The organism is Facklamia lactis (genome assembly GCF_015863205.1).
GTDB classification, from domain to species: Bacteria; Bacillota; Bacilli; order Lactobacillales; family Aerococcaceae; genus Facklamia; species Facklamia lactis.
Genome location: NZ_JACBXQ010000002.1, coordinates 230,686 through 288,356, shown reverse-complemented (window position 1 = coordinate 288,356; position 57,671 = coordinate 230,686). Strand labels below are relative to the sequence as shown.

The window sequence follows — 57,671 nt, the reverse complement described above, 5'->3', positions numbered from 1 at the left end:
TTCACGGGATACATCCGGGAATTACTCCTTTTAATAAAGAATATTGTCGCGTTCATCATGGCCATATGCAAAGAAATTTATCTATGCAAGATGTATTGCAAAAAGTACCCGAGCTAATGGCAGAAGAGCCTAGAAGAAATGCCCGAATAAAATATCAAATAAGAGGAATTTTAGAAGAAATTACCCAAGCGGTTGATCATGAGTTGATAAGGAATAACATGGAATATCAGATAGAGCAACTGGATAATTTAGAGGAAACAAAAAGTTTAATGGCAACTTTGAGTCAATTGATCAAGCAAAAAGATCAAATGATAAAGCATTATCAAAAATTATTAACAACCGAACAAGGTTATGAATAAGGAGAGCGTCATGGAAATTGTAATTGCAGGTGGAGGAGCTGTTGGTGAAGTCATTTGCCAAGAACTGGCACAGGAAGGGCATAATATTGTTTTAATTGAACAAGATGCTGATCGATTGGACCATCTAATTAATCATTATGATATCACTGGTATTGTAGGCGATGGTGTGAATTATGACCATTTAGTAACAGCTGGCACAAAGAACTGTGATGTTTTTATTGCAGTGACACCCGAAGATGAATTTAATATTATTGCTTCGGTATTTGCGCGTAAATTGGGTGCAAAAGAAGTGATTGCGAGAGTTCGTCACCCTAAATATGCGACTAATTTAGAGTTTGTTCAAGATGAACTTGGAATTTCTTTGATGATCAATCCTGAATTTGAAGCGGCCCGACATATGGCTGAATTACTAAGATTCCCCGCATCAGTTGGTGTTGAAACATTTAGTCATGGACGTGTAAGTATTGTTGAATTAGAAATTGATCGAGAAAATCCCTTGGTAGGGATGCAGATTTCAGACTTTAGAGATAATTTTGGGAATGTTCTGATATGTGTAATAGAGAGACAAGACCATACTTTTATACCGGATGGTAATGATTCAATCATGGCGTTTGATCGTTTATATGTTACAGGTTCTGCAGATGACCTCTTTAATTTCTATCCTCAAGCAGGTTATAGTAATAAGAAAATAAAAAATGCAATGATTATTGGAGGAGGAAGGATTACACAATACTTGTTAACTTTATTAAGTTCACGAAATATTCAGTTAACAGTGATTGATCGTGATTTAAAAGTAGTAGAAGAATTAAGTAGAATCTTTCCGAATGTTGTTTTTGTTCATGGAAATGGTAAGGATCATGAATTTTTACAAGAACAAAGAATTGAAAAATATGATTCTGTTATTTGTTTAACAGGGTTTGATGAAGAAAATATTATTATTTCATTGTATGCGAGTAGCTTGAAGATAAAAAAAATCATTACCAAAGTAAATCGGCCATATTTAGTTAAAATGTTGGATGACCTGTGGTCGATGGCGATTATTACCCCGAAGAGGTTAATTGCTAATCATATTTTGCGTTTTGTTCGATCCTTGACTAGTAATAATGTTTCCAGTGTGAATTCACTTTATCGCATTGCTGATAATGAAGTTGAAGCCTTAGAGTTTGAAGTAAATAATAGTAGTAAAGTATTGAATATTCCATTTAAAGAATTACAAACTCGAGATAATTTAATTGTGGCTGTTATTATAAGAAATGGGAAACGTCTTTTTCCAACAGGAGAGGATTGTATTATTGCTGGAGATCATGTTATCATCGTTACTAAACATAAACGTTTTGAGGATATTGATGATATTTTAGCCTAGGAGAGTATGCATGAATAAAAAAATAATTCTAAAAACAATAGGTAGAATTATGATCGTTGAAGCGATCTTACTGGTTCTCCCCATTATAGTTAGTGTGCTTTATCATGAAACTTGGGCAGAAGCTTCTAGCTTTGTCTATGTCAGTTTAGGAAGTTTACTTCTAGGCCTAGGTTTGAATCATATTGAAGCAAATACGGATCGTTTATATGCTACGGAAGGCTATATTATTGCGGCACTTGGTTGGATAGTGATCTCTTTTATTGGGGCTTTACCGTTTGTGATAAATGGATCGATACCGAATGTAATCGATGCTTTCTTTGAAACAGCAAGCGGATTTACAACTACGGGAGCCAGTATTATAAATGATTTAAGTTTATTGAATCGTTCGACTTTGTTCTGGCGCTCTTTTACCCATTTAATCGGTGGGATGGGATTTCTAGTGTTTGTTTTGGCAATTATTCCTAATTCTGAATCGAATTCTGTTCACGTTATGAAGGCGGAGATGCCAGGACCGACTTTTGGTAAGCTGGTTTCTAAACTATCAAATACAGCAAGGATTCTTTATCTTATTTATTTATTAATGACTCTCGTGCTTATTGTTCTTTTAATGGGGGCAGGGGCTCCTGGTTTTGATGCTGTTTTATTGGCCTTTGGTGCTGCTGGGACAGGAGGGTTTGGTGTATTAAATGGAAGTATTGCTCCGTATAATAGTCTAGCAATTGAGATGATCCTCGGGATAGCAATGATCGTATTCGGTGTAAACTTTAACCTCTATTTCTTAATTGTTTCACGTAAATGGCGAGAAAGTCTGAAGGATGAAGAATTGAAGTGGTATTTAGGTATTATTGCATTTGCTACTTTATGTATTGCCTTTAATTTATATAGCCATCAATATAGTTCATCGAGAGTGTTAAGGGATAGTTTCTTTACTGTTTCTTCTCTGATTACAACGACGGGTTATTCGACTGCTGATTTTGGACAATGGCCACTATTTTCTCAACTTATTCTTTTAGGCATTATGTTTGTAGGTGGAATGGCAGGATCAACTGCTGGAGGATTGAAGGTATCGAGGATAGCCGTCTTAGTGAAAAGCGCCTTGGCGGAAGTCAAAAGATCGAACCATCCTCATCGAGTGATGGCAGTCATGTTTAATAAACATGCAGTCTCTCATCCGGATTTAAGAGCAGTTCTAAATTATTTAGTTATTTATGCTGGAATATTTATCATTTCGCTTATCTTTATTAGCATTGAAGCGCCTGACTTTATGACTGCTTTTAGTTCGGTGGCAGCAACCTTTAATAATATTGGACCAGGTTTAGCAGAAGTAGGACCTACAGCGAATTATTCCAATTATGGCAATTTTAATACTTTGATACTTGGGCTAACGATGTTGATCGGTCGGCTTGAGATTATTCCTATGATTATTTTATTGAGTCCATCTACATGGCATTCCAGAATATAAGGAGGAGCAACATTGTATCAGATAAGAAGAGCAACGATTGATGATCTACAAGAAATTTCTCGAATTGAAATGGATAATTTTGGAGAAGGGGTCGCAACTAGTCAGGACGTTTTTTCACAGAAACTCATCCAGCAAAAAGGTCATATATTTGTAGCAGATAAAGAGGGAAAAGTAATCGGTTTTATTGAAGGACTTTCTTCTTATGAAGCGCATTTAAAGGATGAGATGTTTTTGGGGACGAACTTGCATAAGGAAGGTGGACCTTGGGAGATCCTCCTATCGTTAGTAGTGGATCAAAACTATCAAAGTCAAGGCATTGGAAGAGGACTCTTGAATTATCAGTTGGCGATATGCAAAGAACGCGGACAAGAGGGAGTTCTTCTTACTTGCCGTGATTATCTTATTGATTACTACGAACATTTTGGTTTTGAAAATCAAGGGTTATCGGATTCTCGCTTGGGAGGTCTTGATTGGTATAAGATGTTGTTGAAATTATCTCAATAATGAGGTAAATGATTTTAATCTTACTCTCATAAATGTTAGAATAACGTGTACTACAATTTAGGAGGTAAGTAAATGTTATATAATAACGTGGTAGAAGCGATCGGGAATACGCCCTTAATTAAAATTAATGGTTTATCTGAAGAAAGTGCAGAAATTTATGTTAAGTTAGAAAGATCTAACCCATCTGGATCGGTTAAGGATCGTCCAGTAAAATATATTCTAAAAGCAATGATGGAGCAAGGAGAATTAAAAGAAGGCGGCACAATTATAGAGCCCACATCAGGCAATACAGGAATTGGTCTGGCAATGGCAGGTGCGGCATTAGGATTGAAAGTAATTATTGTTATGCCTGATTCTATGTCAGTTGAGCGCCGTCAATTAATGGCCGCTTATGGAGCTGAACTGGTCTTAACTCCTGCTGCGGATGGAGCGATGAAAGCAGCAAAAGCGAAAGCTGAAGAGCTTTCAAAAGAATTGAATGCACCCATTTTGGGTCAGTTCGCTCAAACAGCAAATATTCAAGCCCATGAAGAAACGACTGCACAAGAAATATTGAAAGACTTAGAACAAGTAGATGGTTTTGTAGCTGGAATTGGAACCTCTGGAACTATTGTAGGGGTAGGGAATGTCTTGAAATCGCGCGATGCTAACATAAAAATCATCGCTGTAGAGCCAGAAGCTTCTCCTTTAATTTCTAAAGGTCAGGCAGCCTCTCATAAAATTCAAGGCCTTGGGGCAAACTTTATCCCTGAAATTTATCAAGACAATAACATTGATGATATTTATTTAGTTTCAAATGAAGATGCCATTGCTCATATGAAAGAATTAGCCAAGAATCAAGGCATTTTATCTGGAATTTCTTCTGGTGCAAATTACTGCGCAGCTAAGAAATTAGCGAAAGAATTAGGTAAAGGAAAGAAAGTAGTAACTGTTTTGCCTGATACAGGTGAACGTTATCTTTCTACTGGCTTATTTAATGAAAACGAATAAAGATTTATCCTATTGGATTAAAGAAGCAGAATATATTTTTCAGGAGGACCCAGCTTGCCACTCTGTTGAAGAGGCGATGATTTATCCAGGTTTAAAGGTTCGACAATACCATGTCAAGGCTCAAGCAGCCTATTTAGAGGAAAACTATTATCAAGCTCGTTTAATTTCTGAAGAAGCTAGAAGGGAAACAGGAATCGAAATACATCCAGGTGCTCAAATTGGAGATTTGGTCTTTATTGATCATGGAATGGGCATTGTCATTGGTGAAACCGCGATTGTTGGTAATCGTGTTAAAATTTATCATGGCGTGACACTTGGAGGGCTGAGTGCAGATAAAGGAGCTAAGCGTCATCCTACTGTGGAAGATGATGTAGTTATAGGTGTAGGAGCTACTATCTTAGGCGACATCACGATTGGACATCATGCGCATATTGGAGCAGGGGCTGTTGTTTTAAAGGATGTTCCTCCTTATGCGACGGCAGTGGGGGTTCCAGCTAGGAATATCCTTTATGATGCAGAAGGAAATAGGATTTCTGAATAGCTTAAGCCGTACTAGGGAAAGAAAGTCTCTAGTACGGTTTAATTTTAGATAGCATCAATTTTCTAAAAAAAGTGTTTTTATTAGTGAATGAAAAATCTTCTCATTGGGATATTACTTGTTATGATAATCTTTTTGATTTATTTTGTTATATAAAGATAAGGTTAACTAATGAAATTTATCTGAGAAATTGCTATAATTTAATTCCTAGATACATGGCGGTTAGTAAAATTGAATGAGCTAATAGGGAGGCGAAGAAATGACAGATGTAAAAAATGAAATATTGAAACGATTAAAGGACAAAGAAGAGCAAATTATTGAAATTCGACGCTATTTACATGAACATCCAGAATTATCGTTTCAAGAGAAAAATACTGCTAAATATATTGCAGATTTTTATCAGGATAAAGAAGCGGATGTTCGAACGGGTGTTGGTGGCAATGGTGTGGTAGTTACCATTGATTCGGGAAATCCGGGAAAAACCATTGCGATTAGAGCAGATTTTGATGCTTTGCCTATTCAAGAAGATTCCGGAGAACCTTTTTCTTCAAAAGTGGAGGGTGTAATGCATGCTTGTGGACATGATGGTCACACTGCGTACATGCTTATTTTAGGGGAAACTCTAATCGAAATGAAGGATCAATTAAAAGGCAAGATTGTGATCTTACATCAACATGCGGAAGAAGTAGCCCCAGGTGGAGCAAAACCAATGATCGCTGATGGTGCCCTTGATGGAGTAGACCATGTTTTTGGGATACATATTATCTCTGATTTAGAAACATGTAAAATTGTTTATTGTCCTGGGAATTTTCAGACAGGTAGAGCTAATTTCCATGTAAAAATACAAGGCGTAGGTGGTCATGCTTCTTCACCTCATACCGCTAAGGATGCAATTGTGGCGGGTGCCTACTTTGTCACTGAAGTCCAATCAATTGTGAGCCGCTCACTTAATCCATTTGAAACGGGCTCTATCACGATTGGTAATTTCGATGGAAAGGGCTCAGGTAACGTTATAAAAGATTCTGTTGAGATTACAGGCGATGTGCGTGCAATGTCTGAAAATGTCCGCGAAGTGATTGAACGAGAAATTCGGGCTAAGTTAGAGGGGATGGCGGCTTCTTTTGGGGTCACTTATGAACTCAATTACGAGAATGATTACCCTGTCTTACATAATGATGAAGAAACCACTGCTTTTGTAGCTCATGTTTTAAAAAATACTGAGATTGAAGAGGCAACGGGAGTGGAAGAAATAGGCCCAATCCCTCCATCAGAAGACTTTGCTTATTATGCTCAAGAAAGACCTGCTTGTTTCTTTAATGTTGGGGGAATGGTGAAGGATGGAGAAGTTTATCCACACCATCATCCAAAATTCCGTATCAATGAAGAGGCTCTCATTGTTTGTGCAAAAGCAATGGCATCAGTAGTTGTGGAATATTTGGAAAATGATGGCATTGCATTAAATAAGTGATGAGCCTATGAAAACGATTAAAGGATACTTAGAAAGCTTTTCTCGCTTTATTGAGATAACAATCGCAATGGCTATTGCTATAGGTGTTTTAGTTGGGTTTATTGATCTTATAAAGTACTATGGATTAATGATCGAAGCGGATGCTCTTGCAACTTATGAAGTTTTTCAGAATTTTTTGGGTTATGCCTTATTGTTGATTGTTGGGATTGAATTGATCTTCATGTTACTCTTTCATTCTCCTAAAGCTATGCTTGAATTAATTTTGTTTGTCATTGCTCGTAAAATGCTGATTTATTCGCAAGAAGTAACGGATTTAGTATGGGGTTCAATTGCGATTGCTTTAATCTTTTTAACGGTACATTTTTTAGTAGAAGAGAAAAATGGTCCCTTTTTAAGGTCACAGCGTATTCGTGAGGAATAAAACATTATAAAATAAACCACTACTGTTTGCAGTAGTGGTTTTTGAGCTTTAAAATAAGAAATATTATTTGACATAAACCGTTAGCAGTTCTTCGATAAAGTCAAAATTATCTAGTAACTTATTCATTTCGGCATCAGATAATGGCTGGTCCATTTCAAAGATTGAAATGGCAGGACCATTAATTTTTTGACGTTGATGTGTCATGTAAGAGATATTAATTTTATGTTCATTTAGAAAACTAGCAATTTTACAAATAGTTCCCATTCGGTCTTGATGGCGCATAATGAGTGTAGGACGTTCACCGGAAAATTGAATATCATATTCATTGAATTTGTTGATTTCGATTTTACCGCCACCGATCGATGATCCGATGATAGTTACATGGCGACTCGGGCCAAAAAGATGAACGCGTGCCGTATTTGGATGATAATTACCTAAATGTCGCTCAAGAAAATTGATTTTTAATCCACGTTCTTTTGCGATTTCACGAATATCAGCAATCTCTGAATCACGAGTAGAATATCCCAATACTCCTGCTATTAGTGCTAAGTCAGTTCCATGCCCTTGATAAGTCTTGGCAAATGAGTCCATTAGCGTGAAGACTACTTCTTCAGGTTCTTCACCTAATAATTGGCGAGCTACATTTCCAATTCTTACAGCTCCTGCAGTATGGGAGGAGGATGGACCTACCATGACTGGACCAATGATTTCAAAACTAGATTGATAGTTAGCCGAAACGCCATCTTCATGAATCTTCTCGCCTGTGGCTGATAGCTCAACTTCAACATCTTTGGTAAGTTCTGTATTATCCCCAAACACTTGGTTTTTAATATTATTTCCAGTAGGAGTACCTGCTAGCCCCCCAATACCGGTCTCTCTGAGTGATTCTGGCAATTCATTACCGATAGTATCCATCGCATCAATCACTTCATCAGAAGGTATAATCGAAATAACGCCAGCTAGGGCCATATCTGCTGCTGCCATAGCAGTCAAGGCGTGGAGACCATTTCTGGTAATGCAAGGAATTTCCACTAAACCAGCTACTGGATCGCAGACTAAACCGAGAGAGTTTTTAAGGGCTAATCCGACAGCATTCGAAACTTGTTCAGGGCTTCCTCCTTTTAATTCAACCAAGCTACCTGCAGCCATTGCGGTAGCTGAACCTATTTCAGCTTGACAACCTCCTTGAGCGCCTGAAATAGAAGCTCGATTTGCGATCACTAGGCCCAAGGCAGAAGCTGTAAACATCACACGAATCAGTTCTTCTTTCTGAAATTTTCCTGTATCTAACATATGTGTGAGAACAGCAGGAAGAATACCAGCTGATCCAGCTGTAGGAGTTGCAACGATTCTTCCCATAGAAGCATTTACTTCATTAACAGCCATGGCGTTGGCTACTACTTCTAATGTGAATGGGTCGACGAGTGATTTGTTTTTTTGAAGGTATTGGAAGACACGATAGCCATCCCCACCTGCAATACCGGTCTTGGACATGGTAAGCTCATGGGTACCTTTGCGGACAGACTTAACCATCACATCGAGCTGTTCACCCATCTGCTCTATTAATGTTGCTTCATCAATTCCTCTTAATTCCATTTCATTTCTGATCATCAATTGAGAGATTGTTAATTGATTTTCATTTGCTTCAGAAACAAGTCCACTTAAGCTTGTAAATGACATTTTATCAACCCCATTCCGAATTTCAATAAATTTACACTGTATTATAACATAAGAATTGGTAAAATAAAGAATTAAGTTGCATTATTTAATAAAAAAGACGCACAATATTAAAAGTCAGTCTTAATTTGACTGACTTTTAAGTAATATAATTTATTTAGTAAAGGGGTTCCATTTTCGACTTGATTGGACACCCGCATTTTTGACTGATTTCATCATGACTTGAACCACATTTACACTACCTTCTTTGATAATAGAGCCTAGCATTTTGGTCGCTTCTAAGGTTGCTGAGCGCTTAACATAGTTATTATCTAAATCCTTTAAGGTACCAAGGTAATCTATTGTAATTATTCCAACTCTCAAAGTCAAGAGAGCATTGATTGATCCCTCAACAATAGAATTGGCAATCAGATTAGTGATGCTAACGGACCCTGGAATCATCGATAAGAGACTTCCGCCGAGAATAGAAGTAATCAAAGGTTCCATTTGAGCCTCGATTAGATCAAGATCTTCAATGCCTCTCGCCATTAAAATAGTAGCAGCAACATTTGAGTAGATTGATAAGATTTTACCCAGTGTAGGCCTTTTGTCATAATGATTTATTAAGCGCCAAACCATTCTAGTGAGAATTAGAAGAACGGTTAGGCTATCAAGAGCGCCATTTTGAGAAATAGCTGTTGATAAAAATACGGTCTGTGCTTGTTCTTTGATTTCTAAAATACTCAATTGCCTTAATTCTTGATGGGCTAGTTGGATTTGCTCATCTTCAGGAAGATGACTAATAGCTTCCCAATCGAATGCAATTTCTTTAAGTGTTGGGTTATGTTTTAATTTTACAAGTGATAGTTCGACATAACTTGCATATTCTTCAGGTTCAGCCCCATCAGCAAGCTCGATTTCTTTGGGAAGTCGTAGAATCCCTCTAACGGTGATAAAAATAACATAGAGTAAAGCAAGTGTGAGTCCCAGAATAACTAGCATTCCTAGCCAAGGGTGGATCATCGCTAAGTTTTGATAAAGTTGGATTAGTTGATTAATAATAAAAATGAGGGTTATGACAATGATTGTTGAAGAAAAAATTACTAACCATTTACGCCATTGCTTCATTCAAATCACCCCTTTAATAGTATAGACTTATTATAGCATGCCTTTTCTGAGAACCTTCATTCTAAAGTCTGAAAAGTAGCTAACTTTTGAAGAGAATTGAATAAATAAAATGATATTAGGTATCGGATCGATCAGTAGACACTTGTCTTTGATCAGGTTGATTTTGTAGTTCAAAGAGGGGCTCGATATTTTGAACCGTTTCTAATACCCCCATAAACTCTCCCTCTTTATCATAAACTCCTCGATAAATAATGAGTGCAAAAAATCCATTTCGGCTGAACCACATTGTTTCACGATCAGTTATTTTATTTTGTAAATTTTCAAATATACGTTTTACTTTTTCTACTACTCGTGGTGGGTGGCACTTTTCTACATGCCGTCCAATGGCACTTGTGTTTCGAGGAAGAATCTTGGGTTCAGGGTCAACTTGATTATTAAAATAAGTAAAAAAATTATCTTTTGAAACAAAAGTTATTTCAAGCTGTAAATGGTCAAAAATCCGGTCAATTTCTTTTAAGGTTAGATACCCGGTTTCAAACTTTACTTTAATGTTTTGATCATCCGTATCTGTTACATCGAAGATTCGATTGATGGGGTTGGTTTTATCTGGCTCGCTTTTCTCTAAATTCTCACGTTTAGGTTGCCACTTTTCAGTTGGTTTTACAATGGCGTAACCATAATCTTCTGAATTTTCTGCGATAGTCAACCAATCATCTTCTGTTAGAATCTCGAGTAAAATTTGAATTAGAATCGCTTCTTCTTTAAAAATCATTTCACGAAATTCTACTTCAAAAAGTTGGAACTTCCTTTTAACTTCTTTAATATCGGTATCAGGTAAATCTTCTATACTCTTTAAAGATTGGGTGTATAAATCGCGAATCTCATCGTCTACTCCCCACATTACTTTCGGCGGTGCATTATGACCATATCTTTCCATAATAGGGAAAATAACTTCTTCTTTTCTGTTATAATGCCGTTTAAATTGTCCTAAAATTTTCATTTGCTTCTTTAAGCCATCAAGAAGACCGTCTTCCCATTGTGCAGGTGGAGAAGCCTCTAGATTATCAAGGAGTCGATTGATTCGCATCAGACTTGCTTGAAAGGCTAAATTCTCATCTTTTAGTACACGAACAGGATGACCAGGCAAATCTGCGTCTGCTATGTCATTATCATGGATAGCCCCTTTAAAAAGATTGGCATGAACGTTACAAAGTTTCATCACATCCTCGAAGGTGATCTCATTATCTTCTGAAATAAGTTGATGCTCCATCATCGAGATTTCGATTGCACTTACACCCGTAAAATGACGATTAAAATCTTCTTGAACTGTTTTAGGGTCTGCTCCTTGGTGAAGCCTAAGCAGAATGTCTTTTAAGATTGAGATACGCTTGTTATCTTGGTGCATCAGATCACTTTCCTTTCTTATTGAATAACCTCATAGCCGTTCCATTCTAAGTGTTGGATAATATGGTTTAGTGGCAATTTTATTAGTTGAGCCCCTTGTCGAATCGTGGTTACTCGCCCCAGACTATTTAAGAGCGAAGGATTAGCAAGGGGATGGAAGCCTAAGTCAACTAATACATCTAGCAATTCTGGGTGGTCTTTCACGACGTCATAGACGGGTATGTCAAGTTTTACTTGGTTACTAATCTTCATTAATCTCTCCTTATTGATCGTTTAATTGTGAACGTTGACGTTTATCTTGGTGGTATTTATATGTTTCCATCGCAGAATCTATAACAAAAACAGCTAAACCGATAGCAAGAGCAGTAATCAGAGCTTTATAAAAAGCTGTTCCAGCTGAGATTAAGTCATTATTAATGAAGTGGTAAGCAGTTTCGTACATTGCCATCCCAGGAACAAAGATAAAGAAGGCAGGAATATAAAAAACATTGACAACTGTTTTAAACTTTCTGGCCATTATTTGTCCGATAATGCTCACAATTAAACTGCCAATAAAAGTGGCAGTAAAAACATTGCTATAGGGTAGAACTAGAAGGTAGATACCATATGCAATCAGACCAGGAATACCAGCCCAAAATATATATTTTTTAGGTGCCTTTACATTAATGGCTGCTGCCACTGTAGCAAAATAAGCTGCACATAACTGTATTAATAAGTGTTTTAGTTCCATAAATTAATCACTCCATATGATAAGGCTAAGCCAACTGCAACACCTAGAGCTAAACTTAAAGCTTTCATTATCGCATCGACTGCTCTGGTAATAGCCGTTGAATAGTCATTTTTAAGCATATCACGAATAGCATAAGTGAAGGCTGTGCCAGGATAGAGGGGCATTAAAGTTGCGGCAATTACAATGTTAAAATTGAAATCATCTGTGACAAATTCAGTAATTAAAGGTAAAACAAAAGATAAAGAAGTTGTGGTCAAAACATTGACAGAAAAACTATTAAGTCCAAAATCATCTTCCGAAAGTTCAAAGAATAATAAAACAGCAGATGGAATTAATGAGAGTACGAGATCACCGGGTCCGCCGCCTAGTAGAATAATATAAGCCATGACAAGGATGATAGTGGCGATAAAATTATTATGGGCCGTATATTCTATATCTTTTATGGATTTTAATGCATCGATCGCCTCTTCTACTGACATGGTATCCGCAATAAATTGATAAGTAATATCATTGACATAATGAATCTTTTGTATATGATTTTTCCGTTGGTTGACTCTTACAACTAAAGTGGTTCCCTCATTTGTATCTTCTTCATCATTTCCTCGCTTGTCAAGGGTGAGAAAAAGTCCAGATGCTGTTGAAAAAACATCGGAGTAGTCTAAATGACTTTTTTCTAAAATTTGTTTAACGGTTCTTTCTACACGGTAGCCCTCGGCTTCTGCTTCAATTAGGATGCGTCCAGCGAGGGTGGCTAATTGTAGAATTCTTTTTTCTTTTTGTTTCATGCTTCACCTTTTATTCTAACAATTTTCCTGCTGAACAATGTTGCCAGAGGTCTTTATATTATATCACAGCTTTTTTTATTAGTGGAGTTTGGCACTAGCAGCTTATCATAAGTTATAATGGTACAATAGATGGGTGAGGTGATTAGAATGCAAATATCTAAAATAGAAAGACAAAAAAAGAATCCACAACGATATTCTGTTTTTTTAAATAATCAATTTGCATTTGGCGTTGATGAACAAGTTCTTATAAATTTTAATTTGCGAAAAGGGCAAGAGCTTAACCAGAATGATATTTATAATATTCAAAAATCAGAATATGAGCAGTCAGTTTACCATAAAGCACTCAATTATTTATCTCATGGTTTAAAATCTGAGTTGGAGGTGCGTCAGTATATAAAGCAACAATTAGAAAAGGAAGAAATAAGTTGGTTTAACCTAAGTACCCTTCAAGACACAGAGCCTAAAGCTATGAAATCTAGAACAACTAACTCTCTTGTGAATAAAATGAACACAGAGCACAATGTCCAACTAGTAGAAGCCCAAGATTTCCCTCAAGTTCAAGACGAGAAAACTTTCAATGCAGAGAGTCTAGTAGACTCTGTTTTGGAGCGATTAATATCGCTAAATTTAGTTAATGATAAGATTTTTGGAGAAGCATTCACTAGAACACAAGCGACTATTAATTATAAGGGCCCAACCAATATAAAATTTGAGCTATTAAAAAAGGGTTTGAATGAATTCTTAATAGAAGATATTCTACAAATTTATACAGAAGAAATGATGATAAAAAATATTGAAACTCTCAGTCAAAAATTTATTCAAAGAAAAGCAAAATTACCCTTTAAAATGCAGAAAATAAAGTTACAAAGTTATCTGATTCAGAAAGGTTATCCTAAAGAATTTGTTCAAACGTTTTTGAACGATTATCAAATCGAACAAGATGAAAGCCATGAGAAAGATTTATTGAAAGTTGAGGCTGAGAAATTGTTAGCTCGAAAAGCTCGAAAATACCAAGGTTTTGATCTGAAATACAAACTAAGCCAGGATTTACAAAGAAAAGGCTTTGATTATCAAGAGATTCAATACTGGTTAGAAGATCATATAGAAGAGATTAAATAGATTAGAAATGCAAAGGAATGAACGATTATTGTCCATAAATAAACAGTATTTTAATTGGTCCGATCAACAGGTGAATGACTTCAGAAGAAAACTATTGAATTGGTATGATCAGGAGGGAAGGGATTTGCCATGGAGGAGGACGAAAGATCCTTATAAGATCTGGGTAAGTGAGATTATGTTACAACAAACTCAAGTCTCCACAGTGATTCCTTATTATGAACGTTTTATCGAACAAATACCCACCATAAAAGATTTAGCTGTTTACCCAACGGAGGATTTATTGAATCTTTGGCAGGGCTTAGGTTATTATTCACGTGTTAGAAATATGCAAATCGCTGCTCAACAAATCGTGGAACTTTATGAGGGGCAGATGCCTAATAATATGAAAGAGCTTTTAACATTAAAAGGGATAGGTCCCTATACTGCAGCAGCCATTGCTTCGATGGCTTATAATATTGCAGAACCTGCAATTGACGGTAATTTGATGAGAGTAACCGCAAGACTTTTTGAAATTGAAGAAGATATTAGTCAACCTAAAAGTCGCAAAATCTTTAAAGATATTTTGGATCGCTTGATTGATCCGGATCGGCCTGGAGATTTTAATCAAGCTTTGATGGATGTTGGGGCTACGATTATGACACCTTCAGCCCATCGACCGGAAAATCATTTTTTAAAAGAATTTGATCAGTCTTATCAGAATCATACAAGTCATTTATATCCTGTTAAGAAGAAAAAAACAAAGCAACTTCAGCAAGAATGGTTAGCTTATCAAATCCAAAATAACCGTGGTCATTATTTGATGCGTCAGCATCAAGTAGGGGAACTATTAGAAGGACTTTGGCACTATCCGCTGGTTCAATTGGATCTTTTGGCTTTAAATAATTCTAAAGAAACTAAAGAAGCCTTTTTTTATACCTATTTAGATGAGGAATCTATAGTAGCAGAAGAGGACGCAATAATAAAATTAAAGAATAATTTTGAAATAACCATGAAGGAATTGTCTACGCCAATTCAGCATATCTTTAGCCATCGTAAATGGCAAGTAGCGGTGCTGCCTGTAAGAATTGAAGGCAGTGGTCAAGAACTATTAGATTATCTGCAGATAAATGATTCAAGTTTTACATGGGTAGATCCGTTAAGCTTGGGAGATTATGCTCTTTCTAAGCTCCAGATAAAATTATTTGATAGGTTAAGTGAATAATAATATCGACCACCAAAGTTAGGTATGAGGCTAATTTTGGTGGTCGGTATTATTTTTAGAGGCGAGCTGTCTTTTCTACTTTTTGATATTTCAAAATTTAGAAATCATAAGTATCCTCTTCTTGTTGTTGTGCTAGTTGAAGAGCCTGGTTTGATAAGATGGTATCTTTGATGAGATTTTCTAGCCGATAGTGAATATCTTGGTTGATAATTTTCCCCTGAGCATAATCTGTTTCTTCGATGAAGACATATGAAGGAAGAACCATGGCTTTCATATATGTTAGTATCGGTTTTAGTTGGTATTCAGCGATGAGATAGTGCTTGGGGCTCCCTGCTGTTATAACGATCCCTACCGTTTTTCCTCTTAAAGCATTTTGTGGTAAGAGGTCGAATATATTTTTGAGTGAACCAGGTAGAGAAGCCTGGAAGATTGGACTACCAATGATCAAAGCATCAGATTCCATAATGGTCTGAGTGACCTGGCCAGCATCGCCTGTTAATTCTAAATAATGGTGGCCATCAGCGAAATCAATTTCTTTTTCGGCTAAATCGATTAAGTCAACGTGAATTTCTTCATATTGGTTTTGAATTAATTGATGGGTTAGGTCTATTGCTTGACGCGTTTTGCTACCCATTCGAGAACCTGATAATAAAACAATTTTCATTAGTTTTCCTCCTGTGTCAATAATTGAACTTGTTCTTTGAATGTTTCGTGTTGGTCAGGTTCAATTTGATCGGAAACTTTTTGTTTGGTGTAGCGACGAATGGCTGGCAGAATATCAGAAGCAAGAAATTCTAAATTGTTCATCAAATTTTCGAAAGGAACACCACCAAAGTCAATTTGAGCGATATAACGGCTGATACCAAAGCTTTCGTACTGGTAGAGAATCTTTTCAATGATTTCTTGGGACGACCCAATATTTAATATGTCGTTGAGTTTTTCAGATTGAGCAAAGGCTCGTTTAGGAAAAGTTTGGCCATTTGAGAACATGAAGCCTTTTGAGATAAAAGGATAAGCTTCTTGTCGTGCTTTTTGAGAAGTTTCTGCCGCATAGAACATACCAGCGGTAGCAATAGGAAAGTCTTGACTATTATAACCATTCTCATTTAATGCTTCTCGATAGGCATTAATATTTGCTAAATGGAGATCTACTGGTCCTGTTAGATGAGCCAGAAAAATAGGAGCTCCTTGACGTCCAGCTTGAATAGCAGATGCTCGATGCCCACCTACAGCTCGCCAGATTGGGAGCTTTCGGTTCTGATATGGACGAGGTAAGATTGAGGCATTTTCGAGAGGGGGACGAAACTCGCCTTGCCAGTTAACAATCATTTCATTATTTATTAAACGAAGTAATTCAAATTTTTCTTCGTAGAGTTTTTCATAATCTCGAACATCATATCCCAAAAGATCAAATAAACCGACTCTTGAAGCACGTCCAGCAATAATTTCCATACGTCCTTTTGAAACCAGATCAAGTGTTGCGAAGTCTTCAAAAATACGAACAGGATCTGCTGTAGAAATGATGGTCGAGGCAGAGGCTAATTTGATCTTGGAAGTAGCCTGGGCGATCGCTCCTAGAATAATAGTATGAGCTTGGCTAATGAAATAGGATTGGTGACTTTCCCCAACACAGAAGAGGTCTAGTCCAGCTTGTTCAGCTTCTATTCCAAAGCGAATTATCTCATTAATTCTCTGTTCTTGGGAAATACGCTCACCTGTGAGAGGATGAGGAATATGGTCGCCAAGGGTATAAATGCCAATTTCGAGGCCTTGAGTATGAGTAGTTGTTGAGGACATGATATCTTCCTTTCTAGAATGAACTTGTACTTATTATAACAGCTACTTCATTATTTGTTGGTTTGAAAGACTTTGGCTTGAATTCAATTTAGTATAGGATTTTAAATTCGCTCCCCTAAAGATAAAGGAGTATGCTATAATATTCTAGGAAAAGCTGAAAGCCGATAGGCTAGTATATTTACACAACAGAAAGTAGGTTCAGTGATGAAGCAGCCAAGAGAAGGTGAATTCATTACTGTTAAAAGTTATAAACACGATGGATCTTTACATCGGACATGGCGCGATACAATGGTCCTAAAGACAAGTGAGCAGTCAATTATTGGATGTAATGATCATACTTTAGTGATTGAGTCAGACGGTCGCAGGTGGATGACGCGTGAAGCGGCACTTGTTTATTATCATCAGCACTTTTGGTTTAACATTGTGGCAATGATCCGTAAACGAGGTGTAACTTATTATTGTAATTTGGCATCACCTTATGTGTTGGATAAAGAAGCATTAAAATATATTGATTATGATCTAGATATCAAGATGTTTCCTGATGGAGAGAAGCGTCTTCTTGATCTTGATGAGTATGAAATTCACAGTAAACGTTATAATTACCCACCAGAGATTGATCGGATTTTGAAATATAATATTCAAGAACTTGTTCGCTGGATTGAAGAAGGAAAGGGACCTTTTAATCCTGCCTTCATTGATATTTGGTATGAGCGTTACTGTCAATTGTCCCATCGTAAGAAATTTAAAAATAACTAAATAGTAGAATTCACTGACAAATTATTGTGTAATTCGCAATAGCAAGCGAAAATCGCTCGCTATTGCTTTTTTTTTTATTTATAATGAGAAAGACAACATTGAATAGGGAAGTGAATATATTGGTACACGAACCAATGCAATTAGACCAATTTTATTATGATGGAGCTTTGGGGGCTCTTTATCAGGAGCAATATACTCTTTTTAGAGTATGGGCTCCAACTGCGTTAAGTGTGGAATTGGTTCTCTTTGAAGGATATTACGGTCGTCCCAAAAGACAAATTCAAATGTTTCGGAAGCAGGAAGTGGGTATTTTCGAGGCCAAGTTGGATGGCGATCAACATGGTTTAACCTATCGTTATAGATTAACTTTTGCTGAACAAGAAGTGAATGAAACTGTTGATCCCTATGGAAAGGCAGTCACAGTAAATGGTAGGAGATCAGTGGTGGTGGATCTTAGCAGGACAGATCCTTCAAATTGGGGAGAGAGAATGCCTGCTTTTTCTAATCCGTTAGATGCGGTGATCTATGAGGTGCATGTTCGAGATTTGACTATCGCAAAAAATAGTGGCATTAACCATAAAGGGAAATTTTTGGGGTTAGCAGAGTCAGGAACTCAGTCTAAAATGGGTCTTGCAACCGGTTTGGATTATATTGTGAGTCTTGGTGTCACTCATGTTGAATTATTACCAATTTTTGATTTTCAGACAGTTGATGAGACGATTGAAAACCCACTAGAATATAATTGGGGTTATGATCCGCAAAATTACCAATCAGTTGAGGGCTCTTATGCAACGGATCCTTATGATCCTTTTTGCCGGATAACAGAATTGAAGTCGATGATCCAAGCTTTTCATGATAAAGGATTAAGAGTGATCATGGATGTCGTCTTTAATCATGTCTATGAAGTGGAATCGCATGCTTTTCAATTGACAGTTCCTAAATATTATTTTCGCTATAATAGAGATGGGGAGTTAACAAACGGTACAGGAGTTGGGAATGATACAGCTTCAGAACGTTTAATGATGCGTAAATACATTCTTGATAGTATTAAATTTTGGGCAGAAGAATATCAAATTGATGGATTTCGTTTTGATCTAATGGGAATTCATGATCTTCAGACAATGAATCAGGTAAGAGAGCTTCTGGATGAAATTGATCCTTCAATTCTTATCATTGGTGAAGGGTGGAATATGTATACTCCACTTCCGACTGAGGAGCAAGCAAATAGTTTAAATGCTAAAGGGATGCCGAGAATAGGACAATTTAATGATGGGATTCGTGAGGCAATTAAAGGGAATGACTTTGATGCGGAGGCCAGAGGTTTTATTAATGGTGCTTGGTATATGGAAGAGAAATTAGTGAACAACCTTCTGGCTCATTATGATTCTTATCTATTTTCAGCTCCAAATCAAGTGGTACAGTATTGCGAAGCTCATGATAATTATACTCTGTATGATCGTCTCGTAAAGGCAGATCCTTTTCTTGCAAAAGATATTATTATTAAACAGCAGGAATTAGCTTTATCCCTTGTATTGTTAGCTCAAGGAATCCCATTTATTCATGCTGGACAGGAATTCCTTCGAACCAAGTTTGGAATTCGAGATAGCTATAACCGTCCTAATATGATTAATCAAATTGATTGGGATAGGCCTCAAAAGTATCAACATACGGTAGAATACACGCGACAGCTTATTCAATTACGAAAGCAGGAATCACTGCTTCGTCAGACCACTTTTGAAGAAATTCATCAAACAGCAGAAATTATTCAGGCTTATGATTTGATCGTAGCATTACGTTATGCAGGAGAAGGTTATGATTTATTACTAATTTTTAATGGTAATCGCGAGCCGATTCATTTTAATATCAAACGAGGAGATTATTACGTATTAGTAGAAGATGGAGTAGTAGATTTGCAAGGTAATAAAAAATATACAGCCGTTCAACAAATAGAGGTGTCGGCATATTCTACAACCGTCCTCAAAAAAATAAATAATTAAAAAATAAGGCTTGGCCTTATTTTTTTTTAGACATTCTTTGACAAGACTTTTTGATTAGTGTAAATTAAAAAAGCTTTCAGAAAAAATATAGGAGGGAAATAGGATAGCGCCAGGCCTATGAAGTTTATTAGGTGACGAGGAATGAGCTTATCGAAAGATTCGGCGGATGGCTCAAGGCTATGCGGTCTACAGAAATAGAACAAAATTAGTTTGTAAAGACTAAGACAGAGGCTATTTCAGCATTGAAAGCATAAATTTATTTCGGAAATGAGGAGTTAATTTATGTGTGGAATTGTAGGATTTATTGGACAAGCAAATTGTAATGTACAAGAAGTTTTAATAAAGGGTTTAGAAAAATTAGAATATCGTGGATATGATTCTGCTGGCATTTTTATCAGCGATCAAAAGGGAAATGCTCAGCTATTCAAAACGCAAGGACCAATTGCAAAACTGAAAGAAATCGTAAATTTTGATAGTGAGGCGAGTGTAGGAATTGGTCATACAAGATGGGCAACACACGGAGCTGCTTCGACCGAGAATGCACATCCTCATCAATCCAATACGCGACGTTTTACCTTAATACATAATGGAGTGATTGAAAACTATCAGGAATTGAAAGTCAAATATTTACCAGATATTCGTTTGAAATCACAAACAGATACGGAGGTTATTGTTGCCTTGATTGAAAAGTTTGTGTTGGAAGATAATATGCAAACAAAGGATGCCTTTAAAAAGACGCTTTCTTTAATTCATGGTTCTTATGCCTTTGCTTTAATGGATATTGAAAATCCTCAAGTTTTATATGCTGCAAAAAGTAAGTCTCCTCTACTTATTGGAATAGGAGATGACTTTAATGTTATTGCTTCTGATGCAATGGCCACAATTGAAGCTACTAATGAATATTTAGAGATCGAAGATGGTGAAATTATTACGTTGACCCGAGAGTCAGTGATGCTTGAAAGGTTAGATGGAAGTATTGTTAAACGAGACTCTTATCAAGCTGAGATTGATCATAATGATTTAGATAAAGGAACTTATCCTTATTATATGATTAAAGAAATTGATGAGCAGCCGGCAGTAATTAGACGAAATATTCAAGCCTATCAAAATGAAGCAGGAGAGTGGGATCTGGATCTTCCAATGTTGGAAGCTATTAGAAAGTCTGATCGTTTGTATATTTTGGCATGTGGTACTTCTTATCATGCAGGATTAATTGGAAAGGTGCTTTTTGAAGAACTAGCAGGAATCGCTACTGAAGTTCATTTGGCTTCAGAATTTGCTTATCATCCCCCTCTTTTGAGTGAAAAGCCATTTTTCATTTTTATTTCTCAATCAGGAGAAACGGCTGATAGTCGTCAAGCATTAGTGAAAGTGAAACAGTTAGCTTATCCAACCTTAACGATTACTAATGTAAAAGGTTCTACTTTATCTCGAGAGTCAGACTATACTTTATTATTGAACGCAGGACCAGAAATAGCAGTTGCTTCAACAAAAGCTTATACCGCTCAAATTACAATACTTGCTATATTGGCAAATCGGATTGCTGATAATGATAAGATCGACTTAGGTCATGAGTTGAGCATTAGTGCGCATGCAATAGAGTCTGTCCTAAGTCAAAAAGAGAAGCTCCAAACCTGGGTACAAAGCTCTTTGAAAAAAAGTCGCAATGCTTTTTATATCGGGCGATATGTGGATTATTATGTTGCTTTAGAGGCTGCATTGAAATTAAAAGAGATTTCCTATATTCAAACCGAAGCTTTCGCATCAGGAGAATTAAAACATGGAACGATTGCTTTGATAGAAGAAGGGACCCCAGTAATAGCTATTATGACCGATGAGAGTACTGCAGCTAACACCAGAGGAAATATTGAAGAGGTAAAGGCTAGGGGGGCATTAAATATGGTCATTTCGATGAAAAAGTTATTTAAAGAACAAGATGACTTTGTTATTGAAGATGTTCATGCACTTTTAACCCCACTCGTAACAGCTGTTGTAGGGCAATTAATTGCTTATTTTGCTACTTTGGATCGTGAATTAGATGTAGATAAGCCACGGAATTTGGCTAAGTCTGTGACAGTTGAATAAGTATCTAAGAAGCTAGTATCAATATACTAGCTTTTTTTAGATAATTCTCATATGAATTTAAGCGTGAGACAGCTTTATTTTTGTATTGGAAGGTCTATAATAAGCTATATAAATATCATATAAGGAGATTAGGATGAGTTCTTGGGTTCCAAATTTAAATCTAGCCCTAAAGCCATGGGCAATTGCCTATTCAATTGTGATGGTGACTTTGGGATGTATTGTGTATGCAGCGGGAGTCAATAGTTTTGTTCTGCCAAATCATTTTGGTAATGGTGGGGTAGCTGGGATTGCCATTATTTTCTATTATTTAAAAGAAATACCAACAGGAACGACTAATTTAATTGTGAATGCTATTATTTTAGCGATTGGGTATCGTTTTTTAGATATGAGAACATTAGTTTTTACTATTTATGCAATGTTGGTTACTTCTTGGGCCTTGAATACTGTTTTTCCACCGATTTTCATATCAGATAATATCCTTATTTCTGCAATGGCAGGAGGGATAGTGATGGGGATAGGCTTGGGGATGATTATTAAGGGGCACGGGTCTTCAGCAGGGACTGATATTATTGCAATGATTTTAAAAAAATATACGGGTTTAAATTTTGCGACGGGGACCTTTATATTGAATATGTCTATTGTATTGGCTTCATCATTTGTGATTGGTGCAGAGAATACTTTTGCTACCATCTTTATGAAATTTTTAACTTCGAAAGCCCTAGAGTTAGTAACGGTTGGTTTTAGTCAGCGAAAATCAATGATGATTATTACTGAGAATCCGGAACCCATTGCTAAAATGATTATTGAGAGTATTGATCGAGGGATTACAGTCTTCAAGGCCTATGGTTATTATTCTAGAGCTGAGCGAGAAGTGCTCTATATTGTAGTGTCTCGCCCTCAAGTCATTAAAATTGAGCGCATGATTTCAGCAATTGACTCTAATGCCTTTATTACGGTGACCGATGTTCAAGAAGTTATTGGTCAAGGCTTTACTTTTTATAATACTAGTAATAAGAATCGTCGTTTCTATGATGACTAGAAAGAAGAGAAGATTATATCTAGCAAAATTTCACAAACTTTGATAAACTAATTTAGAGAGTTTATTTTTGTAACATAAAGTGATGAAAGAGGTATAACGATATGATGAAACGTGGAAATTTTTTGTTTATTGAACAAAATGGTAATGAATATACCATTAGTATGACTCCGGAACTGCAGGATGATATTGGGACTGTAGGCTTTGTTGAGTATTCTGAAGAAGATAACATCGAAAAAGATGGAGGAATTGCCAATTTAGAAGCCTCAAAAACGGTTCTTGAGATTACAAGTCCAATTTCAGGGAAAGTAGCAGAACGTAATGAAGCGGTAATTGCTAATCCAACGTTACTTAACTCTGCAAAAAAAGAGGAAAATTGGTTAGTGAGATTAGTAGAGGTAGATGCTGCTGAATTTGATGCTTTGGAAGAAGCGTAAGTGAAATAATTAAAATAATAAGGATTATGGTTGCTAATGTTTAGCACTATAATCCTTATTCGCCATTAGAAGGAGCTTTGTATGGCATTAGAAGAACAGCTAGATTTTTTAATTAAAGAATTATCAGAAGAGATGCCTCATATGCAGGCTCACTTTGAGGAATATCCCAATCAGACTATATCAGATAAATTTGAAATTTTTCGAGGATATTGTAATGTTAGACCGCCCGTTGTGGCGAGAGAAGAATTCTTAGAAATTCAAGATCAGGTACTGCAAACGCTTTTGAATGGCCGCCAGATAACCGGACTTAATAAACTACAACCAATAGCGGATCAGATATATTTATGGCAAGGAGATATTACAACTTTGCAAGTGGATGCAATTGTAAACGCAGCCAATTCTGACATGCTAGGGTGTACTCAAGCTAATCATAATTGTATTGATAATGCTATACATACTCGTTCTGGTATCCAGCTACGCCTAGCTTGCCATGAGCTAATAGAAGATCAAGGTAAACGAGAACCGATGGGGAAAGCTAAATTAACGCCTGCTTTTAACTTGCCTGCTAAATATGTGATTCATACAGTAGGACCATTTATTGATCAGAGAGGTGTTACTCCTCTTAAACAGGCTTTGCTAGAGTCTTCTTATCAAGAGTGTTTGCGATTAGCTGATCAAGAGCAATTGACTACGATAGCTTTTTGTTGCATATCTACAGGAGAATTTAATTATCCCAATCGATTAGCAGCTGAAACCGCAATTAGAATGGTCAAAGAATATTTAAGTCATAACGGTTCTAACTTGAAGGTTATTTTTAATGTGTTTAAAGATTTAGATTATCATCTTTACTCAGAATTATTAAGTGATGAAGGGAAATAAAGAATGTCAGAAACGATTTGGCAATATCAAGAGGGTCAAGACAGTCAAACGATACAGCTAAAAGGTTTAATCGAAGAGGCTGAAGCGGTTGTTGTAGGAATAGGAGCAGGCATGTCTGCAGCGACAGGATTTACATATGTTGGTTCTAGGTTTGAACAGGCATTTCCTGAATTTATTGAAAAATATGGTTATTACGACATGTTGCAAGCTTTTTTATCCGAGTTTGAAGATTGGCGAGAATACTGGGCTTTTCAGAGTCGCTTTGCACTTTTGAATTATTTTGATCAACCGGTAGGGCAAGCCTATCTTGATCTGAAAGAAATTTTAAAAGATAAAACGTATCATATTATTACAACAAATGCAGATAATGCTTTCTATGCAGCCGACTATGAGATGGATAAGGTTTTTAGAATTCAGGGTGAATATGGTCTGTGGCAGTGTTCAGCTTTTTGTCATCAGCAAACCTACCAGGATGAAGATCTAATCAGGCGAATGGTTTTAGAACAAGAAGATTTGAAAATCCCTGAGGAACTTGTTCCTTATTGTCCAGAATGTGGAGCACCTCTAGAAGTAAACAAACGAGATGCAGTGAGAGGAATGGTAGAAGATAGAGATTGGCATCAGCAAAACAACTGTTATCAATCTTTTCTTGACAAGTATCAGGATCAAAAGCTTCTTTATCTTGAGATAGGGGTGGGTCATACTACACCTCAGTTCATTCGTCAGCCTTTTCAGAAGTGGACTGCAACTAATCCTAATGCCTTATATGTGACGATGAATCAAAAGCCCTATAGAATTCCAGGAGAAATAAAAGCCCAATCTGTGAGAATTAATGAAGATATTTCAGATGTTTTAAGTGGTATTGTAGAATTATTATAAAGGAGCAGAATAAAATGATCTTAATTGAACCAAAACGTAATGGTGAATGGGTATATGATCAAGGAACTACGATGGCCATTCAAGCTTATGTACGTGATAATATTTTTTTAGAAGAAGATATTGTATTTCCTTATATGGTAAATCCTTCTGTTCAAATTGGTTTGTATCAGAATGCCTATGAAGAGGTAAACCAACCCTATATGGATGAGCATAATATCGGTTTAGTTCGTCGTGAAACAGGTGGAGGAGCTATTTATCTGGATGATCGAAATATGAGTTTTTGTTTTTTGTTTAATTCGGATAATGAGAAAGATATCTTTGGCAATTATAAGAAATTATACGCACCTATTGTAGAAGTACTAGGAAAATTAGGTGTTGAAGGATTAGAACAAGAAGGTCGAAATGATCTAACATTGAATGGTCAGAAAATTTCTGGAGCGGCCATGACGGTTGTAAAAGGCCGTGTTTATGCAGGATTCTCTTTGCTGTTGGAACCAAATTATGAAGTGATGGAAATTGTTCTTAAACCGAATAAGAAAAAGATTGAATCGCATGGGATACAGTCAGTAAGAGCCCGTGTTGGGACACTACGTGCAGCCTTAGCTGATGAATATAAAGAGATTACAGTAGAAGAATTTACTGATTTTATCTTAAAAGAGTTATTAGAGGTTAAGGATTTAAGTCAAGCGAAGCGTTACGAGCTGACAGAAGAGGATTGGTTAGCAATTGATGCTATTGCTAATAAAACATATAATAACTGGGATTGGAATTATGGACGCTTTAAAGAATTTCAATATCAGGTAAATGAACGTTTTGAAGGAGTTGGAACGCTTCATGTAGGGATGACTGTAAAAAATGCTGTAATTGATGCGATTCAAATTAATGGTGATTTTTTTGCCGTTAAACCTATAAAAGAAGTGGAAGATATTTTGCAAGGTACGAGATTACGCAAGGAAGATATTGAGCAAGCTTTAAAAGAAATTTCTTTAGCTGATTATATTGCAAAGATGGACAATCAAAAGTTTATTAATTTTCTGCTAGAAATTCCTGAAACAGTTGAATAGTTAGGAGAACTGAATGGTTAAATTAGGGATATTGGATTATGCTCAAATAGATGAAGGCTCTAGTTCGAAGGAGGCCCTAAACAATACTATCAAGTTAGCCCAATATTGTGAAAGTTTGGGATATGAGCGTTTCTGGGTAGCGGAGCATCATAATGTACCTGCTTTTGCCTCCTCTTCGCCGGAGTTATTGATGATGAAATTGTTAGCTCATACGGAAAAAATTCGAATTGGTTCTGGGGGAGTGATGTTGCCTCATTATGCCCCATTGAAGGTAGCAGAAAATTTTCGCATCTTAGAAGCTTATTATCCTCATCGAGTGGATCTTGGTATGGGAAATTCCAGAGGAACTTCCCAAGTGTATGCAGCTTTAAATGAAGATAAGTCTTTCAAGCAGAATTATGAACAAAAGATAGTAGACATTCAGGCTTTTCTTACAGATTCACTTGATCAAGATCATGCTCAGCATGGAATAGCGGCTAATCCAGTTATTGAACACCGTCCTCAAATGTGGTTACTTTCATCGAGTGTCAAGTCCGCTCGAATCGCTGCACGTTTGGGGCTAGGCTATTGTTTTGGTGTTTTCCCCTATGCGAGTAAAGATCGATTGCAAGTAGGAATTGAAGCCTGTCAAGTATATCGAGATGAATTTAAGCCTTCAGCTTTTATGACAGAGCCAATCGTTAGCGTTGCACCTTTTTTGGCAGTAGCGGAAACAGAGGACGAGGGTTTAGCCTTTGCTGAAGCACTGGATTTATGGTTACTCGGTTTGGATAATTTTTCTGAACTAAAGCAATTTCCATCTATTGAAACAGCTAGGCATTTTAACTATTCGGATACTGATCGTCAGGCAATCACTCGCAATCGTATTCGAAGCGTTGTTGGCGGTATAGAGAGTGTGACTGCGCAGTTGAAATCCTATGTTAATCAACTGCAAGCTGACGAATTGCTTTTAGTCCCTTTGATGCCAGGATTCAATAATCGTAAAAAGGCGATAGAATTGTTGGCAGAAGCTTTCAAATAAATTTTTTTCAAGAAAAAACGGTCTTGCCATTTACTGGCTAAGACCGTTTTGAGTTATAGAACTTCTTTGATAAAACGTAAAGCATTTCCATAGGCAAAATCTTCAATTTCTTGGCTAGTCCAACCTTCATGATCTAATCGTTTAAACAGAAGGTCTAATTTATCGGTGGAGTCAATTTCTAGCTGGCAAGTGATGCCTTCAAAATCCGTTCCGAGAGCGAGAACTTCAATTCCTACGAGTTTTTTTATGTAATTTAAATGTCTCACCATGTCATCGATTCTTGAAACATTGCAGTCCTGGTCGGCCGATAGGAAAGAGGAGCAGAAATTAAGTCCCATAATACCACCTTTGTCTGCTAGCAAATAAATCATTTCATCGGTCAAATTTCTGGGATGATTAGATAAGCTCCTAGCATTAGAGTGTGAGGCCATAATAGGATCTTTAGAGTGCTTGATCAAATCAAAGAAACCGCCATCAGATAAATGGCTGACATCAATGATCATTCCAAGTCGATTCATTTCTTCCATGACTTCAAAGCCAAATGCTTTAAGCCCCTTATTCATTATTGAAGGATCTTTTGAATTGGGATAGGCGAGAGAATTTTCAAAGTTCCAGGTAAGTGTGATCAGTCGTATACCTAGATCATATAAACGATAGAGATTATTTAGATCAGATTCTAAGGGACGGCCATCTTCTAAGGTCAAAAAAGCAGAAACGATATTATGATTAAGATTATCATTTAAATCTTGAAAGCTTTTTGCTAATTTGACTTTTTCTGTTTGCTTAAGACCATTGTTTAGTTGTTGAACAAGACTAGTAATGTATTCCCAATCGTTTATTACTGGCCGTTTGATTTCTTCAAAAATTTCAGGATAAAGCATAAAAATAGCAAAAAATTGGGCATAAGCTCCTGCTTTTGACAGTCGTTCAAAATCAACGGCAAAAGATTGGTTTTTTATAATGTTTTCTCCTGCTTCTTCTTGCCATGTCATCATGAGAGTATCGCAATGTAAATCAATATAATTCAATGTAATTCCACCTTTCGATAGATTTATTGTAAGTGACTTTTGAGGGGCCTGCAAGTGAAGGAATTAGTGTAAAAGATGTAAATGTCTTTTAAAAGGTGTATGCTAAGACTAGAAGAAGTCATTGGAGGATGGAGAATGATGAAGTTAAAAGTTTATGGTTTGAAACAATGTTCTACAACTCAAAAAGTCATAAAAGCATTGCAGAATAAAGGCTACCTTTTTGATGAAATAATTGATATTCGAGAGCATCCACCTACTATAGAAGAAATTAGTCAAGCTTTAAGTTTGTATCCTGATAATCGAAGAAAAATTATGAATACTTCCGGAGCCTTATATCGAGAACTAGGATTAAAAGAAACAATTGATCAGTTGTCGGAATCAGAAATTATGGATTTGCTAGCTGAGAATGGGATGCTTATTAAACGACCTTTTATTACAAATGGTGAAAAAGTTTCGGTTGGTTCGAGACCGGAAGAATTAAATAGAACTTGGCCTTAAAAATGAAATAGGTTACGTTAAGTCATGGGATATTTCATTTTATAAGATGCAAAAGTTAGAAGAGGTTATATGAGGAAAATATTTTTAAACACAATGGCCTATCAAACCTATATTCAAAATCAAAACGTTATTCAGGAACATTTGATTGAAATGATTGCGGATCACGGTTTTGATGGTGTAGAACTTCGTAGGGAGTTTTTTATCAATTTGGGAGATGAATTAATGGCCAGTGGTAAAGCTGCCAGGTCTAGAGGTCTGATCGTTTTTTATTCAGTGCCGGCTGATTTGTTCTGCCAGGGCCAACTCAACCCTAACTTGTCTCTTTTTATAAAAGAAGCTGAACTTCTTGGAGCAAGCAGAATTAAATTTGGAGTAGGCGAATTTCAGGGCTTTACTCGGGAAATTGCTTCTAGCTTGAATGAATTAATGAGAGATAAACACCTTCGGATTCTTGTAGAAAATGATCAGACACAGGCAAGGGGAACATTGTCTTTTCTGTCTAACTTTCTAGAAGAGGTAAGTTTATATAATATATCAATCGGTTTGTTGTGTGATGTTGGAAATTTTTATTATGCTGGAGAAGATACACTAAAGGTTATTCCTAAATTAATACCGCACTTGGAGTATCTCCATTTGAAAAACATGGCTATTTCACAATTGAAAATTCAGTCCTGTCTTAAGCGAGGAGATATTGATCTCTTAAAATTATTAGAAGAAATAGATGAAAGGGTTCCAGTAGCAATCGAAAGTATGTATGAAGGGAATCTGGAGGAAATTAATCGAGCGATCCAGCAAGATTTAAATTTTTTAATGAAGAATGATGTTCAAAATTCCGGCTCTATGATAGGCGGAATTTTATAATTGTTTATTAGTGTTGCTAAATTGGATACAGTTCCTGATCAAAATGTCTTTAAACCGCTATCGAGGAGGTAGTGAAATGAATATTGCTTTAATTGCTCACGATCAAAAGAAGCCACAAATAATAAATTTAGCCTGCGCATATAAAGAAATATTAAAGAAGCATACATTGTATGCAACTGGTACTACAGGTTTACGCTTAATTGAAGGAACAGGATTAGAGATTAACCGGTTTAACTCTGGGCCACTTGGAGGAGATCAACAAATAGGAGCGATGATCTCTGAGAATAAGATGGATTTAGTGATTTTTCTTAGGGATCCTTTAACTGCTCAGCCTCATGAACCAGATGTGACAGCTTTGATCCGCTTATGTGATGTTTATCAGGTTCCCTTGGCTACGAACCTTGGAACAGCAGAGGTTCTGCTATTAGGTTTAAAGGAAGGATTTCTTAGTTTTAGGGAAATCATTTCTGACCCGTGTTAAAAGGCTCTAAAATGTTGGGTTAAGCGAAATTGTGCATGATCCAAGTCAAAAAGTAACCTGTTCCAAAAGCGTAGAAAGCAAGTGATACTGGCTTACCTATTAGAAGCGAATAAGTGAAATATTTATTGGTCATATTAGTAAAGCCAGCTCCATAGCAGAGTAGGTCAGCAGGTGAAAAGGGAACGAACATTAATAAAGTAAAGAGGCGGTTGCCAATGTTTTTACGCTCGAATAGATTAATCATGGAATAGTATGATTTGTCACCTACAATCGCTCTGACTGTCGGCTTACCAAAACGTCTTGCTATCCAGAAATTAACGATTGACCCAAAATAAATAGGGATCAGGTTGAGAATGAATCCCCACCAAGGACCAAAGGCGAGAATTCCGATGGGGATGGTGATAGATCCTGGCATAACAGGAACGATTGTTTGCGCGATCTGAATGATGATAAAGACAAGGGGCCCCCATATGCCCAAGTTTGTGATATACGCATACATTTTTTCTGGATTAGTGAACAGGCCTGCTTTAGCCCCCCAAACGACCATTAGAATAGTTATAATAAGCCCAATAACATTCAAGATATTCATGATAGTTTGGATATTCTTTCGCTTGTTTTCATCGATTGGAATGTCTTTTCGGTTTGTTTCATTCATCATCGTCACCTCATAAGAAAATTTCAGGATTAGGCATTTTAAAGTATAAAAGTTCCAAATAAATAAAGCTAGGGCCTAAAGTCTTATAGTCTGATATTTTTGTGCCAGAAATTTTGTCCCACTCGGTGGGCGTGTCTGATTGTTATGTTTGCATCATTAGAGGTTAATAATACACCGTCAATCCATGGTCCAATTAAAAATAAGTTAGGGATTAAACCTTTATCAATACTAACTACTTGCGAACTGGGATAAGATACTTGTAATCCATGAGAAGGGTGCGGACTTATCAATTTATCATCCCATAATTGCTTAATCAAAGGCGGAAGATAAGGAGCTAAATCAATTCTGTGTTGGAAGCCAGTCGCATTAATCAGCTGGACCTCATGAAATTCTTGATGGTTAGTTGTGATTAAGAATTTTTCTTGACCTGTGCTAATTTTTTTAAGCCCACTGATAAAGTCAACCTCTCCTGAATCGAACCATTGATATATTTCGCAGAGCGATTTTCTGGGCATTTGACTTTTAATATGTTTAATGAATTGACTATATTTCTTATGATATTTAATTCGTTCACTTGGAAGCAATGCGTTATATAATTGTGGTAGGATAGGATTTAGATCCCAAAGGTACCGCTGTAGTTTGCTTAATTGAATATCGTCTGCAGCTAATTGTTGACGAATAGAGCGATGAGTACCTTTGGAAAAATTGCGGGTAATGTAGTGTAGGTCAATGTGATTAGCTAACATATCTTGTTTAAATTGATCGACTAAGCACCCCAAAGAAAGTGGTAAATTTTGTTCAAACAACCAATCTTCATTGATGTTTCTAATGATATCTGTAAAGTTGTTTGGCATTGCTACTGTATGGAATGGTTGATCTTGAATATAGAAGCGAATGATTGACTCCCAATTATAATCATGCTTTAAGGTTCGTGCAATGTCAATAGCAGTTAGTCCTGACCCAATAATTCCTACTGAATGTTTAGGATTCAGTTGGTTGAGAGTCTGACTGAGGGGATAGGGGTTATGGATATAACCTTCGCAACCATAGAGATTATAATAATCTGCATAAGGAGGATGACCAAGAGCAAGGAAAACAACATCAAAAGTATCTTTACTTTTGGATGTGGTGAGTAGGTAACCTTTCTCTTGTTTTTTACATGTCAGAACTTCTTCACGTAGGGTTATAATATTTTCTAATTGATAATATTTAGTATATGCTTGGTTAAGGTATTGTCCGTAGATTAGTCGTGGGATAAAATTATTTGGATTTGCTTCATGAGGATGGTGGACTAGAAGCCATTCTTTTAAATCTTGAGAATTATTTAGTTGGCAGGATAAAGCTCTAACAGCTGTATTCATTAGAGGTATACCACTATCATTTTGATAGGCAAAGCCACTTGCCAATTGATCAGAGGGATCATAGACTGTAATTTGGTAATTGAAAGATTTTGGTGCATATTCGATTAAAGAGCGTAACAAAGAAGCACCACTTAGCCCCTGACCAACAATCGCTATCTTCATAAGTACCTCCCAAAAAATGTGTTAAGTACATTATATCAAATTGATGGTTCATAGGGTTACGTGGTGCAGTATTATCTGTAACTAATGCTTAAAATTTTTTAAAAAATAAATAAATTCTTTGACGGAATCTGGCAAATGAGCGTTTTTACGATAAACTAGATAGAAATCTCGACTTGCATCCACACCATCAATATCAAAAGTTAGAATTTCTTTATGATTTACTTCACTTTGAACGGCTAATTCAGAAATAATGGAAATGCCTATCCCGAGCTTAATAAATTGTTTGATCGTATCATTATTATTAATTTCGAATACGATATTCAATTTGAGAGGATCAATTTCTAATTCTCGTAAGATCATGGCGGCTTCTTTTAGTGTTCCGGAACCATCTTCTCTTGAAATCATAGGATGGGCAAGAATTTCTTTGAGTGGAGCCTTATTCTCTTTTAAGCGCAGAAATTCGTCAGTATAGGGAGTAGCAATCACTAATTTATCCGTAAAAATTTTGTCAAAAGACAAATTATTATTCATTGACTTAGAGCCAACTACTCCAATATTCAATGATCCAAGTGCAATATCATTGATGATATTAATGGTATCACTTTGGTGTAATTTAATTTTTTTATCTTCATTATCTTTTAGAAAAGTAGAAAGAGCATCTGGTAAGAGGTAGGTGGCTGCAATTGAGGAAGCCCCAACTGTTATCTGATGGTTATTTTTTTGTGTGAAAGTTGCTTCGATATTTCGAGCCATTTTCATAATGGATTGGGCATACTTATAAAATTCTTGTCCTTGAGCGGTAAGCTCATGACTTTTAGTCGTACGACTTATTAGCTCAATACCAAGTTCTGCTTCTAGTTGTTTAATGTGCAGTGAAACAGTTGGCTGCGATAGATATAATTGCTTAGCAGCTTCAGAAAAACTGCCCCATTCGACAATGGTTATAAAAGTTTGGATTTGTCTTAGTTCCATGGTGAGTCACTACTTTCTATACGGTCATTTGATAAAACCATTATTTTACTAATGTTTTCATTTCATTTTTTACTATTTTTTGAATTATTTGAAAAAACTATAAATACCTAATTATTGCATATCCTTCATTATTTCTTTTAAACAATCAATGACAGTATCGAGCTCTTCATATTCTGTGTAGTGTGAAAGAGAGAATCGAACAACTCCTTGTTGATCAGTACCAAGCGCTTTATGCATGAGAGGAGCGCAGTGGCCACCACCTCGTGTGATAATGTTTTGACGTTCAATAAGTTCTTCGACAATAATGGCAGAATCAATTTCTCCTAAGTTAATTGATACTATTCCGCAACGGTCTTGGTTAGGAGCAAATGTCCCATATAGTTGAATGCCTTTAATATTTTGTAGTTTTGAAACAAAGTAGTCTAATAATTGACGTTCTTGATCGCGGATGGTATGAATACCAACCTTATTTAAATAGTCTAGCGCAGCATTTAAGCCTGCGATGCCATGGCTATTTAAGGTTCCAGCTTCTAAGGCTGTAGGATAGTCACTAGGTTGGTGATGGCTGAAAGTATCAACACCGGTTCCTCCACTTTTAAGTGGCTTGATTTGGATAGAGGATTTAACGTAAATTCCACCTGTACCTTGAGGACCTAATAAACTTTTATGTCCTGTAAAGCACAAGATATCCAAATCTAGATCTTGTACATCAATCGGAATGGCCCCCATTGTTTGAGAGGCATCTACAATACATAAAAGTTTATGATCATGTAGCACCTTTGCAATTTCCTTAATAGGATTAATGTTACCAGTTACGTTGGAAGCGTGTGTTACAACCATTGCTTTAGTATTGTGTTTAATGTGCTTTTTGATGGATAAGGGATCAATAATTCCTTTTGAGTTGATTGGGATAATTGACAATTCAGTGCCTTGTTCTTGAAGTTCGTAGAGTGGTCTCAGAACGGAATTATGTTCCATAACAGTTGTAATGATATGGTCATTAGGAGAAAACAGGCCTTTAATAACCGTGTTTAAACTATCGGTTGCATTGTGAGTGAAAATAATTTGGCGAGCATTTTCACCGTTGATTAAGTCGTTTATTTTTTGACGAGTTTGAAAAATAATACGACTGGCTTGCATAGCAGAATCAGATGATCCGCGTCCTGCGTTCCCCATATGTTGCATTGCGTGTACAACAGCATCGATAACCATTTGAGGTTTTTTTAATGAGGTAGCAGCATTATCTAAATAAATCATAGGGACGTGCTCCTTTACATTTTTGCATACAATGCTATTATACATTATTTTTGTAATGAAAGGTTGGAAGTTATAAGGATCTGGACATTATTAGGTTTTTAAATAAATGCATAGCTTGTTTACTTGTGAAAATTATCTATCTAGAAATGCAAGTGATATAATAATGACGAAATAAATAAAAATGAGGTGTAGAATGAAAAAGATAGTAGCGTGGTTCATGGTAATATGTGTATGGGTTGGCTGTTTGCAACCGTTAGGGGCAAATGCTCAGTCTGAAAGCGAAAGCGAAGCAGAAGTTACAGAAGAGGGAGCCTACCCGGTTGACCCAGAAAAGCAAGTGTATGTGGATGCAGAATGGGTTAAAGAGGCTATTGATGGTAAAACCGATGCTGAAAAAATTGTGATTGCGGAAGTAACATGGGGAGAAGCGGACGCGAGTCCTGATTATTTAAAGAAACATCTACCTGGAGCTATTCATATTAATACGGATTCTTTCGAAGAAGGCCCTGTTTGGAACTTAAGATCACCTGAAGAAATTGAAAAAGCCCTATTGAATTACGGAATAGATAAAGAAACGACTTTAATCTTATATGGTCCGGATACGGGTGTGGATCGTGTTGCTTGGGCTTCACTTTATATGGGGGTAGACTCTGTTAAAATTTTAGATGGAGGACTTGCACTATGGGAAGCAGCTAAATTTGAGACTGAAGAAGGTGAAATTAAGCCTGAACCTGTCAAAGAATTTGGAGTTGAGACTCCTGCAAATCCAGAGTATGTTATATCATTAGAAGACACTGTGGAGGAGTTAGCAAATAATGATAACTTCCGATTAGTGTCACTTCGTTCGGAAAATGAGTGGTTGGGAATTGAATCAGGATACTCCTATATTCCTAAAGCAGGCGAACCAAAAGGCGCAGTTTGGGGACGTCCATTACTACGCGATTCTGGGGAAGCTAATATTTCAGATATGGAAGATTATAAAAATGAAGATGGAACAAATAAGAATTTTGACGAAGTTATTGCGATGTGGGAAGAAGGAGGATTTACAGTTGAGAATGACTTGGCTTTCTACTGTGGAACGGGTTGGAGATCCTGCTTACCTTGGTTATTGATGTATGAACGTGGAATAGATTCTACAATGTTTGATGGTGGATGGAATGAATGGCAAATGCAGGATGATTTAGAAGTTCAAATCGGGGATCCAAAATCAGATGATGTTGAATACACGACTGTAGGCGAATTAGAAGCAGGTAAGGAAACTAAAGAATAGGCCGATATAGTAAAATGTAGCGAGATAAGTTACAATATATTCATACCAACAAGGGTGCATACTAACATTTATTTGTTAGTATGCACTTTAATAAGTAAAGGAGATAGAAAAAATTGAAAAATTTTGTGAAATGGATATTATCGTTGACACTGTTGCTAGGTTTTTTGAGTCCAATTGTAGCTAGAGCACAGGAATCTTCTGATTTCGAAGCGTTAGATTATGAGGAAATCTTAAAAGAAGCAGATGGAAGTACTGTTAATTTCTATGGATGGGGTGGTGATGAAGCCCTAAATAAGTGGCTAGATGAAGAGTTTGCACCAACTCTAAAAGAAAAATATAATATTACTTTGAATCGAGTACCTATGGATATTGATCAAATACTTTCACAATTACTAAGTGAACAGCAAGCTGAGGCAAGTGAAAGTGAGATTGATATGATTTGGATCAATGGCGAAAACTTTAAAACAGCTCGTGAAAATGATTTGTTATACGGTCCTTTTACAGATAAATTACCTAATTATCAGGATTATGTAGATGGTGAAGATGCTGAAAATACTTATGACTTTGGTTATCCAATTGAAGGGTATGAAGCACCTTATAGTAAAGCTCAATTAGTATTCATTAAAGATTCATCCGTTACTGAAAAAAGTCCCGCTACGGCAGAAGAACTATTAAATTATGCAAAAGAAAATCCAGGAACATTTACTTATCCAGCACTACCAGATTTTACAGGTTCTGCCTTTGTAAGAAACATTATTTATGAATTTGTTGATTATGAAGAGTTTCAAGATATGGAGGCTGATAAAGAAGTTGTAAAAAAAGCGATTCAGCCTGCTCTAGATTATTTAAATGAATTGAAACCGTATTTATGGAGTGAAGGAAAAACTTATCCTTCTGATGGGCCAGCGCTTAATAATTTATTTATGGATGGAGAAGTCGCCTTTTATGAAACTTATGGCGCTTATGATGTAGCTAATGGTATTAAGGATGGCTCCTATGCAGAAACTGCAGAATCTTTTGTATTCGATAAAGGAACAATTGGAAATACTAGCTTTATCGCGATTGGAAAGAATTCAATTCACAAAGCAGCTGCTATCGTCGCGATAAATGAGATGTTGTCGCCTGAAATGCAATTATCTAAATATCAAGAATTAGGTGAAATTCCGGTCTTAGACAATGATAAATTAAAGGATGAGCAGCAAGAAGCTTTTGCGGCTGTTGATTTAGGGTCTGGAACGATCCCTCAGGATGAATTGTTGGAGCATCGTTTACCGGAAATGCCTGCACAATTAGTTCCTATTATTGAAGAGATTTGGTTAGAAGAAGTAGCAGGAGAGTAGAAAATGTCTTCGCTATTAAAAAGACGACTCAATATAGCTATGCTTTTTTTGCCGCAGCTATTGATAACGACCTTTTTAATGTTAGGTGTTGTGATAGGAATGGTGCAGTCTTTTGGCATCATTCCTTCTTTAGATCTAACCGATTTTACGTTTGACTATTATTTAAAACTTTTTACGAATCAACAATTATCTCATTCAGTATGGTTTTCTTTAAAGATTGCATTGTTTTCGGCACTGCTATCTACGTTTTTAGGTTTAGTGGTGGCATACTTTTGGCTACAATCAGAAAGTATGTCTAAAGGGATGCAGATAATCATCCGTTTGCCGATTATTATTCCTCATATTATTGTGACATTATTTATGATGCAAATGTTAGGGAGAACAGGGTTGCTTGCTCGTATATTTTTTAGTTTAGGCTTTGATAATGCTCAAAAATGGTTCGATTTAATGCTTTATAATCAAAATGCATGGGGGATTATTTTAGCTTTTCTATGGAAGGAAGTTCCTTTTGTTATCTTTTATTGTTATCCAATTCTTTCTTCTATCTCTAGTGGATTGGGGGAAGCGGCAAGAACTTTAGGGGCTAACCAATGGCAAAGTTATTTAAAAATCATTTTGCCTTTAGCTAAGAATACCATTTTTTCATCTTTTTTTATTATTTTTATGTATGCGTTTGGATCATATGAAGTCCCAGCATTGTTAGGGCCAACTTTACCAAAGGCGTTACCAGTTGCTTCTTACCAAGCTTATACCCATCCTGATTTATTACAACGACCTTTGTCGATGGCTTTAAATGGGTTAATATTAGTCGTGGGGTTAGTATGTGCTGGAATTATTTATCTGGCTTTATCAATCCCTGATTTAAAGCGATTGATGATTCAGAACAGATTGAGGAGGAGAATGGATGAAACTGAAAATTATTAATTCGATTCTCTTTTTTATTTTTATAATTCCAATTGTTATTTTGTGTATTTGGACTATTACAGCAAGATGGCCATGGCCATTATTGTTCCCTACTCATTTTTCATTGCGAGGAGCAGAAGAAATCTTGCGGCAGTCTGAACGACTTAGAAAAAGTGTTTTTTCTAGTATGGTAATATCTTGTACTGTAGCAGTAATTTCAACAATAATTAGTCTCTTAACTGCTCGAGCAGCGGTTCGATCGGAAGGGGGACTGAATAAATACATTAAATTGACCCTAAGCTTACCATTTATTATTCCGGTAACTGTCTTTGCGACCGGAATTCATCAAAAAATGATTCAATGGGGACTTTCCAATACTGTTGGAGGCATTATTTTAACTCATCTTGTCTATTCTTTGCCCTATGCTTCTTTTATTATTTTGGAAGCCTATCAGGCACTTGGAATCAAGCAAGAAGAACAAGCTTGGCTACTAGGAGCTAATCATTGGCAAGCTTTTGTGCGCATAGCCCTCCCTCAATTAACTCCTGTTATGTTCACTAGTTTAGCAATGGCTTATATTGTTTCTTTTAGCCAATACTTTTTGACCTTAATGATTGGCGGTGGTCAGGTTCAAACTCTATCTATATTAATTTTTCCATATTTACAAAGTAACGATCGCACAATTGCGAGTAATTATAGTCTTTTATTTTTAGTGATTACTTTGCTTGTTATGGGAATTTTCAGTTTATTATCTAAGTGGATACAACGTAATTACCAACCGATTAAATATTATTAAGAGGTGGAAGATGACTTTAGCTATTAAACAACTAAATGTTAAATTAAATAAGCAAGCAATTCTAAAGAACGTTTCCTTAGAAGTTTCCAAAGGCGAGTATCTCGCTTTATTGGGTCCTTCTGGAAGTGGAAAAACGACACTGTTAAAAACGATAGCAGGTTTAATTGAGCCTTCTGATGGACAGGTGAAATTAAATGGACAGGACTTAAGCCAACTTCCTCCAAATGAGCGGCCGATATCGGTAGTCTTTCAAGATATGAGGCTTTTCCCGCACTATAATGTGTTTGAGAATGTGGCATTTTCTTTGCGATTAAAAAAGATAAACAATAATGTCATTAAGCAAAAGGTAGCAAGCTTACTGGCTGATGTCCAATTGACAGGTTATGATTCTTATCCTATTCAATCATTATCAGGAGGCCAGCAACAGAGGGTTGCTTTGGCGAGAGGGCTGGCAATGGATCCTCAATTATTACTTCTTGATGAGCCTTTTTCTGGGTTAGATGAACCTCTGCGAAGAGAGATGGGGCAACTGATAAGTGCCTTACACCATGATAAAGGTTTAACGACCATCTTGGTAACACATGATAAACGTGAGGCCATTGAATTTGCAGATCGTATTGCTTTTATGCAAGGTGGAGAAATTTTACAGATAGATGACGCTGAACAAATTATTAGTCAGCCTCAATCTAGCTATATTGCCGATTTTTTTGGCAAAGCTAATCATTTTGAAGGCGTAATTAGACAAGGAGATCTTTATATTTTGGGTCAGAAAGTGAAGAACTTTTCGGAACAAATAGGGGGACAAGTCAGATTCATGGTACGGCCGAGTAGAATGGAAATGTTTGAAGAAGAAATTGATTGGTTAGATCAAAAAGAAATCATTTGTCGAGGAAGATTAACAAGATTAATTAGATATCCAGAATTTCAAGAAGCTGTTTTAGAAATAGATAAGAGTGGACAGACTGTCTATGTAAATCTAGGTTATCATCAAACTTTTGAATTAAAAGAAGGAAAGAGTTACTATATTAAGTTCTCTTTAATAGATGCCCTTATAATATAAGGGTGTTTTTTAATTATCTGTATTGAAAGCGCTTTAATAATGATGTATGATAGGATTGTAAGCCTTGATTGGGAAGTAATGGAGCTAAAAAGAATTTGGAACAGGAAGGAGTGACGAGGATAAACTAATTATATCGGTTGGTAAAGCATTTATTCATCGTGTTCATTAAGAGAATGGGAGGATATATAAATGACGGTTTTCGAAGATTTCATTACGACTATGAATGGTTTCTTATGGGGTCCGCCGATGATGATTATTTTATTAGGTTTTGGGATAGTATCGACTTTTTATCTAGGTTTTCCACAGTTAAGCAAAATTAAACTGGGATGGGATCACAGTTTTGGACAGTTGTTTAATCGAGATAGGACGAACAAGGCAGGATCCATGTCTTCTTTTCAATCGTTGGCTACTGCAGTTGCTGCACAAGTAGGGACAGGAAATATTGGGGGTGTCGCGGGTGCCATTCTTACAGGTGGTCCTGGGGCAGTATTTTGGATGTGGATTACAGCCATATTGGGTATGGCGACGATTTTTGTAGAGGCAGTTTTAGCTCAACGCTATCGTCAAACTCGTGGTGGTGAATTAGTGGCAGGTCCAGCCTTTTATTTACGTAAAGGTTTAGAAGAAAGAGGGATGGCAGGCTTAGGAAAAATTTTGGCGGCTATTTTTGCTGTTTTAATTATTCTGGCATTAGGTTTAGTCGGAAATGCCGTCCAATCTAATTCTATTGCCTCAGTGATGACTGAAGCATTTGGAATTCCTTCAATTGCTATTGGGATTACCTTAGCGATAGTGGGAGCTCTTATCTTTATTGGAGGTATGGAACGAATTGGAAAATTTGCTGAAATGATTGTGCCGATTATGGCCTTAATTTATTTGATTAGTGCGATTGCGATGTTGGTAAAGTTTAATGATCAAATTATTCCAGTGCTTAAATTAATTTTTACATCAGCTTTTTCGACAAAAGCTGTGTCAGGTGGAGTGATCGGGTACACGATACGGACTGCCATTCGATACGGAATTGCCAGAGGGCTTTTCTCTAATGAAGCGGGTATGGGATCTACTCCGAATTCTCACGGAGTTGCTGATGTCAAACATCCAGTGATTCAAGGATCGGTGGCAATGATTGGAGTATTTATCGATACTTTAATTGTGTGTACCGCTACAGCGGTCACGATTTTGGTCTCCAATGCGAATAATGTTGCATTAGAGAAGGGGTATGAAGGGGCGCAAGTCACGATGCAGGCATTTGCTTTGGGATTTGGCGATCTTGGTTCAAAATTTTTAGCGATAGCGCTTTTATTCTTTGCTTTTACAACAGTTATTGGTTGGTATTATTTTGGAGAGGCCAATATTAAATATTTGTTTAATTCGAAGCTTGTTTTGCGAGTATACCAAATACTGGTTGGGATTTTTATTATTCTGGGGACGGTATTAAACATTGGTATGATTTGGGAGCTAGCGGATATGATGAATGGATTGATGGTCATTCCAAACGTTATTGGACTCTTCATATTAATTAGACAAGCTAAGAAGATACTGGTTGATTATGATAATCAGGTCAAGCTTGGACAAGATCTTTATTATGAATACCCTTATGAAAAGCTAGAAAATATGGATAGAGAATTTTAAAGAAACTCCCCGCTCTAATGGCCTCTTCACATATAGTGGCAGGCGTTCATTAGAGTGGGGAGTTTAATGTTTAGAAATTATTCTGCGGCTTCAATTGGAAAGTCGTCTTTTTCTTTAGTACCATAGAGAGAATTTTTAACATTTGTATAGCCTTCGTTAGCTAAAAATTCAGCAATAACTGCTGATTTATTTCCAGAGTAGCAGAAAGTAATGATTTCAGTTTCTTTGTCTTCTGGTAATTGTTCTAAAGCAACTTCTGGTGTGTCAGCTGGAACATTGATCGCTCCTGGAAGAGAACCTTGTTCAAAATCTTTAGCATCGCGCGCATCAATAAAGATGGCCTTGCCTTCTTCTACAGCAGCAACTACTTCGTCATATAAAATCGACTCAAAAGGAACTAAAGTATATTCAAAATCTTTAACACCTGCAGCATTTGTTACATCAGTAAATCCATTTGATAGAAGAAGATCAGCTGCTTCTCCAGATTTTTTACCGGTATTACAATATACAACAATTGGCATTTCTTTATATTCTTCTAACCGTGATAGATCCGCTTCTAATTCTTCAAGTGGAATATTGATCGCATGTGTTAAGTGCCCTGCATCGTATTCTTCTTCGGGACGAACATCGATCACTAAATATTTTTCTTTTTTCTTCTTATCCAATTCAATCTTCTCTAATTCTTCACCTTCCATTGATGAAGCTTCTTGGGCGAATACGCTTCCAGCTCCTAAAGAAAGAATCATAGCTAAAGCCATTACTGATTTTGAAACCGCTAATAATGTTTTACGCATAAAACACACTCCTTAATATTGATGATTTTAGTATAGTAGATTGCTCATATAATAACAAATAGACTAGTTTAATAAATGATATGTATTTATAAGTAAAACAAATAACACTTGATGAATGTCTATCGTTCCTTCTATGTAACTATGCTATAATACTTGGAGCTAGGGGGGAATTTATGGCAAGTAAAATATACTGGATTCTAGAAGTACTAGTTCTTAGCGTCGGTTTATTTATAAATGATTATTCTAGTAAAAGATCGGGACTTTATCGTCATTTGTTTTATCGCTTATATCAAGCGGAAGCGACAATCATCAATGAATCGAATAAATGGTTATGGATAATAGCTTCTGCTCTGATCATTTTATTAGGTATTTGGGCCTTGCTTTTTACAGAACGTAAAATTCAATTTTGTTACCGCTTTTCTTGGCGAGTTCATTGGAAACTATTAATTTTATTCGCATCATTTATAATCTTCTGCCTGTTTGTATTTCACGGTAATCAAGAATTTATAATGTACCCATATTTTGTGGTAGGTCTTTCAATACTGGGTTTTTTTAATTTTGTTGGCTGTTTATTAATTTTTTTATTTCATCCTGAGCAACTTTCTTGCTCGACTGATGTAAAAGGAGGTCAAGTATGTCAAAAGCTGTAATTTACTTTGTGAAGTTGCCGATTGTAGGTTTTAATAAGACGCGACTTCAAGGTTTTTTACCCAAAGAAGATATCCATCATCTTTCTAAATACTTGTTAAGCAAAACTTTTAAAGAGCTTCAGCTGCTCGACGCTGAAGTTCTTGTTTTTGTAACTCCTTCAGATCGAAAAGATGAAATAAGTGAGCATCTCAATGTTGAAAAAGATAAAATTTTTGCGCAAAAAGAGTGTGATCATTTAGGTGAACGTATGCGAGTTGCCATGAAAGAAGTATTTAATATGGGATATGAAAAAGTGGCATTAGTGGGATGTGATTTGGTGGATATCACCAAAGAATTATTAGAAGATGTTTTTAGACAATTAGAAAGCTATGATGTCGTTTTTGCTCCTACTGCGGATGGGGGATATGGCATTGCGGCTAGTCGAAAGTTTAGACCTGAGATGTTTGCAATAGATGAATATTCACACGATCAAGTTTTTTTTCAGAGTAAATCAGTAGTAGAAAAGGCAGGCTTGGCATGTGGAGAAACAAAGTTAATTCATGATCTTGATACACGAGAGGATGTTGCAAAATATTTAGCAAATGATCCCTCTGCAAGTTTTTTAAATCAAGGTGAATATAATGCGAATTTTCTAATTGATAATGGTAAAAAAATATTGCGAATTGCATTAGGATCGCAAATGCACCTGGATAATCAGATTGAATACGAATTTTTAGCTCTGAGAGGATTAGCTTCGTCGGGTGTGGTGCCAAAAGTCTATCTTTGTCAAGCAAAGACAGAAATTCTAGGAAAAGGCTTTTTGATTGAAGAATATTTACCAGGTCGTCCTTTAAATTACGAGAAGGATCTTAAGATCGCTGCAGAACTTTTGGCTAAGGTTCACAATGTTGATTGTGAGCAAATACCAAGTTTAATTGTAGCTAATCACCCTTTTCAGGTTATGTATGAAGAATTTTTGGAAATGTTTAATCATTATCAAAATTGGCCGCATAAAGATCTTGTAGTTGAAGCAAAGATCAGCTCTTTAATGGCAAGTTTAGCGAACTACGATCGTGATCAAGAGTTAGAGAATCCTTGTGTGATTAATACGGAATTGAATTCACATAATTTTATAATTAATCCGGAGGGTAAATCTTATATTATTGATTGGGAAAAGCCATTAATTGGAGAAAAAGAGCAAGATTTGGCACACTTTTTAGCTCCGACTACTACACTATGGCGTACTGATGTTGCTCTGGATCGTAATCAGATTGATCAATTTATAGAAACATATAATATTAAGTCTAATAATCCGATAAAACTGGAGAAGCTTAAACAATATCTTCATTTTACTTGTCTTCGGGGGATTACCTGGTGTTCAATGGCGTATGTTCAATATTTAGAGTCGAGTAAAGTTAAAAATAATGATCAGACTTTTGAAACGATTTCGAAGTTCATTTCGGTTCCCTTTTTGGAACAGATTGAAAATTATATTAAGATGCTAGGGGAGATCGTTTGAAGAAAGTAGAACTGAGCGTCGTTATTCCTATTTATAATGAAGAAAATGATCTTCCACTTTTGATCGAAAATTTAAAGGTCTTTAATGATCCTGCTATTGAGATAATTATGGTGGATGGTGGGAGTCATGATCGAAGTGTTGAATTGCTTCAAGCTGGTGGTTTAAAGGTATTAAGGGCGAGGAAAGGAAGAGGAAATCAGTTAGATTATGGGGCTCGGCATTCAAATGGCGATAACCTCTTATTTTTGCATTCTGACTCATATTTCAAGAGTTCTCCTTTAGATTGTATTAGAATGAACCTTGAAAGAGCGAGTATTGGAGCTTTTCCTTTACGATTCACAAGTAATAATTTGTTTCTGAAACTCATTGAGTTTGGCTCCAATTGGCGGTTAGCTTATCGACAAATTGCTTTTGGAGATCAGGGAATTCATATGAAGAAAACCTTTTATGATGAAATAGGAGGCTTTAAACATCTTCCTTTGATGGAAGATTATGATTTCTCCATTCGCTCAAAACAGGCTAAGCAAAAGTTAAAAATAGCCCCGATGCCTCTCTATACATCAGCGAGACGCTTTGAGCAGAAAGGTGTGTTAATGACGCTGGTTAAAATGCAGTATTGTCAATGGTTGTTTAGAAGAAATGAATCGATTGAAAAGATCATGAAAATATATTATTCATAGGAAGGATCAATATGAAAAAACGTAGTATCAAAGAAAATATTATTGCTGCGGTGGCCAAACGGATGGTGGTGACGATCGATGAGGCCCCTAATATTGTTGAGATGGAGAAACCACTTAGTGAGGCAAAAGTAGCTTTTGTTACAACCTCTGGTCCTCATTTGAAATGGGAAGAGCCTTTTAACATTAAAGGTGATCATACTTTTAGAATGATTCCTGGTGATAGTGAAATTCAGGATATAATGATCACGCATGATCACTATGATCATAAGCCAGCAGATCAGGATTTGAATTGTGTATTTCCGCTTCAAATGTTACATGAATTAGTTGAACAGGGGCGTATCGGCTCCGTTGCTCCTCGGCACTTTGGCTTGATGGGATATATTCCTCGGACAGATCTTTTAATGGAAAAAACAGCTCCAGAGATTGCTCGTCAATTAGTGGAGGATGAAGTTGATTTAGTTTTACTTTCACCTGGCTGATATATTTGTCATCAGTCTGTAGGACTCATACAAAGAGAGATTGAAGAACAGGGGATTCGAGCCGTTTCGATTATGCATTTACCTAAAGTTGCAGAAAAAGCCAGACCTCCAAGGATGTTCATTGTGGACTTCCCTTTGGGGCTCACGTTTGGGGAAGCGGGAGATACTGAAATGCATTGGAAAGTAATGGATCAGTTTTTAGCTTTTGCAGTGGACGGTGGACCAGAAGAAGTTAGAAAGTTTCAATTATAAGAGACCGAAAAGAGACTGAAAGGTCTCTTTTTGTTATGAATAAATTGAATAAAACAGACGTTTTTAATATTAGAATTTAACAAATTGTCATTTCGATCCCTACAATAGTGATTTTTATAGTTATAGATTTTAATAATAAATAAAAGTGGAAAGAAATTTATTTTTTGTATAAATGCTCACAAGGATAATTAAATTTGATAGACTAACATTTGTAAAGAAATAGTTGTATAAATATGTAACTATTTTTAACATGAGGAGGTCATCATGAATTTCGTAGATAAAATCAGCAAAGAGTATATGTCAACGGGCGATATTACGACTTTGCAAGTTAATGTCGGTAAAGTTTGTAATTTACGGTGTAGCCATTGCCATATTATGTGGGATAGCAATAATGAAGTAATGAGCTTGGATACGATGGATGCCATTCTCGATTTTCTCCGAAATCATGACATGAAAGTGTTGGATATAACGGGGGGTGAGCCGACTATGCTCAATAAACTCCCTTATTTTATAGAAGAAGGTTCTAAATTAGTAGACACCATTATTTTAAGAACTAATGCAATTGGAATTGGCCGTCGAAAGAAACTGATGAGTTTATTACAAACGATCGAAAATATTGAAGTAACAGTTTCTCTTCCTTGTTATACAGCTCAGAATACGGATACTATGCGGGGAGAAGGATCATACGCTCATATCCTTCAAGGCATTCGTGATCTTAATAGCATAGGCTATGGAAGAGAAAGAACTTTAAATCTTGTTTATAATCCACTTGGTGCTTTTTTACCAGGACCTCAGGCTGCTTTAGAAGAGGATTATCGACGTGAATTAGGCAAGCAGGATGTTGAATTTTCAAATTTAATTGTGATTACTAATTTACCGATCGGTCATTTTAAAAATTATTTAGTAGAAAATAATAAATTTGAGGAATATTTAGACTTATTAGAAGAAGCTTATAATCCTGAAACCGAAGCTGGTTTAATGTGTCGCACACAAATATCGTGCGATTGGGATGGTTCGTTATATGATTGTGATTTCCATCTTGCTGCAAAGTTAAAGACTTCTAAATATGATAATATTCGAGACATTATCTATGAGAAAGATTTGAGTCGTGAGATTATCTTTGTTAATTATTGTTACGGTTGTACAGCAGGAGCTGGTTCTTCATGTGGAGGTCAATTAACAGAGTCAAAAACTTGTCCATTAAAAGAAAGCCTCGAGCTGGAATAAAAAATAGATAAGCGATTATTCACATAGAATGGTGAGATTTTGTGATCTCACCACTCTAATTTTTTTGGAGATAAATAATATTATTATATACTTAGTATCGGAGGAGGAGAGCTGAAATGGATTATTTGTTGTTATTTCTCGAAGGTATTATGACTTTTATTTCTCCGTGCTTATTACCAATGGTTCCTTTATATGTTGCTTATTTTGCAGGTGATGATCATCAATTAAGTTCACGACAAACCTTTGTGAAGGCATTAATGTTTATGCTTGGGTTTAGTTTTGTTTTTATTCTGATGAGTCTCTTTATTTCTACTGTTGGACGGTTTTTATTAATTAATCGAAGTGTTATTAATATTTTAGCTGGTTTTGTGATGGTGATGATGGGCATTGATTATCTGAGGGGTCAGAAGTGGATGACAAGATTAAGTAGTCGAGCAGGAAATCAAGGGAATGTAGCGAATCCTTTGCTATTTGGAATAGTATTTGCCGTCTCTTGGACTCCGTGTGTTGGAACTTTTCTAGCGGCTGCTTTAACGTATATTGCTACAGTCGAGTCGTCAATTCGATCATTTGTGTTAATTTTATCTTATTGTGTAGGATTAGGATTACCTTTTCTAATTTCTGCTTTATTAATTGAGGAAAGTAAGCAGGCGATTCAATTTTTGAAGAAACACTTTAGTTTAATTCATAAACTATCGGGTGGATTTTTAATTATTTTTGGTTTATTAACGATGTCTGGTATTTTGGGACGACTGTTAGCGTATTTGGCTTAATTAAGGAGGGATAAAATGAAAAAAATATATATGTATATTATTCTACTAGTTGTTTTATTAGGTATAGGAGGATTGATCTATTCTCAAGCGAGAAAACAAAATTTAAGCCTTTCTTCTGACCAGAACTCTTCAACTGAAGGCGAACTTGAGATGATGACGAGCTTAGAAGAAACATCTAGTAAACTTGAAGGCCTTTCTTTAAAAACAACAGAAGAAGTAGTGGAGTCAGAGGAGAGTATGGAATTTTCTGAGAGTAAATATAGTGAAAGTAAAGATGATACTATTTCAATCCAAGATGAAACAGCGAAGAATAAATTTGATCTTGCTAAGATTGAATTTAGTGATGAAGAAGGCAAGACAATTACATTATCTCATCAAATGGGTCGCCCCATGGTAATCAATATGTGGGCCACTTGGTGTGAACCGTGTAAAGAAGAATTGCCAGATCTTCAAAATGCTTGGGAAAAATATCAAGAAGAAATTGATTTTTATCTTGTTAATGCGACCTATTCACAACCTACTGAGACTGAAGAGGCTGTGAGTGAATTTAAAGCAGAAATGGATTTAAGCATTCCAATTTATTATGATGTTGATTTTTCGACGATGATTGCGATGAAGGCGAATTTCTTACCTACCACACTCTTTGTGAATGCTGACGGCGAAGTGGTTCATCACCAGTTAGGATTGCTCTCTGCAGAGGAGATAGAATCCTATATTCAACGGATACTATAATGCTTTATGATTGAAAGGGGAGATGCGCTAAATTAAGAGTGAATGGATTTATTGTTATTTTGTATTATAAAAAGGAGGTTTATATGAAAAGAAGTCAAATAGCCCTTGTAGTTACCATTATTGTATTACTTTTAATTTATTTCTTTGTGGCTCCGGTTAATTCTTTTGTAAACGAATCTGTTGGAGCGATGAAAGCTGTGAATTTAGAGGAAACGATTGAATATATTCGTTCGTACGGTAGTATTGCAGCGGTCGTGTCATTTTTCTTAATGGTATTGCAGTCTATTTTATCGCCTATCCCAGCTTTTTTGATTACTTTATCAAATGCAGCCATTTTTGGTTGGGCGTGGGGTGCATTATTATCTTGGTCTTCCGCAATGGCAGGAGCAGCTTTATGCTTTTATATTGCAAGAATATTAGGTCGTGATGTGGTTTCTAAAATCACCAGTGAAACGGCTCTCAAATCATTGGATGGATTCTTTGAAAAATATGGGAAACATACTATTCTGGTTTGTCGTTTATTACCATTTATGAGTTTCGATATTGTGTCTTATGCTGCTGGTCTAACTTCAATGAAATTCTGGCCATTCTTTATTGCTACTGGAATTGGTCAATTACCGGCGACTTTAGTTTATTCTTATATCGGTCAAAACTTTGGTGGTGGCGGTAAACAATTATTTGTAGGCCTACTTTCATTGTTTGCCATTACTATTGTGATCTATATTGTTAAGTCGGTGTACAATGATAGAAACAAAGAAAAAGCTATGGACTAATTTATTCAAAGGGGCAATGATTGTTCTTTTGTTGATCGCGACGGTATGGATTACGCGTTATTTTTCTACGGATCGAGTAAGAGAAATGATAGAAAATGCGGGTTCTTATGGAAGGCTTTTGTATATCGCTTTGTGGATATTTTTACCGATTGGATTTTTTCCTGTTCCTTTCTTGGCATTTGTAGGAGGCATGGGATATGGGTTAGTTGAGGGTTCAATTTTAACGTTTATTGGTGCCGCCTTAAATTTAACCTTTATGTTTTTGATGTCTCGTTATTTATTACGGACGAGTGTTCAAAAGTATTTGTATAATCGTTATCCCAAATCGAAAGAAATCCTTTCAGCTGATAAGGGACGTTTAAATTTTGTTCTAGCCTTAGCTAGGTTGATGCCAGTGATTCCGTATAATATTGAAAATTATGCTTTTGGTTTAACTGATATTCCACTATGGGATTATCTTTGGGTGTCACTGGTTTGTATCTTGCCGGGAACTTTGATATATGTCAATGTTGGCGATAAAGCCTTAGAGCCCAACGATTCCTCTTTCTATCTTTCAATTGCGTTACTCGCTATCTTAGTGATTGGGACAACTTTTTTGGGGAAATATCTAAAAAAACCCAAGGAAGAAGTTGAAGAGGCGATTACGGATGAAAAGGAAGTGAAGGAATGAAAGTTGTAATAGATTTTGATAATACTTTCTATACCTCGAACCGAGATGTTGATGATGCGCTTGCTTTAATGTATTTATTAGGTTCTGAGGGAGTTGAGGTTGTAGGAATTACTTCGACATTTGGGAATGCCTCAGTAGAGGAAGTGGATTGTTGTACTTTAAGATTAATAGAAGAATTAGGGCTTCAAGAAGTTCCGTATGCTAAAGGAGCAAAAGAGAATGGTGACTATTTAACTCCTGCTAGCCATTTGTTAATTGAATTAGCAAAAAAGTATAAGGGAGAGCTCATCATTTTAGCACTAGGATCAATGTCTAATTTACAAGGAGCATATCTATTAGATTCCACTTTCTACCAGAAAGTGAAGCAAATTGTTTTGATGGGTGGAACTACTGAGCCCTTGATGTTTGCTAAGCAAGAAATGCTTGAATTAAATTTTTCTTGTGACCCTCAAGCAACTTATAATGTATTAACTAAGGGACAAAACGTTTCAATTATGACGGGGAATAATTGCTTAGATTTATTATTTACGAGAGCAGATTATGAGCAAGCCTTTTTGGGCAATACTAGTAAAATAGCACAGCTAATTCAGAAGTACTCTGATCCATGGTTTGTAGATAATGAATTAGAATATGGAATCAAAGGTTTTTACAATTGGGATTCTTTAGCAGCTGCATATCTAGTTGATCCTGACTATTTTGTTGATGAATGGCAGGACTTTACGATATCTATTAACAGCTTATCAAAAGGATCATTAATAGCCGAAGACTTTGATCCTACAAGTTATTCAGATTCAAAACCTTTGAGGAACGTAAGACTGAATACCCCACATATTAAAAAAAGTAATAAATTGCGCAGAGAGTTGTTTGACCGTTGGCTACAAATAAAATTATAATTAGCCATTAGAAAGGAGGAACTCATGTCAAAGTTTGAAAATTTTGTTTCAGCTATTTGTTCAGGTTTTGTATTTGCATTACTAGCTGGAGCATTAATGTCTTACTGGGTATGGTTAGAAATGCGTGTCCACACTTGGGTGTTATGTTGGTTGGTTTTTGCTTTATTTTTGATGGTAAGTATCCTGTTTAAAATTAAACCTATTACTTTCTTTATCGGAGAAGTATTAATGGTGGTTTTAATGTTTATTAAGTCTCCTAATATTTTTTATTATAATGTTCGGGATATGTTCTTTTTAGAGACACCATTAAGTACTAATCGAATGATTACGCTTGCAATACTTGCTATTATGACTTTCATAATGGTATATCTTGTATTTCGTAATCAAAAACAAAAAGCATATGTATATGAAAGGAAAAATTAATATGAAAAAAATGATTAAAAAATTGGTAACGGTTGCTTTTACATTCGTTACAGCATTAAGTTTATCGACAACGGTATTTGCTGAGGGGGAAGTTCCAACTGAAGAAAATCCAATGATATTGGATAAAGAAGCGGGAACAATCACAATTCTTGCTCATGTTAATGGGAAATATCTAGAAACATCTACTCGTCATGGAGTTGTGTTTGATGATGGAAATTTTGGTGGAAAATCAATTTATGGAACAAAAGTGAACCAAAATGAATTCTACGATAATTTGCTTGAAATCGGAGCTGTTCCGGGTGATAATATGACTCCGGAAAATGCAGAAGAAACTCATGTTGAAGGCGATATCTTAGATATTAAGGTAACATGGGAAGGTGCAGAGAAAGAATATGATTTAGGAGAAACAATCGTTGATTCGAATGGAAATGAGTTTGAATTTCATTTCGGTGGTAACCAAGAAACTGCTAAAGAAAAGCACACTGGATGTATTACTTGTTTAGACTCTTGCCCTGTTGGACTTATTTCTAACTCAACCTATACATATGGGGCTGTTGAAAAACGTGGCGAAGTAGAATTTATGGGAAATACAGAAATTTTACCTGAAGATGGGACACCTGTTATTATTACTTACTCTGTTAAAAATTCAGAGAAAGATTCTGGAGAAGAAAAAGAAGAATCTTCATCTGAAGAAGGTTCAAAAGAAGAGTCGAGTTCAGAAGAATCCTCAGAAAATTAATTTTTAGAATGAGTGAATAGTGCGTGTATCTTTTGATGCACGCATATTTTTTAGAAAAGGAGAGAATTATGGCGCATCAGTATTTTGTTAGTCCCGAATGGTTAGAAGCAAATTTAGATAATGAACAGGTTAGAGTAGTGGATGCTACAATCTTTTTTGATTTAGATCATGATGAAATGTTGAGAACAGGTAAGGAGCAATATGAAAATGTGCATATACCTGGGGCAGTTGAAGCTAATCTATTTGATTTATCTGATTCCGAGGCCAAATTACCTTTTACTGCTGCAAAACAGAAAGATTTTGTGACAAAATTAGAAGAAATGGGAATTTCGAATGATACGCATGTTGTGATCTATGATTCAGGACCTCAAGTTGGAGTCAATTACTCAGCTTCAATTTGGGCAGCAAGATTAGCTTGGCAGATGTTATATGCAGGATTAGAAAAAGTCTCCATTCTCGAAGGTGGGTTGGATCGATGGCTTGCTGAAAATAGAGTGACTAGTAAAGAAATCATCCGCTATTCAAAAGGACATTTACAAGTAGAACCAAAGGATCAGTATTATGCTTCAAAAGAGGATGTAATGAAGGCAATACAAGACGATACGACCAATCTTATTGATGCTTTAAGTCCAGAACAATTTCGGGGAGAGATTGCTCCATATGGTGAAGATAAAGCGGGGCATATTCCTACGAGTGTTAATGTCTTTTATGGCTCAATGTCAGATAGTGAGACAGGTGAATTAATCTCTAAGAATAATTTAGCGCTTAAATTTCTTGAGTCAGATGCCTTAAGTCCAGATATTGACATTATTATTTATTGTGGGTTTGGTGTTGGGGCTTCTTGGATCTTTATGATCTTAAAGTCTTTAGGAAAGCAGAATGTTGCTGTTTATGATGGATCGATGGATGAATGGACTCAGGATTCAAATTGTCCGATTGAAAAGAGTAAAATTGATCTTGATTTTTAAGGGGCCTACTGGTAATATTATATGAGTCTTGTTAAAAGACTCAAGTCTGGGAGCGGATGGGTTCTGGTGTTCCCTCTGGTCTTCAAAACCAGTATGAGGCGTTAAGAGCGTCTTGGGTGAGTTCGATTCTCACACGTTCCCGCCAGGAATTTAAACTAGCCTAGATGGTCGTTGCTGTAACGACTATCTAGGCTATTATGTTATATATTTATGGGGTGAGCACGCTTTATAGACTATAATCGTTTAATTAAGCGTATAAGCCATTAACAGGAATGTGTTTTAGAGCTTATAGGCAGTAATAGTGGACGAACGGAGATAGTGTTTTAAATCCACATCGTCAATGCCCCATTTCGCTGCATATTGATCAGATACAACTTTTCGTTCAATGTCGATGTCTATAAATCCTGCATTGTTTAGGATGGTCTCTAACTTATCCAAAGTTATAGCCCCAGCTACTCAGGTTCCATACATCCGTGGATTTTCATAGACAGAATCGGGTAAAGTTTCAAATAAAGTAATATCTGAAATGCCAATTCTACCACCAGGTTTTAAAATGCGGAAAATTTCATTATAGACCTGTTGTTTTGCAGTTGAAAGATTAATAACACAGTTGGAGATTACAAGATCGGCAGTATTATCTGCGACAGGTAGATGTTCAATTTCTCCCAGTCGAAAATCCACTTGAGTAAATTTACGTTTTTTAGCAATCTCTCTTGCTTTTCTGATCATTTCCATTGTCATATCAATTCCAATTACCTGACCTGTTTTTCCAACTGATTTTGCAGCAATAAATGCATCAAAGCCTTTGCCACATCCAAGATCTACAACCACTTCTCCAACTTGTGGTTGAGCTTTTTCTTGAGGATTACCACAGCCTAGGCCCATGTTTGCTTCTTCTGGTGCAGCTGCAATTTCCTCTTTAGAATAGCCGATTGATTGGTTGAGTTCATCTGAATCAACATTTGTTGTTTTCTTATTGGTTGCAATATCGTGGTAGAAATCAGCCACTGATTGTTGGATCGTTTCTTGATTGATCTTTTCCTTTGACTCCTTTGACATTATTTCACCTCATTTATCAGTTTGTTTAATTAATTATACAGGACAAAATCATACTTTTCACGAATTTGGTTTTAATTCAATTATTATTAGTAAAACCCTTTTCAAAAAGTGATTTTTGTGATATTGTGAACATATACACATTACTAATAAATGATGGAGGTTTTATTTAATGAACGCAATTCTACAAAAGTTTGTCGATGATGGTTTATTTAACGAAACAGTGGCTAATTATATTGAGGAAGCATTTGCGAATAAAGAATCAGTGGTTATTGCAGGTCACCGTTCGACAGGTTCACGCCCATTGATGGCAAACATTATGCAATTAGCTAAGAAAACTCATGAATCAGTACAAGTTCGTAAAGCTGAAGATATCGAAAAAGAGGGAGAATACTATCTAGTATTTGGTGCCCCAGCTGAAGAGGTAGAAGGTTTAGTTGAGAAGGCCTTAGCTAAAGGTAAAGCCTTTGTCACTCTTAAAGAGCCTGAAACTCCAATTTCAATGTTAAAAGTAATGAAGGGTCTTCGTAAAGAAAATGAAGATTTCGATCATAAAGTTTTACAAGTTTCATTACGTAAAGATGGAACTGGTGCAGGAGCAACTCCATTTACTGACCGTGTTGACCGTTACTTTATTAATGAAAAAGGTCGCGTAAAATCTGAAAAATTAGACTTCTAATTTTATCATATAGTATATTATTGAACGGCACAGGGGAACTTGTGCTGTTTTTATTGGATAAAATAATAAATACAAATCTTTCTTACTGAAATCTCTGTTGGTTAGCGGTATAATTATACTTATCAACATTTGAATAAAAAGAAAGTTAAAGTATAAGAAAGAGGTATTTAAATGGTAGATAATCAAAAAGTAACAGAATTAGAAATTTGTGGAGGATGAAATGCAAAAATTGGACCAGGCAGTTTGTCTGATATTTTAGCAGGTCTACCGAAGCAATATGATGAAAATCTATTAGTAGGATATGATTCGAGTGATGATGCAGCTGTTTATCAAGTTGCACCAGATGTAGCCGTTATTCAAACCACTGATTTCTTTCCTTCAATGGTAAAAGATCCCTATCACTTTGGGCAAATTGCAGCAACAAATGCCCTTTCAGATGTTTATTCGATGGGAGGACAGGTGATTACTGCCTTGAATATTGTGGCATATCCTGATAATTCTCAACCTCTCGATGCATTAGCAGAAATTCTGCGTGGAGGTGCAGAGAAGGTTGCGGAAGCAGGAGGAGTCCTTGCAGGTGGACATACGATCCGCCAAGATCCGCCAATGTATGGTTTGGCAGTAGCAGGTGTGGTTCACCCAGACAAAATTATTACGAATAACGGGTGTCGAGCAGGAGATGCATTAATCGCTACCAAAAAACTTGGGGTGGGGATCGTGACAACTGCTCATAATAAAAACTTAATTGATCAGACAGCTTTTGATGAAGCCATTGTTTCGATGACCACTCTGAATAAATATGCAGCAGAAATTATGTTGGATTACCAAGTGACTGCTTGTACGGATATTACTGGTTTTGGGATTTTGGGACATTTAATCGAGATGGTAGATGGTCATGCAAGTGCGGAGTTAGATGCCAAATCGATACCAATTATTCAAGGGGCCTATGAAGCGGCAAAGGCTAAGTTAACAACTGGTGGCGCGAAGCGTAATCGTCAACATTATGGGGAAGATATTGATTTTCAAATGGAAGATACAGCTTTAGAAGAGGTTTTATTTGATCCGCAAACTTCAGGTGGCCTTTTAATAACGGTGCCACAAGACCAGTTAGATGGAATCATGCAGGCATACAAAGCTAAAAATATTGAAGCTGCACACATTGGTTATATTAAAGAACAGGGTGAAAAATTAATTACGGTTAAATAATTTAAGGAGGAATTAGAATGTCAGAATATTTAGTCGTCATGGATAGTGATCAAGTAGGGTCAGGAGAGGTTGTTCTTGGGGAAACTTTAGCTAAATCTTTTATATCTGTTTTAGCTCAAGAGACAGAGTTGCCTAAGGAAATTCTATTATTTAATAGTGGTGTTTTGTTAGCGAAGTCTGGCGCCGATACGGTTGAAGATTTGCAAACTTTATCAGATAAGGGAGTTTCAATAAAAGCTTGTGGCACATGTGTGAGTTTTTATGAAATGGGAGAGCAATTAGCAGTTGGAGAAGAGACTAATATGCGTTATATCTTAGAGCAATTGCGTTCTTACGACCGTGTTGTCCAGCCTTAGTAGATTAGAAGTGAAAGGAAAACCCAATGAAGAATGTCGTTTTAGGGACGGCAGGGCATATTGACCATGGAAAGACCACGCTGATCAAGGCCTTAACTGGTATTGAAACGGATACGAGTAGGGAGGAGAGACAGCGGGGCCTTTCTATCAATTTAGGCTTTGCTTATTTAGATTTAGATAATGGCGAACGAATTGGAATAGTGGATGTTCCAGGACATGAAAAGTTTATAAAAAATATGTTAGCAGGAGCAGCAGGGATTGATCTTGTGATGTTAGTCATTGATGTGAATGAAGGGATCATGCCCCAAACAAAAGAACATGTGGCTGTTTTAAATTTACTAGGAATTGAAAACTTTATCATTGTGCTTACAAAAATACTCGATGCTGATGAAGATTTAAAATTGTTAGTTTATGAAGATATAAAAGAGCAATTTGCTGGTACTAAACTTGCAGATGCACCGATTATTGAAACAGATGCAATTGCCGGTATGGGAATAGATCAATTAAAAGAAACATTGAATGAAAAAATTGAGCTAATACAACGAGAAAGTGAGAATTTACCTGCGAGATTGAATGTTGACCGAGCTTTTTCAGTGAAAGGATTTGGAACCGTAGTGACTGGTACTTTAATTGACGGTTCTTTAAGGGTTGGCGACGAAATGACAATTTATCCTTCTGGTGTAAAAACGCGCGTTAGAACAATCCAAATTCATGAAGAAGATCAAGAAATGGCTCATGCGGGAAATCGAACGGCCTTAAATTTAACTAAAGTTGATTTGAATCAAATTGGCCGAGGGGATGTCTTAAGTGCAGCGTCCTTAGAAGCTTCTTATATGATTGATGCAAAAGTTATGTGTTTAAATGATGCTAACCAGCCGATGGAGCTGTGGGACCGAGTTCATGTCCATATTGGAACGCGTGAAGTTATCGGACGATTAGTTCCACTGGGGGTAGATAAGATCCAGCCAGGTACTACTGGATTTATGCAAATTCGATTAGAAGAGCAGATTGCTGTAAAAAAGGGAGATCGCTTTATTTTAAGGAATTTTTCACCCGTGGTAACTATTGGAGGCGGAGAGGTGTTGGATGCCACTCCACGCAAGCATAAGCGCTATAATCAGGAAGTAATTGAGTCATTAGAAGTGATGGAGTCCGGTTCAACCGTCGATATTCTGTTGGATTTCATGTCGAATCGTTCAGCTGGTTTTACTTCTGCCAAGGAAATGTCAGAATATCTTGGAGAAGATATGAAATTAATAGAAAGCTATGTAGAAGAAATGCTTACAAATAATCAGTTAATGAAATTTGGGCAATTTTATATGGCTACATCATTATTTGATACATTGTCCGAACAAATGATTAGGATTCTTTCTGACTATCATAAAACTAATAATATGGAAGCAGGAATGTCACTAGAAGAGTTTCGTTCTCGCTTTAGCAAAATGGCACCAAAAGAATTAAATGCAA

General features: G+C 36.3%; 61 protein-coding genes, 1 tRNA gene and 1 pseudogene (2 of these 63 only partly in view). 46 read left to right on the top strand and 17 right to left on the bottom strand.

What is annotated here, in order from left to right:
- From HZY91_RS04320 to HZY91_RS04285, 8 genes are all read left to right on the top strand, one after another.
- Positions 1-359, top strand: partial view of a hypothetical protein gene (locus HZY91_RS04320; protein WP_197115038.1) — the 3' portion only. 166 nt of this gene lie to the left of the window's left edge; the window shows 359 of its 525 coding nt (coding positions 167-525); its start codon lies off the left edge, out of view; it ends in the stop codon at positions 357-359.
- Between the two features lie 10 nt (positions 360-369).
- Entirely contained in the window at positions 370-1,722 is a 1,353-nt protein-coding gene (gene trkA, locus HZY91_RS04315; protein WP_197115037.1) for a Trk system potassium transporter TrkA, read from the top strand.
- A gap of 10 nt (positions 1,723-1,732) precedes the next feature.
- Positions 1,733-3,184 (top strand): TrkH family potassium uptake protein, encoded by a 1,452-nt coding sequence (locus HZY91_RS04310; protein ID WP_197115036.1) that lies wholly within the window; start codon positions 1,733-1,735, stop codon positions 3,182-3,184.
- Between the two features lie 12 nt (positions 3,185-3,196).
- Positions 3,197-3,688 (top strand): GNAT family N-acetyltransferase, encoded by a 492-nt coding sequence (locus HZY91_RS04305; protein WP_197115035.1) that lies wholly within the window; start codon positions 3,197-3,199, stop codon positions 3,686-3,688.
- 72 nt (positions 3,689-3,760) lie between these two features.
- Positions 3,761-4,678 (top strand): cysteine synthase A, encoded by a 918-nt coding sequence (gene cysK / locus HZY91_RS04300; protein WP_197115034.1) that lies wholly within the window; start codon positions 3,761-3,763, stop codon positions 4,676-4,678.
- Positions 4,665-5,219 carry a serine O-acetyltransferase EpsC gene (epsC, locus tag HZY91_RS04295; protein WP_197115033.1) on the top strand — a complete coding sequence of 185 codons (555 nt, stop codon included), beginning with the start codon at positions 4,665-4,667 and terminating at the stop codon, positions 5,217-5,219. Before cysK ends, epsC begins: the two co-directional genes overlap by 14 nt.
- 256 nt (positions 5,220-5,475) lie before the next feature.
- Positions 5,476-6,684, top strand: coding sequence for an amidohydrolase (locus HZY91_RS04290; RefSeq protein WP_197115032.1), 1,209 nt, complete (start codon positions 5,476-5,478; stop codon positions 6,682-6,684).
- A 7-nt stretch (positions 6,685-6,691) separates the two neighbouring features.
- Complete coding sequence (locus tag HZY91_RS04285) at positions 6,692-7,105, top strand: hypothetical protein (RefSeq protein WP_197115031.1); 414 nt, start codon at positions 6,692-6,694, stop codon at positions 7,103-7,105.
- A 63-nt stretch (positions 7,106-7,168) separates the two neighbouring features.
- Here the strand turns inward: HZY91_RS04285 and sdaAB are convergent, their stop codons facing one another.
- From sdaAB to HZY91_RS04255, 7 genes and pseudogenes are all read right to left on the bottom strand, one after another.
- Complete coding sequence (gene sdaAB / locus HZY91_RS10950; protein ID WP_328752117.1) at positions 7,169-7,924, bottom strand: L-serine ammonia-lyase, iron-sulfur-dependent subunit beta; 756 nt, start codon at positions 7,922-7,924, stop codon at positions 7,169-7,171.
- Positions 7,913-8,785: pseudogene (gene sdaAA, locus HZY91_RS10945) on the bottom strand (L-serine ammonia-lyase, iron-sulfur-dependent, subunit alpha); the annotation flags it as partial. The pseudogene sdaAA and the gene sdaAB, both read right to left, overlap by 12 nt.
- A 150-nt stretch (positions 8,786-8,935) precedes the next feature.
- Positions 8,936-9,889 carry a DUF697 domain-containing protein gene (locus tag HZY91_RS04275; protein ID WP_197115029.1) on the bottom strand — a complete coding sequence of 318 codons (954 nt, stop codon included), beginning with the start codon at positions 9,887-9,889 and terminating at the stop codon, positions 8,936-8,938.
- 115 nt (positions 9,890-10,004) lie between these two features.
- Positions 10,005-11,294: a DUF438 domain-containing protein gene (locus HZY91_RS04270; RefSeq protein ID WP_197115028.1), complete on the bottom strand. Its 1,290-nt coding sequence runs from the start codon at positions 11,292-11,294 to the stop codon at positions 10,005-10,007.
- 17 nt (positions 11,295-11,311) lie between these two features.
- The gene (locus tag HZY91_RS04265) at positions 11,312-11,545 is read right to left on the bottom strand and encodes a DUF1858 domain-containing protein (RefSeq protein ID WP_218958240.1); all 234 of its coding nucleotides are present in this window, start codon (positions 11,543-11,545) and stop codon (positions 11,312-11,314) included.
- Between the two features lie 10 nt (positions 11,546-11,555).
- On the bottom strand, positions 11,556-12,023 hold the full coding sequence (locus HZY91_RS04260) for a threonine/serine exporter family protein (RefSeq protein ID WP_197115027.1): 468 nt from the start codon (positions 12,021-12,023) through the stop codon (positions 11,556-11,558).
- The gene (locus tag HZY91_RS04255) at positions 12,014-12,808 is read right to left on the bottom strand and encodes a threonine/serine exporter family protein (protein WP_197115026.1); all 795 of its coding nucleotides are present in this window, start codon (positions 12,806-12,808) and stop codon (positions 12,014-12,016) included. The genes HZY91_RS04260 and HZY91_RS04255 overlap by 10 nt, the downstream gene beginning before the upstream one ends.
- Positions 12,809-12,955: 147 nt before the next feature.
- On the opposite strand from HZY91_RS04255, the gene HZY91_RS04250 reads away from it, so the two are divergent.
- Complete coding sequence (locus HZY91_RS04250; RefSeq protein WP_197115025.1) at positions 12,956-13,927, top strand: RecX family transcriptional regulator; 972 nt, start codon at positions 12,956-12,958, stop codon at positions 13,925-13,927.
- 7 nt (positions 13,928-13,934) lie between these two features.
- Positions 13,935-15,128: an A/G-specific adenine glycosylase gene (gene mutY, locus HZY91_RS04245; protein ID WP_197115024.1), complete on the top strand. Its 1,194-nt coding sequence runs from the start codon at positions 13,935-13,937 to the stop codon at positions 15,126-15,128.
- Positions 15,129-15,225: 97 nt separating this feature from the next.
- Here the strand turns inward: mutY and HZY91_RS04240 are convergent, their stop codons facing one another.
- On the bottom strand, positions 15,226-15,792 hold the full coding sequence (locus tag HZY91_RS04240) for an NADPH-dependent FMN reductase (protein WP_197115023.1): 567 nt from the start codon (positions 15,790-15,792) through the stop codon (positions 15,226-15,228).
- Positions 15,792-16,925: an LLM class flavin-dependent oxidoreductase gene (locus tag HZY91_RS04235; protein ID WP_197115022.1), complete on the bottom strand. Its 1,134-nt coding sequence runs from the start codon at positions 16,923-16,925 to the stop codon at positions 15,792-15,794. Before HZY91_RS04235 ends, HZY91_RS04240 begins: the two co-directional genes overlap by 1 nt.
- 204 nt (positions 16,926-17,129) lie before the next feature.
- Here HZY91_RS04235 and ntdP point away from each other — a divergent pair, with 204 nt between their 5' ends.
- The 9 genes from ntdP to HZY91_RS04190 all read left to right on the top strand — a co-directional run bounded on the left by ntdP (position 17,130) and on the right by HZY91_RS04190 (position 27,079).
- Positions 17,130-17,681 carry a nucleoside tri-diphosphate phosphatase gene (ntdP, locus tag HZY91_RS04230; RefSeq protein WP_197115021.1) on the top strand — a complete coding sequence of 184 codons (552 nt, stop codon included), beginning with the start codon at positions 17,130-17,132 and terminating at the stop codon, positions 17,679-17,681.
- A 119-nt stretch (positions 17,682-17,800) separates the two neighbouring features.
- Positions 17,801-19,678: a type I pullulanase gene (gene pulA / locus HZY91_RS04225; RefSeq protein WP_197115020.1), complete on the top strand. Its 1,878-nt coding sequence runs from the start codon at positions 17,801-17,803 to the stop codon at positions 19,676-19,678.
- Positions 19,679-19,960: 282 nt separating this feature from the next.
- On the top strand, positions 19,961-21,763 hold the full coding sequence (glmS, locus tag HZY91_RS04220; protein ID WP_197115019.1) for a glutamine--fructose-6-phosphate transaminase (isomerizing): 1,803 nt from the start codon (positions 19,961-19,963) through the stop codon (positions 21,761-21,763).
- A 133-nt stretch (positions 21,764-21,896) separates the two neighbouring features.
- Complete coding sequence (locus HZY91_RS04215; protein ID WP_197115018.1) at positions 21,897-22,802, top strand: YitT family protein; 906 nt, start codon at positions 21,897-21,899, stop codon at positions 22,800-22,802.
- A 101-nt stretch (positions 22,803-22,903) separates the two neighbouring features.
- A complete protein-coding gene (locus HZY91_RS04210) occupies positions 22,904-23,236 on the top strand; it encodes a glycine cleavage system H family protein (protein WP_197115017.1) in 333 nt (110 codons plus the stop codon).
- A gap of 81 nt (positions 23,237-23,317) precedes the next feature.
- Positions 23,318-24,115 (top strand): protein-ADP-ribose hydrolase, encoded by a 798-nt coding sequence (locus HZY91_RS04205; protein WP_197115016.1) that lies wholly within the window; start codon positions 23,318-23,320, stop codon positions 24,113-24,115.
- Positions 24,116-24,118: 3 nt separating this feature from the next.
- Positions 24,119-24,994: an SIR2 family NAD-dependent protein deacylase gene (locus HZY91_RS04200; RefSeq protein WP_197115015.1), complete on the top strand. Its 876-nt coding sequence runs from the start codon at positions 24,119-24,121 to the stop codon at positions 24,992-24,994.
- Between the two features lie 14 nt (positions 24,995-25,008).
- Positions 25,009-26,058, top strand: coding sequence for a lipoate--protein ligase (lplA, locus tag HZY91_RS04195; protein ID WP_197115014.1), 1,050 nt, complete (start codon positions 25,009-25,011; stop codon positions 26,056-26,058).
- A 13-nt stretch (positions 26,059-26,071) separates the two neighbouring features.
- Positions 26,072-27,079 (top strand): LLM class flavin-dependent oxidoreductase, encoded by a 1,008-nt coding sequence (locus HZY91_RS04190; protein ID WP_197115013.1) that lies wholly within the window; start codon positions 26,072-26,074, stop codon positions 27,077-27,079.
- A gap of 53 nt (positions 27,080-27,132) precedes the next feature.
- Here HZY91_RS04190 and HZY91_RS04185 read toward each other — a convergent pair whose 3' ends face one another.
- Positions 27,133-28,107 (bottom strand): dipeptidase, encoded by a 975-nt coding sequence (locus HZY91_RS04185; protein WP_197115012.1) that lies wholly within the window; start codon positions 28,105-28,107, stop codon positions 27,133-27,135.
- Positions 28,108-28,242: 135 nt separating this feature from the next.
- Here HZY91_RS04185 and HZY91_RS04180 point away from each other — a divergent pair, with 135 nt between their 5' ends.
- From HZY91_RS04180 to mgsA, 3 genes are all read left to right on the top strand, one after another.
- Positions 28,243-28,605, top strand: coding sequence for a Spx/MgsR family RNA polymerase-binding regulatory protein (locus tag HZY91_RS04180; RefSeq protein ID WP_235991459.1), 363 nt, complete (start codon positions 28,243-28,245; stop codon positions 28,603-28,605).
- A gap of 69 nt (positions 28,606-28,674) precedes the next feature.
- Positions 28,675-29,466 (top strand): sugar phosphate isomerase/epimerase family protein, encoded by a 792-nt coding sequence (locus HZY91_RS04175; RefSeq protein WP_197115011.1) that lies wholly within the window; start codon positions 28,675-28,677, stop codon positions 29,464-29,466.
- 76 nt (positions 29,467-29,542) lie between these two features.
- Complete coding sequence (gene mgsA, locus HZY91_RS04170) at positions 29,543-29,947, top strand: methylglyoxal synthase (protein ID WP_197115010.1); 405 nt, start codon at positions 29,543-29,545, stop codon at positions 29,945-29,947.
- A 19-nt stretch (positions 29,948-29,966) separates the two neighbouring features.
- Here mgsA and HZY91_RS04165 read toward each other — a convergent pair whose 3' ends face one another.
- The 4 genes from HZY91_RS04165 to HZY91_RS04150 form a co-directional block, all read right to left on the bottom strand.
- The gene (locus tag HZY91_RS04165) at positions 29,967-30,605 is read right to left on the bottom strand and encodes a TVP38/TMEM64 family protein (RefSeq protein ID WP_235991592.1); all 639 of its coding nucleotides are present in this window, start codon (positions 30,603-30,605) and stop codon (positions 29,967-29,969) included.
- A gap of 80 nt (positions 30,606-30,685) precedes the next feature.
- Positions 30,686-32,125: an FAD/NAD(P)-binding protein gene (locus HZY91_RS04160; RefSeq protein ID WP_197115009.1), complete on the bottom strand. Its 1,440-nt coding sequence runs from the start codon at positions 32,123-32,125 to the stop codon at positions 30,686-30,688.
- An 81-nt stretch (positions 32,126-32,206) separates the two neighbouring features.
- Complete coding sequence (locus tag HZY91_RS04155; protein WP_197115008.1) at positions 32,207-33,097, bottom strand: selenium metabolism-associated LysR family transcriptional regulator; 891 nt, start codon at positions 33,095-33,097, stop codon at positions 32,207-32,209.
- A 111-nt stretch (positions 33,098-33,208) separates the two neighbouring features.
- Positions 33,209-34,354, bottom strand: a complete 1,146-nt coding sequence (locus HZY91_RS04150; RefSeq protein WP_197115007.1) for an aminotransferase class V-fold PLP-dependent enzyme — start codon at positions 34,352-34,354, stop codon at positions 33,209-33,211.
- A gap of 193 nt (positions 34,355-34,547) precedes the next feature.
- Here HZY91_RS04150 and HZY91_RS04145 point away from each other — a divergent pair, with 193 nt between their 5' ends.
- The 6 genes from HZY91_RS04145 (at position 34,548) to HZY91_RS04120 (ending at position 41,355) form a co-directional block, all read left to right on the top strand.
- A complete protein-coding gene (locus HZY91_RS04145) occupies positions 34,548-35,624 on the top strand; it encodes a sulfurtransferase (RefSeq protein WP_235991591.1) in 1,077 nt (358 codons plus the stop codon).
- Positions 35,625-35,737: 113 nt separating this feature from the next.
- Positions 35,738-36,964 (top strand): ABC transporter substrate-binding protein, encoded by a 1,227-nt coding sequence (locus HZY91_RS04140; protein ID WP_197115006.1) that lies wholly within the window; start codon positions 35,738-35,740, stop codon positions 36,962-36,964.
- Between the two features lie 3 nt (positions 36,965-36,967).
- Complete coding sequence (locus tag HZY91_RS04135; RefSeq protein WP_235991456.1) at positions 36,968-37,888, top strand: ABC transporter permease; 921 nt, start codon at positions 36,968-36,970, stop codon at positions 37,886-37,888.
- Positions 37,869-38,663, top strand: a complete 795-nt coding sequence (locus HZY91_RS04130) for an ABC transporter permease (RefSeq protein ID WP_197115005.1) — start codon at positions 37,869-37,871, stop codon at positions 38,661-38,663. The genes HZY91_RS04135 and HZY91_RS04130 overlap by 20 nt, the downstream gene beginning before the upstream one ends.
- A gap of 10 nt (positions 38,664-38,673) precedes the next feature.
- Complete coding sequence (locus HZY91_RS04125) at positions 38,674-39,723, top strand: ABC transporter ATP-binding protein (protein ID WP_197115004.1); 1,050 nt, start codon at positions 38,674-38,676, stop codon at positions 39,721-39,723.
- 189 nt (positions 39,724-39,912) lie between these two features.
- Positions 39,913-41,355 carry an alanine/glycine:cation symporter family protein gene (locus HZY91_RS04120; protein WP_197115003.1) on the top strand — a complete coding sequence of 481 codons (1,443 nt, stop codon included), beginning with the start codon at positions 39,913-39,915 and terminating at the stop codon, positions 41,353-41,355.
- Between the two features lie 77 nt (positions 41,356-41,432).
- Here the strand turns inward: HZY91_RS04120 and HZY91_RS04115 are convergent, their stop codons facing one another.
- A complete protein-coding gene (locus tag HZY91_RS04115; protein WP_197115002.1) occupies positions 41,433-42,149 on the bottom strand; it encodes a rhodanese-like domain-containing protein in 717 nt (238 codons plus the stop codon).
- Between the two features lie 173 nt (positions 42,150-42,322).
- Here HZY91_RS04115 and HZY91_RS04110 point away from each other — a divergent pair, with 173 nt between their 5' ends.
- The 14 genes from HZY91_RS04110 (at position 42,323) to HZY91_RS04045 (ending at position 53,052) form a co-directional block, all read left to right on the top strand.
- Positions 42,323-42,799 carry a hypothetical protein gene (locus HZY91_RS04110; RefSeq protein WP_197115001.1) on the top strand — a complete coding sequence of 159 codons (477 nt, stop codon included), beginning with the start codon at positions 42,323-42,325 and terminating at the stop codon, positions 42,797-42,799.
- Positions 42,784-44,298 carry a TIGR04282 family arsenosugar biosynthesis glycosyltransferase gene (locus HZY91_RS04105; protein WP_197115000.1) on the top strand — a complete coding sequence of 505 codons (1,515 nt, stop codon included), beginning with the start codon at positions 42,784-42,786 and terminating at the stop codon, positions 44,296-44,298. The genes HZY91_RS04110 and HZY91_RS04105 overlap by 16 nt, the downstream gene beginning before the upstream one ends.
- Positions 44,295-44,978 (top strand): TIGR04283 family arsenosugar biosynthesis glycosyltransferase, encoded by a 684-nt coding sequence (locus tag HZY91_RS04100; RefSeq protein ID WP_197114999.1) that lies wholly within the window; start codon positions 44,295-44,297, stop codon positions 44,976-44,978. The genes HZY91_RS04105 and HZY91_RS04100 overlap by 4 nt, the downstream gene beginning before the upstream one ends.
- A gap of 11 nt (positions 44,979-44,989) precedes the next feature.
- Entirely contained in the window at positions 44,990-45,709 is a 720-nt protein-coding gene (locus HZY91_RS04095) for a glycine/sarcosine/betaine reductase selenoprotein B family protein (protein WP_268888813.1), read from the top strand.
- A gap of 264 nt (positions 45,710-45,973) precedes the next feature.
- Entirely contained in the window at positions 45,974-46,936 is a 963-nt protein-coding gene (gene arsS / locus HZY91_RS04090; RefSeq protein WP_197114997.1) for an arsenosugar biosynthesis radical SAM (seleno)protein ArsS, read from the top strand.
- Positions 46,937-47,052: 116 nt separating this feature from the next.
- A complete protein-coding gene (locus HZY91_RS04085) occupies positions 47,053-47,709 on the top strand; it encodes a cytochrome c biogenesis CcdA family protein (RefSeq protein WP_197114996.1) in 657 nt (218 codons plus the stop codon).
- 15 nt (positions 47,710-47,724) lie between these two features.
- Positions 47,725-48,441, top strand: coding sequence for a TlpA family protein disulfide reductase (locus tag HZY91_RS04080; RefSeq protein WP_197114995.1), 717 nt, complete (start codon positions 47,725-47,727; stop codon positions 48,439-48,441).
- Between the two features lie 83 nt (positions 48,442-48,524).
- Positions 48,525-49,214, top strand: a complete 690-nt coding sequence (locus HZY91_RS04075) for a TVP38/TMEM64 family protein (protein WP_197114994.1) — start codon at positions 48,525-48,527, stop codon at positions 49,212-49,214.
- The gene (locus HZY91_RS04070) at positions 49,183-49,884 is read left to right on the top strand and encodes a TVP38/TMEM64 family protein (RefSeq protein ID WP_197114993.1); all 702 of its coding nucleotides are present in this window, start codon (positions 49,183-49,185) and stop codon (positions 49,882-49,884) included. Before HZY91_RS04075 ends, HZY91_RS04070 begins: the two co-directional genes overlap by 32 nt.
- Entirely contained in the window at positions 49,881-50,777 is an 897-nt protein-coding gene (locus tag HZY91_RS04065) for a nucleoside hydrolase (RefSeq protein WP_197114992.1), read from the top strand. The genes HZY91_RS04070 and HZY91_RS04065 overlap by 4 nt, the downstream gene beginning before the upstream one ends.
- Before the next feature lie 24 nt (positions 50,778-50,801).
- Positions 50,802-51,200 carry a hypothetical protein gene (locus HZY91_RS04060; RefSeq protein WP_197114991.1) on the top strand — a complete coding sequence of 133 codons (399 nt, stop codon included), beginning with the start codon at positions 50,802-50,804 and terminating at the stop codon, positions 51,198-51,200.
- Between the two features lies 1 nt (position 51,201).
- Positions 51,202-51,939, top strand: coding sequence for a YdjY domain-containing protein (locus tag HZY91_RS04055; protein WP_235991455.1), 738 nt, complete (start codon positions 51,202-51,204; stop codon positions 51,937-51,939).
- Between the two features lie 68 nt (positions 51,940-52,007).
- The gene (locus HZY91_RS04050) at positions 52,008-52,907 is read left to right on the top strand and encodes a sulfurtransferase (protein ID WP_197114990.1); all 900 of its coding nucleotides are present in this window, start codon (positions 52,008-52,010) and stop codon (positions 52,905-52,907) included.
- Between the two features lie 48 nt (positions 52,908-52,955).
- A tRNA-Sec gene (locus HZY91_RS04045) sits at positions 52,956-53,052 on the top strand.
- Between the two features lie 134 nt (positions 53,053-53,186).
- Here HZY91_RS04045 and HZY91_RS04040 read toward each other — a convergent pair.
- Positions 53,187-53,345: a hypothetical protein gene (locus HZY91_RS04040; protein ID WP_197114989.1), complete on the bottom strand. Its 159-nt coding sequence runs from the start codon at positions 53,343-53,345 to the stop codon at positions 53,187-53,189.
- A gap of 18 nt (positions 53,346-53,363) precedes the next feature.
- Positions 53,364-53,966 carry a methyltransferase domain-containing protein gene (locus HZY91_RS04035; RefSeq protein WP_197114988.1) on the bottom strand — a complete coding sequence of 201 codons (603 nt, stop codon included), beginning with the start codon at positions 53,964-53,966 and terminating at the stop codon, positions 53,364-53,366.
- Between the two features lie 169 nt (positions 53,967-54,135).
- Between HZY91_RS04035 and HZY91_RS04030 the strand changes: the two genes are divergently transcribed.
- From HZY91_RS04030 to selB, 4 genes are all read left to right on the top strand, one after another.
- Positions 54,136-54,642 (top strand): hypothetical protein, encoded by a 507-nt coding sequence (locus tag HZY91_RS04030; protein WP_197114987.1) that lies wholly within the window; start codon positions 54,136-54,138, stop codon positions 54,640-54,642.
- A 228-nt stretch (positions 54,643-54,870) separates the two neighbouring features.
- The gene (gene selD, locus HZY91_RS04025) at positions 54,871-55,848 is read left to right on the top strand and encodes a selenide, water dikinase SelD (RefSeq protein ID WP_328752114.1); all 978 of its coding nucleotides are present in this window, start codon (positions 54,871-54,873) and stop codon (positions 55,846-55,848) included.
- 17 nt (positions 55,849-55,865) lie between these two features.
- A complete protein-coding gene (gene yedF / locus HZY91_RS04020; RefSeq protein WP_197114985.1) occupies positions 55,866-56,204 on the top strand; it encodes a sulfurtransferase-like selenium metabolism protein YedF in 339 nt (112 codons plus the stop codon).
- Positions 56,205-56,230: 26 nt separating this feature from the next.
- Positions 56,231-57,671: the 5' portion of a selenocysteine-specific translation elongation factor gene (gene selB / locus HZY91_RS04015; protein ID WP_197114984.1), read on the top strand. 473 nt of this gene lie beyond the right edge of the window; the window shows 1,441 of its 1,914 coding nt (coding positions 1-1,441); the start codon lies at positions 56,231-56,233; the stop codon falls past the right edge of the window.

Excerpts from the sequence above, each read along its gene's own strand:
- HZY91_RS04235 (WP_197115022.1), bottom strand. The coding sequence starts at position 16,925 with ATGTCCTCAACAACTACTCATACTCAAGGCCTCGAAATTGGCATTTAT.
- HZY91_RS04290 (WP_197115032.1), top strand. The coding sequence starts at position 5,476 with ATGACAGATGTAAAAAATGAAATATTGAAACGATTAAAGGACAAAGAA.
- HZY91_RS04075 (WP_197114994.1), top strand. The coding sequence starts at position 48,525 with ATGAAAAGAAGTCAAATAGCCCTTGTAGTTACCATTATTGTATTACTT.
- HZY91_RS04160 (WP_197115009.1), bottom strand. The coding sequence starts at position 32,125 with ATGAAGATAGCGATTGTTGGTCAGGGGCTAAGTGGTGCTTCTTTGTTA.
- HZY91_RS04200 (WP_197115015.1), top strand. The coding sequence starts at position 24,119 with ATGTCAGAAACGATTTGGCAATATCAAGAGGGTCAAGACAGTCAAACG.
- arsS (WP_197114997.1), top strand. The coding sequence starts at position 45,974 with ATGAATTTCGTAGATAAAATCAGCAAAGAGTATATGTCAACGGGCGAT.
- HZY91_RS04150 (WP_197115007.1), bottom strand. The coding sequence starts at position 34,354 with ATGATTTATTTAGATAATGCTGCTACCTCATTAAAAAAACCTCAAATG.
- HZY91_RS04115 (WP_197115002.1), bottom strand. The coding sequence starts at position 42,149 with ATGCGTAAAACATTATTAGCGGTTTCAAAATCAGTAATGGCTTTAGCT.
- cysK (WP_197115034.1), top strand. The coding sequence starts at position 3,761 with ATGTTATATAATAACGTGGTAGAAGCGATCGGGAATACGCCCTTAATT.
- HZY91_RS04285 (WP_197115031.1), top strand. The coding sequence starts at position 6,692 with ATGAAAACGATTAAAGGATACTTAGAAAGCTTTTCTCGCTTTATTGAG.
- trkA (WP_197115037.1), top strand. The coding sequence starts at position 370 with ATGGAAATTGTAATTGCAGGTGGAGGAGCTGTTGGTGAAGTCATTTGC.
- HZY91_RS04105 (WP_197115000.1), top strand. The coding sequence starts at position 42,784 with ATGTCAAAAGCTGTAATTTACTTTGTGAAGTTGCCGATTGTAGGTTTT.
- HZY91_RS04240 (WP_197115023.1), bottom strand. The coding sequence starts at position 15,792 with ATGAAAATTGTTTTATTATCAGGTTCTCGAATGGGTAGCAAAACGCGT.
- HZY91_RS04205 (WP_197115016.1), top strand. The coding sequence starts at position 23,318 with ATGGCATTAGAAGAACAGCTAGATTTTTTAATTAAAGAATTATCAGAA.
- HZY91_RS04050 (WP_197114990.1), top strand. The coding sequence starts at position 52,008 with ATGGCGCATCAGTATTTTGTTAGTCCCGAATGGTTAGAAGCAAATTTA.
- HZY91_RS04265 (WP_218958240.1), bottom strand. The coding sequence starts at position 11,545 with ATGAAGATTAGTAACCAAGTAAAACTTGACATACCCGTCTATGACGTC.
- HZY91_RS04180 (WP_235991459.1), top strand. The coding sequence starts at position 28,243 with ATGATGAAGTTAAAAGTTTATGGTTTGAAACAATGTTCTACAACTCAA.
- HZY91_RS04190 (WP_197115013.1), top strand. The coding sequence starts at position 26,072 with ATGGTTAAATTAGGGATATTGGATTATGCTCAAATAGATGAAGGCTCT.
- HZY91_RS04060 (WP_197114991.1), top strand. The coding sequence starts at position 50,802 with ATGTCAAAGTTTGAAAATTTTGTTTCAGCTATTTGTTCAGGTTTTGTA.
- HZY91_RS04065 (WP_197114992.1), top strand. The coding sequence starts at position 49,881 with ATGAAAGTTGTAATAGATTTTGATAATACTTTCTATACCTCGAACCGA.
- mutY (WP_197115024.1), top strand. The coding sequence starts at position 13,935 with ATGCAAAGGAATGAACGATTATTGTCCATAAATAAACAGTATTTTAAT.
- ntdP (WP_197115021.1), top strand. The coding sequence starts at position 17,130 with ATGAAGCAGCCAAGAGAAGGTGAATTCATTACTGTTAAAAGTTATAAA.
- HZY91_RS04085 (WP_197114996.1), top strand. The coding sequence starts at position 47,053 with ATGGATTATTTGTTGTTATTTCTCGAAGGTATTATGACTTTTATTTCT.
- HZY91_RS04135 (WP_235991456.1), top strand. The coding sequence starts at position 36,968 with ATGTCTTCGCTATTAAAAAGACGACTCAATATAGCTATGCTTTTTTTG.
- HZY91_RS04250 (WP_197115025.1), top strand. The coding sequence starts at position 12,956 with ATGCAAATATCTAAAATAGAAAGACAAAAAAAGAATCCACAACGATAT.
- HZY91_RS04035 (WP_197114988.1), bottom strand. The coding sequence starts at position 53,966 with ATGTCAAAGGAGTCAAAGGAAAAGATCAATCAAGAAACGATCCAACAA.
- HZY91_RS04260 (WP_197115027.1), bottom strand. The coding sequence starts at position 12,023 with ATGGAACTAAAACACTTATTAATACAGTTATGTGCAGCTTATTTTGCT.
- glmS (WP_197115019.1), top strand. The coding sequence starts at position 19,961 with ATGTGTGGAATTGTAGGATTTATTGGACAAGCAAATTGTAATGTACAA.
- HZY91_RS04215 (WP_197115018.1), top strand. The coding sequence starts at position 21,897 with ATGAGTTCTTGGGTTCCAAATTTAAATCTAGCCCTAAAGCCATGGGCA.
- HZY91_RS04165 (WP_235991592.1), bottom strand. The coding sequence starts at position 30,605 with ATGATGAATGAAACAAACCGAAAAGACATTCCAATCGATGAAAACAAG.
- HZY91_RS04120 (WP_197115003.1), top strand. The coding sequence starts at position 39,913 with ATGACGGTTTTCGAAGATTTCATTACGACTATGAATGGTTTCTTATGG.
- HZY91_RS04055 (WP_235991455.1), top strand. The coding sequence starts at position 51,202 with ATGAAAAAAATGATTAAAAAATTGGTAACGGTTGCTTTTACATTCGTT.
- HZY91_RS04255 (WP_197115026.1), bottom strand. The coding sequence starts at position 12,808 with ATGAAACAAAAAGAAAAAAGAATTCTACAATTAGCCACCCTCGCTGGA.
- HZY91_RS04270 (WP_197115028.1), bottom strand. The coding sequence starts at position 11,294 with ATGCACCAAGATAACAAGCGTATCTCAATCTTAAAAGACATTCTGCTT.
- HZY91_RS04175 (WP_197115011.1), top strand. The coding sequence starts at position 28,675 with ATGAGGAAAATATTTTTAAACACAATGGCCTATCAAACCTATATTCAA.
- HZY91_RS04070 (WP_197114993.1), top strand. The coding sequence starts at position 49,183 with ATGATAGAAACAAAGAAAAAGCTATGGACTAATTTATTCAAAGGGGCA.
- yedF (WP_197114985.1), top strand. The coding sequence starts at position 55,866 with ATGTCAGAATATTTAGTCGTCATGGATAGTGATCAAGTAGGGTCAGGA.
- epsC (WP_197115033.1), top strand. The coding sequence starts at position 4,665 with ATGAAAACGAATAAAGATTTATCCTATTGGATTAAAGAAGCAGAATAT.
- HZY91_RS04030 (WP_197114987.1), top strand. The coding sequence starts at position 54,136 with ATGAACGCAATTCTACAAAAGTTTGTCGATGATGGTTTATTTAACGAA.
- HZY91_RS04145 (WP_235991591.1), top strand. The coding sequence starts at position 34,548 with ATGAAAAAGATAGTAGCGTGGTTCATGGTAATATGTGTATGGGTTGGC.
- HZY91_RS04110 (WP_197115001.1), top strand. The coding sequence starts at position 42,323 with ATGGCAAGTAAAATATACTGGATTCTAGAAGTACTAGTTCTTAGCGTC.
- HZY91_RS04210 (WP_197115017.1), top strand. The coding sequence starts at position 22,904 with ATGATGAAACGTGGAAATTTTTTGTTTATTGAACAAAATGGTAATGAA.
- HZY91_RS04080 (WP_197114995.1), top strand. The coding sequence starts at position 47,725 with ATGAAAAAAATATATATGTATATTATTCTACTAGTTGTTTTATTAGGT.
- HZY91_RS04130 (WP_197115005.1), top strand. The coding sequence starts at position 37,869 with ATGAAACTGAAAATTATTAATTCGATTCTCTTTTTTATTTTTATAATT.
- HZY91_RS04125 (WP_197115004.1), top strand. The coding sequence starts at position 38,674 with ATGACTTTAGCTATTAAACAACTAAATGTTAAATTAAATAAGCAAGCA.
- mgsA (WP_197115010.1), top strand. The coding sequence starts at position 29,543 with ATGAATATTGCTTTAATTGCTCACGATCAAAAGAAGCCACAAATAATA.
- HZY91_RS04155 (WP_197115008.1), bottom strand. The coding sequence starts at position 33,097 with ATGGAACTAAGACAAATCCAAACTTTTATAACCATTGTCGAATGGGGC.
- HZY91_RS04310 (WP_197115036.1), top strand. The coding sequence starts at position 1,733 with ATGAATAAAAAAATAATTCTAAAAACAATAGGTAGAATTATGATCGTT.
- HZY91_RS04275 (WP_197115029.1), bottom strand. The coding sequence starts at position 9,889 with ATGAAGCAATGGCGTAAATGGTTAGTAATTTTTTCTTCAACAATCATT.
- lplA (WP_197115014.1), top strand. The coding sequence starts at position 25,009 with ATGATCTTAATTGAACCAAAACGTAATGGTGAATGGGTATATGATCAA.